The 56,298-nt window shown below is 66.3% G+C and carries 56 protein-coding genes, 1 tRNA gene and 2 pseudogenes (1 of these 59 only partly in view); 51 read left to right on the forward strand and 8 right to left on the reverse strand.

The features are described 5' to 3' along the window. The first annotated feature begins 260 nt into the window (after window positions 1–260). The 5 genes from aspS (at window position 261) to CMO28_RS03320 (ending at window position 4,967) form a co-directional block, all read left to right on the forward strand. A complete protein-coding gene (gene aspS / locus CMO28_RS03300; protein ID WP_296709571.1) occupies window positions 261–2,087 on the forward strand; it encodes an aspartate--tRNA ligase in 1,827 nt (608 codons plus the stop codon). Between the two features lie 229 nt (window positions 2,088–2,316). Next, window positions 2,317–2,589, forward strand: a complete 273-nt coding sequence (locus tag CMO28_RS03305; RefSeq protein ID WP_296709575.1) for an NHLP leader peptide family RiPP precursor — start codon at window positions 2,317–2,319, stop codon at window positions 2,587–2,589. A 42-nt stretch (window positions 2,590–2,631) separates the two neighbouring features. After that, window positions 2,632–2,931, forward strand: a complete 300-nt coding sequence (locus CMO28_RS03310; protein ID WP_296709578.1) for a hypothetical protein — start codon at window positions 2,632–2,634, stop codon at window positions 2,929–2,931. A 3-nt stretch (window positions 2,932–2,934) separates the two neighbouring features. Next, on the forward strand, window positions 2,935–3,873 hold the full coding sequence (locus CMO28_RS03315) for a hypothetical protein (RefSeq protein ID WP_296709580.1): 939 nt from the start codon (window positions 2,935–2,937) through the stop codon (window positions 3,871–3,873). Continuing rightward, window positions 3,870–4,967: a hypothetical protein gene (locus tag CMO28_RS03320; RefSeq protein WP_296709582.1), complete on the forward strand. Its 1,098-nt coding sequence runs from the start codon at window positions 3,870–3,872 to the stop codon at window positions 4,965–4,967. Before CMO28_RS03315 ends, CMO28_RS03320 begins: the two co-directional genes overlap by 4 nt. 159 nt (window positions 4,968–5,126) lie before the next feature. Here CMO28_RS03320 and CMO28_RS03325 read toward each other — a convergent pair whose 3' ends face one another. Beyond that, window positions 5,127–5,600, reverse strand: coding sequence for a MucR family transcriptional regulator (locus CMO28_RS03325; protein WP_062765152.1), 474 nt, complete (start codon window positions 5,598–5,600; stop codon window positions 5,127–5,129). Between the two features lie 495 nt (window positions 5,601–6,095). Here CMO28_RS03325 and rpiB point away from each other — a divergent pair, with 495 nt between their 5' ends. The 11 genes from rpiB (at window position 6,096) to CMO28_RS03380 (ending at window position 14,965) form a co-directional block, all read left to right on the forward strand. After that, a complete protein-coding gene (gene rpiB / locus CMO28_RS03330) occupies window positions 6,096–6,539 on the forward strand; it encodes a ribose 5-phosphate isomerase B (RefSeq protein ID WP_014745343.1) in 444 nt (147 codons plus the stop codon). Between the two features lie 154 nt (window positions 6,540–6,693). Beyond that, window positions 6,694–7,992: a serine hydroxymethyltransferase gene (gene glyA / locus CMO28_RS03335; RefSeq protein ID WP_296709592.1), complete on the forward strand. Its 1,299-nt coding sequence runs from the start codon at window positions 6,694–6,696 to the stop codon at window positions 7,990–7,992. 79 nt (window positions 7,993–8,071) lie between these two features. Beyond that, a complete protein-coding gene (gene nrdR, locus CMO28_RS03340; RefSeq protein WP_062765143.1) occupies window positions 8,072–8,548 on the forward strand; it encodes a transcriptional regulator NrdR in 477 nt (158 codons plus the stop codon). Then, entirely contained in the window at window positions 8,541–9,692 is a 1,152-nt protein-coding gene (gene ribD, locus CMO28_RS03345) for a bifunctional diaminohydroxyphosphoribosylaminopyrimidine deaminase/5-amino-6-(5-phosphoribosylamino)uracil reductase RibD (protein ID WP_296709597.1), read from the forward strand. Before nrdR ends, ribD begins: the two co-directional genes overlap by 8 nt. Window positions 9,693–9,771: 79 nt before the next feature. Then, a complete protein-coding gene (locus CMO28_RS03350; RefSeq protein ID WP_296709600.1) occupies window positions 9,772–10,404 on the forward strand; it encodes a riboflavin synthase in 633 nt (210 codons plus the stop codon). 49 nt (window positions 10,405–10,453) lie between these two features. Further along, complete coding sequence (gene ribB, locus CMO28_RS03355; RefSeq protein WP_014745338.1) at window positions 10,454–11,605, forward strand: 3,4-dihydroxy-2-butanone-4-phosphate synthase; 1,152 nt, start codon at window positions 10,454–10,456, stop codon at window positions 11,603–11,605. 7 nt (window positions 11,606–11,612) lie between these two features. Then, window positions 11,613–12,062: a 6,7-dimethyl-8-ribityllumazine synthase gene (locus CMO28_RS03360; RefSeq protein WP_296709604.1), complete on the forward strand. Its 450-nt coding sequence runs from the start codon at window positions 11,613–11,615 to the stop codon at window positions 12,060–12,062. Between the two features lie 133 nt (window positions 12,063–12,195). Then, the gene (nusB, locus tag CMO28_RS03365) at window positions 12,196–12,672 is read left to right on the forward strand and encodes a transcription antitermination factor NusB (protein WP_051045491.1); all 477 of its coding nucleotides are present in this window, start codon (window positions 12,196–12,198) and stop codon (window positions 12,670–12,672) included. Then, a complete protein-coding gene (thiL, locus tag CMO28_RS03370) occupies window positions 12,669–13,709 on the forward strand; it encodes a thiamine-phosphate kinase (RefSeq protein WP_296709609.1) in 1,041 nt (346 codons plus the stop codon). Before nusB ends, thiL begins: the two co-directional genes overlap by 4 nt. A gap of 182 nt (window positions 13,710–13,891) precedes the next feature. After that, window positions 13,892–14,461, forward strand: coding sequence for a DUF4865 family protein (locus CMO28_RS03375; protein ID WP_062765132.1), 570 nt, complete (start codon window positions 13,892–13,894; stop codon window positions 14,459–14,461). A gap of 45 nt (window positions 14,462–14,506) precedes the next feature. Next, window positions 14,507–14,965 carry a hypothetical protein gene (locus CMO28_RS03380; RefSeq protein WP_296709614.1) on the forward strand — a complete coding sequence of 153 codons (459 nt, stop codon included), beginning with the start codon at window positions 14,507–14,509 and terminating at the stop codon, window positions 14,963–14,965. 87 nt (window positions 14,966–15,052) lie between these two features. Here the strand turns inward: CMO28_RS03380 and CMO28_RS03385 are convergent, their stop codons facing one another. Continuing rightward, window positions 15,053–15,577, reverse strand: a complete 525-nt coding sequence (locus CMO28_RS03385; RefSeq protein ID WP_296709618.1) for an outer membrane protein assembly factor BamE — start codon at window positions 15,575–15,577, stop codon at window positions 15,053–15,055. Window positions 15,578–15,833: 256 nt separating this feature from the next. Between CMO28_RS03385 and CMO28_RS03390 the strand changes: the two genes are divergently transcribed. The 13 genes and pseudogenes from CMO28_RS03390 to CMO28_RS03450 all read left to right on the forward strand — a co-directional run bounded on the left by CMO28_RS03390 (window position 15,834) and on the right by CMO28_RS03450 (window position 26,273). After that, window positions 15,834–16,439, forward strand: coding sequence for a ubiquinol-cytochrome C chaperone family protein (locus tag CMO28_RS03390; RefSeq protein WP_296709620.1), 606 nt, complete (start codon window positions 15,834–15,836; stop codon window positions 16,437–16,439). Window positions 16,440–16,558: 119 nt separating this feature from the next. Further along, window positions 16,559–17,176 carry a hypothetical protein gene (locus tag CMO28_RS03395; RefSeq protein ID WP_296709622.1) on the forward strand — a complete coding sequence of 206 codons (618 nt, stop codon included), beginning with the start codon at window positions 16,559–16,561 and terminating at the stop codon, window positions 17,174–17,176. Between the two features lie 113 nt (window positions 17,177–17,289). Continuing rightward, window positions 17,290–17,475, forward strand: coding sequence for a 50S ribosomal protein L32 (gene rpmF / locus CMO28_RS03400; protein WP_014745329.1), 186 nt, complete (start codon window positions 17,290–17,292; stop codon window positions 17,473–17,475). Window positions 17,476–17,555: 80 nt separating this feature from the next. Further along, window positions 17,556–18,614 carry a phosphate acyltransferase PlsX gene (gene plsX / locus CMO28_RS03405; protein WP_062765116.1) on the forward strand — a complete coding sequence of 353 codons (1,059 nt, stop codon included), beginning with the start codon at window positions 17,556–17,558 and terminating at the stop codon, window positions 18,612–18,614. Beyond that, window positions 18,611–19,588 carry a beta-ketoacyl-ACP synthase III gene (locus tag CMO28_RS03410; protein WP_014745327.1) on the forward strand — a complete coding sequence of 326 codons (978 nt, stop codon included), beginning with the start codon at window positions 18,611–18,613 and terminating at the stop codon, window positions 19,586–19,588. The genes plsX and CMO28_RS03410 overlap by 4 nt, the downstream gene beginning before the upstream one ends. Before the next feature lie 159 nt (window positions 19,589–19,747). After that, window positions 19,748–20,092, forward strand: a complete 345-nt coding sequence (locus tag CMO28_RS03415; protein ID WP_296709631.1) for an integration host factor subunit alpha — start codon at window positions 19,748–19,750, stop codon at window positions 20,090–20,092. A gap of 40 nt (window positions 20,093–20,132) precedes the next feature. After that, a pseudogene (locus CMO28_RS29865) lies at window positions 20,133–20,427 on the forward strand (MerR family transcriptional regulator); the annotation flags it as partial. A 699-nt stretch (window positions 20,428–21,126) separates the two neighbouring features. Then, window positions 21,127–21,204 (forward strand) — tRNA-Pro (locus CMO28_RS03425). A gap of 250 nt (window positions 21,205–21,454) precedes the next feature. Beyond that, window positions 21,455–22,579, forward strand: coding sequence for an NAD(P)/FAD-dependent oxidoreductase (locus CMO28_RS03430; protein WP_296709633.1), 1,125 nt, complete (start codon window positions 21,455–21,457; stop codon window positions 22,577–22,579). 86 nt (window positions 22,580–22,665) lie between these two features. Further along, window positions 22,666–23,109: a response regulator gene (locus CMO28_RS03435; RefSeq protein ID WP_296709636.1), complete on the forward strand. Its 444-nt coding sequence runs from the start codon at window positions 22,666–22,668 to the stop codon at window positions 23,107–23,109. Next, window positions 23,106–23,834, forward strand: coding sequence for a divalent cation tolerance protein CutA (gene cutA / locus CMO28_RS03440; protein WP_296709639.1), 729 nt, complete (start codon window positions 23,106–23,108; stop codon window positions 23,832–23,834). Before CMO28_RS03435 ends, cutA begins: the two co-directional genes overlap by 4 nt. Window positions 23,835–23,964: 130 nt before the next feature. Next, window positions 23,965–25,233, forward strand: a complete 1,269-nt coding sequence (locus CMO28_RS03445) for an HD domain-containing protein (RefSeq protein WP_296709642.1) — start codon at window positions 23,965–23,967, stop codon at window positions 25,231–25,233. Next, complete coding sequence (locus CMO28_RS03450; protein WP_296709654.1) at window positions 25,230–26,273, forward strand: nucleotidyltransferase domain-containing protein; 1,044 nt, start codon at window positions 25,230–25,232, stop codon at window positions 26,271–26,273. The genes CMO28_RS03445 and CMO28_RS03450 overlap by 4 nt, the downstream gene beginning before the upstream one ends. Window positions 26,274–26,316: 43 nt before the next feature. On the opposite strand, the gene CMO28_RS03455 is transcribed toward CMO28_RS03450, so the two are convergent. After that, the gene (locus CMO28_RS03455; RefSeq protein ID WP_296709657.1) at window positions 26,317–27,276 is read right to left on the reverse strand and encodes a LysR substrate-binding domain-containing protein; all 960 of its coding nucleotides are present in this window, start codon (window positions 27,274–27,276) and stop codon (window positions 26,317–26,319) included. A 133-nt stretch (window positions 27,277–27,409) separates the two neighbouring features. On the opposite strand from CMO28_RS03455, the gene CMO28_RS03460 reads away from it, so the two are divergent. Continuing rightward, window positions 27,410–28,039, forward strand: a complete 630-nt coding sequence (locus tag CMO28_RS03460; RefSeq protein WP_296709659.1) for an FMN-dependent NADH-azoreductase — start codon at window positions 27,410–27,412, stop codon at window positions 28,037–28,039. Window positions 28,040–28,061: 22 nt separating this feature from the next. On the opposite strand, the gene CMO28_RS03465 is transcribed toward CMO28_RS03460, so the two are convergent. The 4 genes from CMO28_RS03465 to CMO28_RS03480 are packed head-to-tail and all read right to left on the reverse strand — an operon-like array spanning window position 28,062 to window position 31,341. Then, window positions 28,062–28,667 (reverse strand): histidine phosphatase family protein, encoded by a 606-nt coding sequence (locus tag CMO28_RS03465; protein WP_014745311.1) that lies wholly within the window; start codon window positions 28,665–28,667, stop codon window positions 28,062–28,064. Window positions 28,668–28,704: 37 nt separating this feature from the next. After that, a complete protein-coding gene (locus CMO28_RS03470; RefSeq protein ID WP_296709662.1) occupies window positions 28,705–30,021 on the reverse strand; it encodes an O-acetylhomoserine aminocarboxypropyltransferase in 1,317 nt (438 codons plus the stop codon). After that, window positions 30,018–30,521, reverse strand: coding sequence for a CoA-binding protein (locus tag CMO28_RS03475; protein WP_296709664.1), 504 nt, complete (start codon window positions 30,519–30,521; stop codon window positions 30,018–30,020). Before CMO28_RS03475 ends, CMO28_RS03470 begins: the two co-directional genes overlap by 4 nt. Window positions 30,522–30,525: 4 nt before the next feature. Continuing rightward, window positions 30,526–31,341, reverse strand: coding sequence for an enoyl-CoA hydratase (locus CMO28_RS03480; RefSeq protein WP_296709665.1), 816 nt, complete (start codon window positions 31,339–31,341; stop codon window positions 30,526–30,528). Between the two features lie 315 nt (window positions 31,342–31,656). Between CMO28_RS03480 and rplM the strand changes: the two genes are divergently transcribed. The 21 genes and pseudogenes from rplM to lpxB all read left to right on the forward strand — a co-directional run bounded on the left by rplM (window position 31,657) and on the right by lpxB (window position 55,250). Then, entirely contained in the window at window positions 31,657–32,115 is a 459-nt protein-coding gene (gene rplM / locus CMO28_RS03485) for a 50S ribosomal protein L13 (protein ID WP_014745307.1), read from the forward strand. 55 nt (window positions 32,116–32,170) lie between these two features. Continuing rightward, window positions 32,171–32,617, forward strand: coding sequence for a 30S ribosomal protein S9 (gene rpsI, locus CMO28_RS03490; protein ID WP_145978220.1), 447 nt, complete (start codon window positions 32,171–32,173; stop codon window positions 32,615–32,617). A 439-nt stretch (window positions 32,618–33,056) separates the two neighbouring features. Next, entirely contained in the window at window positions 33,057–33,986 is a 930-nt protein-coding gene (locus CMO28_RS03495; protein ID WP_296709669.1) for a helix-turn-helix transcriptional regulator, read from the forward strand. 78 nt (window positions 33,987–34,064) lie between these two features. After that, window positions 34,065–35,492, forward strand: coding sequence for an amidase (locus tag CMO28_RS03500; RefSeq protein WP_296709671.1), 1,428 nt, complete (start codon window positions 34,065–34,067; stop codon window positions 35,490–35,492). A 283-nt stretch (window positions 35,493–35,775) separates the two neighbouring features. Then, window positions 35,776–36,270, forward strand: coding sequence for a hypothetical protein (locus CMO28_RS03505; RefSeq protein ID WP_296709673.1), 495 nt, complete (start codon window positions 35,776–35,778; stop codon window positions 36,268–36,270). A 96-nt stretch (window positions 36,271–36,366) separates the two neighbouring features. Beyond that, window positions 36,367–39,867: a DNA polymerase III subunit alpha gene (gene dnaE, locus CMO28_RS03510; protein WP_296709676.1), complete on the forward strand. Its 3,501-nt coding sequence runs from the start codon at window positions 36,367–36,369 to the stop codon at window positions 39,865–39,867. 292 nt (window positions 39,868–40,159) lie between these two features. After that, window positions 40,160–40,966: a 30S ribosomal protein S2 gene (rpsB, locus tag CMO28_RS03515; protein ID WP_296709679.1), complete on the forward strand. Its 807-nt coding sequence runs from the start codon at window positions 40,160–40,162 to the stop codon at window positions 40,964–40,966. Window positions 40,967–41,203: 237 nt separating this feature from the next. Next, window positions 41,204–42,127 carry a translation elongation factor Ts gene (gene tsf / locus CMO28_RS03520; RefSeq protein ID WP_014745298.1) on the forward strand — a complete coding sequence of 308 codons (924 nt, stop codon included), beginning with the start codon at window positions 41,204–41,206 and terminating at the stop codon, window positions 42,125–42,127. Window positions 42,128–42,387: 260 nt separating this feature from the next. Further along, entirely contained in the window at window positions 42,388–43,116 is a 729-nt protein-coding gene (pyrH, locus tag CMO28_RS03525) for a UMP kinase (protein WP_014745297.1), read from the forward strand. Window positions 43,117–43,158: 42 nt separating this feature from the next. Then, window positions 43,159–43,680, forward strand: coding sequence for a ribosome recycling factor (gene frr, locus CMO28_RS03530; RefSeq protein WP_228382309.1), 522 nt, complete (start codon window positions 43,159–43,161; stop codon window positions 43,678–43,680). A gap of 37 nt (window positions 43,681–43,717) precedes the next feature. Beyond that, complete coding sequence (locus tag CMO28_RS03535; RefSeq protein WP_296709686.1) at window positions 43,718–44,431, forward strand: isoprenyl transferase; 714 nt, start codon at window positions 43,718–43,720, stop codon at window positions 44,429–44,431. Then, window positions 44,418–45,302, forward strand: coding sequence for a phosphatidate cytidylyltransferase (locus tag CMO28_RS03540; protein WP_269451115.1), 885 nt, complete (start codon window positions 44,418–44,420; stop codon window positions 45,300–45,302). The genes CMO28_RS03535 and CMO28_RS03540 overlap by 14 nt, the downstream gene beginning before the upstream one ends. Window positions 45,303–45,355: 53 nt before the next feature. After that, window positions 45,356–46,510 (forward strand): annotated as a pseudogene (locus tag CMO28_RS29870) (1-deoxy-D-xylulose-5-phosphate reductoisomerase). 79 nt (window positions 46,511–46,589) lie between these two features. Continuing rightward, a complete protein-coding gene (gene rseP, locus CMO28_RS03550; RefSeq protein ID WP_296709697.1) occupies window positions 46,590–47,717 on the forward strand; it encodes an RIP metalloprotease RseP in 1,128 nt (375 codons plus the stop codon). A 121-nt stretch (window positions 47,718–47,838) separates the two neighbouring features. Beyond that, window positions 47,839–50,130 (forward strand): outer membrane protein assembly factor BamA, encoded by a 2,292-nt coding sequence (gene bamA / locus CMO28_RS03555; protein WP_296709700.1) that lies wholly within the window; start codon window positions 47,839–47,841, stop codon window positions 50,128–50,130. 4 nt (window positions 50,131–50,134) lie between these two features. Further along, on the forward strand, window positions 50,135–50,722 hold the full coding sequence (locus CMO28_RS03560; RefSeq protein ID WP_296709702.1) for an OmpH family outer membrane protein: 588 nt from the start codon (window positions 50,135–50,137) through the stop codon (window positions 50,720–50,722). A gap of 111 nt (window positions 50,723–50,833) precedes the next feature. Next, complete coding sequence (gene lpxD / locus CMO28_RS03565; RefSeq protein WP_296709704.1) at window positions 50,834–51,865, forward strand: UDP-3-O-(3-hydroxymyristoyl)glucosamine N-acyltransferase; 1,032 nt, start codon at window positions 50,834–50,836, stop codon at window positions 51,863–51,865. 64 nt (window positions 51,866–51,929) lie between these two features. Further along, window positions 51,930–52,406, forward strand: coding sequence for a 3-hydroxyacyl-ACP dehydratase FabZ (gene fabZ / locus CMO28_RS03570; RefSeq protein ID WP_014745288.1), 477 nt, complete (start codon window positions 51,930–51,932; stop codon window positions 52,404–52,406). Window positions 52,407–52,417: 11 nt separating this feature from the next. Next, on the forward strand, window positions 52,418–53,242 hold the full coding sequence (gene lpxA, locus CMO28_RS03575) for an acyl-ACP--UDP-N-acetylglucosamine O-acyltransferase (RefSeq protein ID WP_296709708.1): 825 nt from the start codon (window positions 52,418–52,420) through the stop codon (window positions 53,240–53,242). Continuing rightward, on the forward strand, window positions 53,239–54,063 hold the full coding sequence (locus tag CMO28_RS03580; RefSeq protein ID WP_296709711.1) for an LpxI family protein: 825 nt from the start codon (window positions 53,239–53,241) through the stop codon (window positions 54,061–54,063). Before lpxA ends, CMO28_RS03580 begins: the two co-directional genes overlap by 4 nt. Further along, window positions 54,060–55,250, forward strand: coding sequence for a lipid-A-disaccharide synthase (lpxB, locus tag CMO28_RS03585; protein WP_296709714.1), 1,191 nt, complete (start codon window positions 54,060–54,062; stop codon window positions 55,248–55,250). Before CMO28_RS03580 ends, lpxB begins: the two co-directional genes overlap by 4 nt. 37 nt (window positions 55,251–55,287) lie before the next feature. Here lpxB and CMO28_RS03590 read toward each other — a convergent pair whose 3' ends face one another. Beyond that, window positions 55,288–56,298 carry the 3' portion of a hypothetical protein gene (locus CMO28_RS03590; RefSeq protein ID WP_296709716.1) on the reverse strand. Its footprint extends 378 nt past the window's final position, so only the last 1,011 of its 1,389 coding nucleotides appear in the window; the start codon falls outside the window, past its right edge — the gene reads right to left on this strand; the stop codon is at window positions 55,288–55,290.

Genomic DNA, 56,298 nt, shown 5'->3' on the forward strand with positions numbered 1-56,298 from the left:
CACACGGTTCCATTCATCCCTCCCAAGCCAGCAACGTCGACAACGAGAGATTCAGACTTTTTCCGTCCTGTCACGCACAGTTTCACCCGATTGCCCTGGGATGCACGGCGGCATGGCTTGACAATCCGGCGGCATCCGTGCGTTGTTCCGAACCGGTCCCGCGCGGAAAGCCTTTCGTCGCGGGGCCTTCGCGTGCGCTGCCGCACCCGGTCGCCGCACCCACAGTCTCGACCCGCCCGCTGACGAACAGGCCCGAACCGATGCATGCCTATCGCTCGCATACCTGCAATGAACTGACGCTCGCCCATGAGGGCCAGACCGTCCGGCTTTCGGGCTGGGTGCATCGCAAGCGCGATCACGGCAATCTGCTGTTCATCGACCTGCGCGACCATTACGGCCTGACCCAGATCGTGGTCGACGTCGACAGCGCCGCCTTCAAGCTGGCGGAAGAGCTGAAGAACGAGAGCGTGATCACCGCGACCGGCCGGGTCGTCGCCCGTAGCCCCGACACGGTCAATGCCGGCATGGCCACCGGCGAGATCGAGGTCCGGGTCGAGGAGCTGTCGCTGCAGTCGGCTGCGGACCCGCTGCCGCTGCAGGTCAACAGCGACCGCGACTATCCGGAAGACACCCGGCTGCGCTATCGCTATCTGGATCTGCGCCGCGAGCATGTTCACAAGAACATCGTGCTGCGCTCTCAGGTGATTTCGTCGCTGCGCCGGCGGATGACCGATCAGGGTTTCATGGAGTTCCAGACCCCGATCCTGACCGCGTCGAGCCCTGAAGGTGCCCGTGACTTCCTGGTGCCGAGCCGTATCCATCCGGGCAAGTTCTACGCCCTGCCGCAGGCGCCGCAGCAGTTCAAGCAGCTGCTGATGGTGGCGGGCTTCGATCGCTACTTCCAGATCGCCCCCTGTTTCCGCGACGAGGATGCCCGCGCCGATCGCAGCCCGGGCGAGTTCTATCAGCTCGATATCGAGATGTCCTTCGTGACCCAGGAAGACGTCTTCCAGGCGATCGAGCCGGTGCTGCGGGGTGTGTTCGAGGAATTCGGCGGCACTCGCCATGTGCCCACCGGGCCGTTCCCGCGCATTCCCTTTGCCGAAGCCATGCTGAAATACGGCTCCGACAAGCCCGATCTGCGCATCCCGATCGAGATTGCCGATGTGTCGGAGATCTTCCGCGGGTCCGGCTTCGGTGTTTTCGCCAAGGCGGTCGAGGCCGGCAAGGTGGTGCGTGCGGTGCCGGTGAAGAACGTCGCCGACCGGCCGCGCAGCTTCTTCGACAAGATGAACGACTGGGCCCGCGAGCAGGGTGCCCCGGGCATGGGCTGGATCGCCTTCGAGAATGGCGGCGGCAAGGGCCCGATCGCCAAGAATCTGGGCGATGAGCGTCTGGCGGAGATGAAGGCACAGCTGGGCCTTGGGGATGGCGACGGCGTGTTCTTCGCCACCGACGTGGCAGACAAGGCCGCGAAGCTGGCCGGTGCCGCCCGCCTCAAGCTTGGCGCCGAGCTCAACCTGATCGAGCCCGACGTCTTCCGGCTCTGCTGGATCGTCGACTTCCCGATGTACGAGTTCGACGAGAAGCTCAACCAGATCGTGTTCAGCCACAACCCGTTCTCGATGCCGCAGGGCGGGCTCGAGGCGCTGAACACCAAGGATCCGCTGGAGATCAACGCCTATCAGTACGACATCGTCTGCAACGGCGTGGAACTCTCTTCGGGCGCGATTCGTAACCACAAGCCCGAGATCATGTACCGGGCCTTCGAGATCGCCGGCTATGGTCCCGAGGTGGTCGAGGACAAGTTCGGCGGGATGCTGAACGCCTTCCGCTTCGGCGCCCCGCCGCATGGCGGTATCGCGCCGGGTGTCGACCGCATCGTCATGCTGCTGGCCGATCAGCCGAACATCCGCGAGGTCGTGGCCTTCCCGATGAACCAGCAGGCCCAGGACCCGATGATGAACGCGCCGCACGAGGCGACGCCTGAGCAGTTGAAGGAACTGCACCTGCGCGTGGTCCTGCCGCCCAAGGTGGTGAAGGCCGAAAAGCCTGCCGGAGATGCCGCGCCGGCTGCCGAGGCCTGACCATAACTGCCGCCACCCCTGCCTGTACGAGGCCGGCCCTGCCCCATATCAGACGGGCACGGCCGGCTTCGTCATTTCAGGATCGGGGACAGGACATGGTTCAATGCCGGTTGACATGTCTGCCGGTGCGGATTGCCCGAGTGCCCGCCGCAGGGAATGATCACCCGGTCAGCAGGATCGCCCTTCGGGGCCGCCGCTGCCGTGCATCATCCCTGAAAGGTGAGATCGCATGCTGTCCCGCGATGACGCTCTGAACCGCATTCTCGACTGCGCAACTGCCGACCCGGGATTTCGCGAGACAATGCTTCGCGATCCGAAGGCTGCGATTTCCACGCTGCTCGGGATCGAACTGCCGACGGCGCTGGAGGTCGTGGTGCATGAAGAAACCCCGTCGCGCCTGCACATCGTGCTGCCGCCGGCCGGCGATGCACTGGACGACGCGTCCCTGGAAGTGGTGTCGGGCGGCACTGTCGACTGGAATAACCTCAACTTCCCGATGTAACGCCAATCCGTCGTCGGTGGCGCTGGGGGAGAGGGAATTCTTATGAGCATGGACGAGATTCTGGCCCGGATTGCAGCGGCCGTTCAGGAGAAGCCGGAGCTGGCGGCCCTTCTGGAGAGCGACCCGAAGTCAGCGGTCACACAGATCTTCCGGGCGGCGCCCGCCATGGAGGACGGGGCGTTGGACGACGACGCGCTGGATCGCGTCGCAGGTGGGACCGGCGGCTTTACCGATGCCGAGATTCAGCAGGCCCTGGCGCAGTTTCTGGCGTTGCGCGGCAATCTCGACCTGACGCCGTGGCTGAACGCCCCGCAGTCTCCGCTGCTCGGCAACATGCGGTGACGGATGGCGGAGATCGATCACGCCCTCGGTCTGGCCCTGGACTGGCTGAACCACGCGGTTGCCGCCGACGGCTGCTGGCCCTCGCAGCGTGTGCCGGGCCCGCCCGATGATCCCGTCGGTTCCGCGATCGACGAGCGCACCCCCTTCGTGACGGCGGTAGGGCTTCTGGCGCTTGGGGGGCTTGCAGATCCGGACCAGACAGAGAGTGCCGCACTGATCGACCGCTCGCGCGGGTTTCTTGTGCGCACCATGCGCGCACCCGGGCTCTGGGCCTATCTTGAGGGCTTCGTGCCCGATTGCGACGACACCGCCTGTGCCTCCATGGCACTCTCCGGCGCCCATCCCTGGATCGCATCCGGCCGCAATCGCACTCTGGGGTTTGCAGCGCGGGTGCCGGATGGCCGCTTCAGAACCTGGATGGCGGGGCCGAGAGCCGATCTGGACATCGACGCCGTGGTCAATGCCAACATGATCGGCTGGTTGGGCGATGCCGTCGAATGCCGGGCCGCGGCCGATTTCGTGATCGCAGCCTGTTCGGGATCTGCGCGGGAGGCGCTGGTCTTTTACGACCATCCCATCGATCTGGCCCAGGCGGTCGCCCGTGCCGTTCGTCGGGGCACAGATAGCCTGCGGCCAGCACTGCGGGACGTCTCCAGGATGGCGGCCCAGGTGCTGGAGGATGATGGTGCACCGCCCCTTCGTCTGGCGCAGGCTCTGGATGTTGCCGACGCCCTGGACATGCTGCCGCTGCCTGTCAGGGACCGCGCGATTGCCCTGCTGGTCCGCGAGGTCGTCACGCATGGATACTGTCGCTCGGACACGATCTATCTGGGTGTCACCCCACCTGCACCGCCCGGCTGCCACTATCGCTCGGACGCATTGGCAACGGCATTGACGTTGGGGGCGTTGGCACGCGCGCGGAGGCGAGGGGGCGGCATATGACGGTCTTTGGTTCGGATGACGACCGTCTTCATCATGGTCAGGGGATGGGGCCGGCCATTCAGGCGCTGCTGGGCGTAATGGGGCGCGATCTGGTTCCCCCGGAAGATCGCCGGCGGATCATGGATGTCGCTGCGGCGATACCGGCTGCCCTGGCGCGCAATTCTTTCGGTGTCGAACTGCGTGCCGATGCGCCGGATGGCGGACCCGTCGATCTCTGTGTCGCGATGACCCGGCAGGAGGTGGCGGACCCCGCCTGTGCGGCGGCCGATGGCCCCTGGCGGCGGCTCTGGTCGGATGAAGCCTGGGGGCGGGTGGTTCAGACGATTGACGCATGGCGGGGAGGGATGTTTCCCCGGCTGCGGGATCTGCTTCTGGAATTCGACACCGGCACGCCCGGGGCACGGGATGCGGGCGTGTTCACCGCACCGGTCGATCTTGCCGACGAGACCCCTGAGAGGGCGCCGACCAACTGCTTCCACGCGGATCCGTCGGTTGGCTTTGCACCGCTTTGCAGCCTGTCAGGCGAGATCAGGCCCGGGGTCCACGCGACCTTCAGGCGTCTGCTCGACCGGTTGCCACCCTGGGCCGAAGTCTTCCAGGCCGGCCGGATGATCGGTCGGGCCGAGGGGGCCGAAACCCTGCGGGTGGTGATCCGCCGCCTGCGACCCGACGCCATTCCGCCGCTGCTGGCCGGAGAAATGGATCCGGAGGTACGGGATCAGGTGCTGGGGTCCATCCTGCCGCTTTCCGATCGCCTGCAGCGGGCGGGGGGAGCGCTGGCGCTCTCCGTCGATCTCACGCCGGCCGGGATCTCGCCACGGGTCGGCATCGAGATCAACGATGATGCCCGCTTCTATATGGGGCGCCCCGGAGCCTGGCCGCAATTCTTCGAGCTGATGGGCGAGGCGGGGGCGGCCCATCCACAACTGGCCGAGAGCGTCCTGCGGTCCGTCGGGCGCCACCGTCTCTTCGCCCGTATTCCTGCCGCGGCGATCCTGGTCGGGATCAGCCATGCCAAGCTGCTGCCGGCCACCGGTGGTCCGGCGGCAAAGATCTATCTGGGAGCCCGGCTCTGGCACGGCGCCCCGGAGTGACGATCTCAAAGAAAGTATTTTATTTAAATTTAGGAAAATTTATCTATGGGTGCGTGGCGCCTGAATACGAACGGGGCGCCGCAGATCTTGCGGCGCCCCGTTCGTTTAAATCGTCTGACGATCGTTCAACGCTGTCCCGCGTGAACGCGATGCCGGTTTTCAGGCCTGCGCAGCCCGCCGGCCGCCCCGGGCCCGCGGCGCATTGGTCGCACGACCCAGGCCGATCTTCTTGGCGAAGTCCGACCGCTGGCGCGCATAATTGGGCGCGACCATCGGATAATCCGGCGCCAGGCCCCATTTGGCACGGTATTCCTCGGGCGTCATGCCATAATTGGCACGCAGATGCCGCTTCAGCATCTTCAGCTTCTTGCCGTCTTCCAGGCAGACGATGTAGTCCGGCGTGATCGACTTCCGCACCGGAACCGCAGGCTTCTGCGCTTCTTCGCGCACGACTTCCTGTGCGGTCGCCGTGCCGTTCTGCTGGTCGTTCAGCGCCCCGTAAACCGTCTGAATAATCTCGGGCAGTTGCTGGGCCGGCAGGCTGTTGTGGCTGACATAGGCCGCGACGATCTGCGCGGCCATGCTCAGCAGCTTGTCATGGGCGATGGTGGGGTTTTCGGAACTATCCGACATGGAGCGCTCGCTTTCCGATGGCTGGCAGCCGTTGTAGTCGCCGCACAATGTGTTGCCGCAGGACAGTCCGCACGACTTCCAGATCATATCGAACCGGCGTCGCTCCGGATAGAACCACGTCCGGAACTTGGTCCGGTTGGGGTGCACGGGCGCCCTGCAAATATCCCTCGCCGCATGATGACTTGCACCCACAGATACCACAACAGAAATATGGCGGGAGGTGGTGACTTTATCAGTATTGGTCCACAATCGACGGCGGTGGATTTGGAAAATGGGGGATGCATCCGGTACGGCGGGCGACAGGGGTCCGTGACCATGCATGCGCCGACGATGGGCCATGTGTGTACCGCAGTTGGCGCGGCAGGCGGGTTGTGTTAAGGGAGAGGGGCGCCGCGACCGGGCTTCCGGAACCGGGCTCCGACGCCGGATATCCGGCACCGGAACCCCGGTCATCGGGCCGGTCGCCTGGGTCTCGATGCGATGGAAGGGGTCGGAATGTCCGAGGACAGCACCCGTATCGTGGCGATCGCCTGTGATCACGGCGGCGTCGACCTCAAAACGGTCCTGAAGGAAGATCTCGCCGCCCGAGGTCTGGAGGTCCTGGACCTCGGGACCGATGGATCCGCTTCGGTGGACTATCCCGATTTCGCCAATGCACTGGCGGCCGCCCTGGCCGAGGGGCGCGCGGCACGGGGCGTGCTGATCTGCGGATCCGGCATCGGCATCTCGATCGCTGCCAACCGTCATCCCCATATCCGGGCCGCCCTGGTCCACGACGCGCTCACCGCCAGGCTTTGCCGCGAGCACAATGATGCCAATGTCGTGGCCTTCGGGGCCCGCGTGACCGGCGTCGAGACCGCACGGGACGCGCTCCGGGTCTTCCTGGATACGCCCTTCGAAGGCGGTCGCCATCAGCGGCGGGTCGACAAGCTCGGCTGACCGCACAGATCCGTTCGTGACGGCGGCGGTGCTCCGGTGTGTGCGGGGTGCCGCCGCCGCCGTTCCAGTATCCGACCGCATGAGGTCGTTTCGACCGTCCCGGTCTCAGCGTCTTGTCCCGCACGAGCGCGACCCCGTCAGAAAGTGCCGACCGATGACCGATCAGACCCCCAGCTACAGTGCCGCGGCCTTCTTCCGCGCGGCTCTCGCCGATGACGCCGAGCTGATGCGCTCGATCAACGACGAACTTGCCCGGCAGCGTGACCAGATCGAGCTGATCGCTTCCGAGAACATTGCAAGCCCGGCGGTGATCGCAGCCCAGGGCACGGTGCTGACCAACAAATATGCCGAGGGCTATCCGGGCAAGCGCTATTATGGCGGCTGCGAATATGTCGACGTCGCCGAAAAGCTGGCGATCGAGCGTGCCTGTGCCCTGTTTGGTTGTGGCTTTGCGAATGTTCAGCCCCATTCGGGTGCCCAGGCCAACCAGGCGGTGTTCCAGGCCCTGCTGCAGCCGGGCGACACCATTCTGGGCCTGTCGCTGGCGGCCGGCGGCCATCTGACCCATGGTGCGGCGCCGAACCAGTCGGGCAAATGGTTCCATGCGGTTCAGTATGGTGTCCGCCCTGAGGACGGCCGCATCGACATGGACGAGGTCGAGCGGCTGGCGAAGGAAAGCAAGCCGAAGCTGATCATCGCCGGCGGGTCGGCCTATAGTCGCGTCTTCGACTTCGCGCGCTTCCGTGCGATCGCGGACGAGGTCGGTGCCTATCTGATGGTCGATATGGCCCATTTCGCGGGTCTGGTGGCCGCCGGCGCCCATCCGTCGCCGCTGCCGCATGCCCATGTCGTCACCACCACCACCCACAAGACCCTGCGTGGTCCGCGCGGTGGCATGGTGCTGACCAATGACGAGGCGCTGGCCAAGAAGATCAACTCGGCCGTCTTCCCCGGTCTGCAGGGTGGCCCGCTGATGCATGTCATCGCCGGCAAGGCGGTTGCCTTCGGCGAGGCGCTGCGTCCGGAATTCAAGGCCTATGCCCGCCAGGTCGTGGCGAATGCCCAGGTGCTGGCCGAGACGCTGGTGGCCGGCGGTCTCGACATCGTCACCGGCGGCACCGACAATCACCTGATGCTGGTCGATCTTCGTCCGAAGGGTCTTAAGGGCAATGCCACCGAGCATGCGCTTGAGCGCACGGGCATGACCTGCAACAAGAACGCCATCCCCTTCGACCCCGAGAAGCCGATGGTGACCTCGGGCATCCGTCTCGGCACCCCGGCTGCCACGACCCGCGGCTTCGGCGAGGCCGAATTCCGCCAGGTGGGCGAGATGATCGTCCGCGTGCTCGATGCGCTGGCGGCGAAGCCCGAAGGCGACGCCGAGGTGGAGGCGGCCGTGCGGGCCGAGGTCAAGGCGCTCTGCGACCGCTTCCCGATCTACCCGGCCCTGTGATCGGTATGCCCGCCTCCCGCGACAGGGGGGCGGGCATGCGGCTCTCCCCGGTTCATGACGCCCGGTTTGCGGAGGTGAAATGCGCTGCCCGTTCTGCGGCAACGAAGAGACCCAGGTGAAGGACAGCCGGCCGGCGGAGGAAGGCTCCGCCATCCGGCGGCGTCGGCATTGTGCTGCCTGTGGCGCCCGCTTCACCACCTTCGAGCGCGTTCAACTCCGCGAACTGGTGGTGGTGAAGAAGGACGGTACGCGCGAGCCCTTCGACCGGGAGAAGCTGGCCCGGTCGATCCGCATCGCCGTCCGCAAGCGCCCGGTTGAGGCCGAGCAGGTGGAGCGGATGGTGAGTGCCATTCACCGCAGGCTGGAAGGGCTGGGTGAGACCGAGATCGAAACCGGCCGGATCGGCGAGGCGGTGATGGAGGCGCTGATGGGCGTCGACAAGATCGCCTATGTCCGCTTCGCCTCGGTCTACAAGGATTTCCGCGAGGTCGACGACTTCCAGGCGCTGATCGGCAGCCTTGGCGGCGGCGACCCGGGGCAGGCCAAGGATGGCTGAACCGGTGATCTGGAGCGAGGCCGACCGTCGCCATATGGCCCACGCCCTGACCCTGGCCCGGCGCGGCCTGGGCCGGGTCTGGCCGACCCCCGCCGTCGGCTGTGTTCTGGTGTCGGCGGATGGTCGGATCGTCGGCCGTGGCTGGACCCAGCCCGGCGGCCGCCCCCATGGCGAGGCCATGGCCCTGGCCGCGGCGGGCGAGGCGGCGCGCGGCGCCACGGCCTATGTCAGCCTTGAACCCTGCGCCCATTGGGGCAAGACGCCGCCCTGTGCCGATGCGCTGGTGGCGGCCGGTGTGGCCCGGGCGGTGGTGGCCACAGGTGACCCCGACCCCCGGGTCAGTGGCCGGGGGCTGGATCGGATGACGGCCGCCGGTGTGACCGTCGATCTCGGCCTGATGGCGGCGGAAGCCGGCGCGCTCAATGCCGGCTTTTTTTCCCGCATCCTGAAGGGCCGACCGCTGGTCGCCTGGAAGGTCGCGACCACCCTGGATGGGCGCATCGCGACCGTAGCCGGCGAGAGCCAGTGGATCACCGGACCCGAGGCCCGGGCCATGGGCCATATGCTGCGCGCGAGCCATGATGCGATCATGGTTGGGGTCGGCACGGCCCTTGCCGACAATCCGCGCCTGAATGTGCGTGTGCCCGGGCTTGAGGAACGTTCTCCGGTAAGGGTTGTGATCGACAGCCGCCTGCGCCTGCCCTTGACGCACACACTGGTACGCGAAGCCTGCGAAGGCGGCCATCCGCCGGTCTGGGTCGTCACCCGCACCGACTGCGACCGCAACCGCCATGACGCACTGGCCGCCGCCGGCATCACCGTGATCGAGGTGCCGCACGGGGCCGACGGCCGCCCCGATCCGTTGCGGCTGACCGAGGCGCTGGGCGATCGGGGCATCACCCGGGTGCTGGTCGAGGGCGGCGGAGAACTGGCCGCTTCCCTGCTGCGTGACCGGCTGGTCGATCGCATCCACTGGTTCCGTGCGCCCGCCGTGATGGGGGGCGACGGTGTGCCTGCGGCACGATCCTATGGTGTGCAGGAGCTGGTGGACATGGCAGCCTTCGTCCGGCTCGATACCCGACAGCTCGGCCCCGACCTTTACGAGCTTTACGCGGGCACCGCCGTGGTCACGCCCGGCGGCTGAACCCTGCATCTTTCGACGTTGTCTTTTGAACATCCCGCGCGTGTTCCGGCCGCGCTCCCCCGGCAGAAGGTCGTGTTCCATGTTCACCGGCATCATCACCGACATCGGCGAAATCGTCTCCGTCCAGGCGCCCGAAGCCGGGGCGGCGGAAGACCGCCGGCTGACGATCCGGACGTCCTATGACCCCGACGGTATCGATATCGGCGCCTCCATCGCCTGCTCCGGCTGCTGCCTGACGGTGATCGAACGTGGCCGCGACGGGGCAGGGCAGGGCTGGTTCCTGGTCGAGGCGTCGGGTGAGACCCTCTCCAAGACCACGCTCGGCGGCTGGGGTGCCGGCCGGCGGATCAATCTGGAGCGGGCGGCGAAAGTCGGCGACGAGCTGGGCGGCCATGTCGTGCTGGGCCATGTCGACGGGTTGGGCCGTCTGGTCTCGATGACGCCCGAAGGCGGCTCTCACCGACTGGTGTTCGAGGCGCCGGCAGAGCTTGCCGGCTTCATCGCGCCCAAGGGCTCGGTGACGATCGACGGCATTTCGCTGACGGTGAACGAAGTCGACGGCACCCGCTTCGGCGTGAACATCATTCCCCACACCTGGACCCACACAACACTGTGCGATCGCAGGCCCGGCGATGCGATTAACCTTGAGATCGACGTGCTTGCGCGCTATGTGGCGCGGTTGAACGAGTGGCAGGCGGGCATCCGCGGCTGATCAGCGGGAGGCCGCCCGGTCCGAAGGCGGCCCTGAGGAGAGGAAGACCATGACGGTGATCAAGGACGAGGGCGGCGCCGACGATGTCCGCGGCTATATCTCGAGCATCGAAGAGGTGATCGAGGACGCCCGCAACGGCCGCATGGTGGTGCTGGTCGATGACGAGGATCGCGAGAACGAGGGCGATCTGGTCATTCCGGCCGAGATGGTGACGCCCGAAGTGATCAACTTCATGGCCAAATACGGCCGCGGGCTGATCTGCCTGACCCTGACCGGAGAGCGGGTCGAGGAACTGAACCTGCCGCTGATGACCCAGCGCAACGCCTCCCGGCACCACACCAATTTCACCCTGTCGATCGAGGCGCGCGACGGCGTGACCACCGGCATCTCGGCCGCCGACCGCGCCCATACCGTGCAGGTTGCGATCGATCCGGCCAAGGGCGCCCGCGACGTCGTCACCCCCGGCCACATCTTCCCCCTCCGCGCCCGCGATGGCGGCGTGCTTGTCCGGGCAGGGCATACCGAAGCTGCGGTCGATATCGCACGGCTGGCCGGCATGAACCCGTCCGGCGTGATCTGCGAGATCATGAACGACGACGGCACCATGGCGCGGATGCCGGATCTGGTGCCTTTCGCCCAGCTGCACGGGCTGAAGATCGGCACGATCGCCGATCTGATCGCCTATCGCCGCCGCACCGAGAAGCTGGTCGAGCGCCTGACCGACGGCCTGTTCCGCAGCCATTTCGGTGGCGAGTGGCGGATGATCGTCTATGCCAGCAAGATCGACGGCTCGGAACATATGGCGCTGGTGAAGGGCGATCTGGCGGCTGCGGGCGATCAGTCGGTGCTGGTGCGCATGCATGTCGTCAACGCCTTCGACGATCTTCTGGGTGATCGCAGCAGCGGCCGTGCCGGTGCGGTGCGTGCCGCCATGGAGCAGATCGATCGTGCCGGCCGTGGCGTGCTGGTCCTGCTGCGCGAGCCGCGGCCGACCGGCCTGTCGGATCTCGCACGGGCCCGGCTGGAAAGCCCGCAGGCGGCCTCGACGCTGCGCGACTATGGCACCGGCGCCCAGATCCTGCTGGACCTGGGCGTGCGCAACATGATCCTGCTGAGCAATTCGCGGCAGACGGTGGTGGGGCTGGACGGCTACGGCCTCCACATCACCGGGCATGCCCCGCTGATCATCGAGAAGGTCTGAGACACCCATGGCCACCGTCACCACTTCCGATCTGCGCATCCTGATCGTCGAGGCGCGCTTCTACGAAGACATCGCCGATGCGCTGGTCGACGGCGCCATGGGCGTGCTGGAAGCCGCAGGGGCCCAGGTCGAGCGCCTGGCCGTGCCGGGCGCCTTCGAGATTCCGGCGGCGATCCGTTTCGCGCTCGACAGCGGCCGCTATGACGGTTTCGTCGCGCTGGGCTGCGTGATCCGCGGCGATACCACCCATTATGATTACGTCTGCGGCGAAAGCGCCCGCGGGCTCAACCAGCTTGCGATCGATCGCAAGGCCTGCATCGGCTATGGCATCCTGACCGTCGAGAACCGCGAGCAGGCCTGGGCCCGCGCACGCGCCGACCGGGCCAACAAGGGCGCCGACGTGGCCAGTGCCTGCCTGCGCATGATCGAAATCAAGCGCCAGTTCCAGCAGGGCTGAAGGACCAGGAATTGCCATGACCGACAAGCCGCGTGACGCCGCCCCGGCGAAACCGGGAGCCAAGACGGATGCGAAACCCGCTGCACGGGCGGGCAAGCGCAGCGGCGCCCCGCGCCCCGGCCGCGAGGCCGGCATGGCCCGCCGGACGGCGGCGCGTCTGGCCGCCGTTCAGGCGCTCTATCAGATCGATTTCAATGCGGCCCGGGCCGAGGCGGTCATCGCCGAGTTCCTGAACCATCGCATCGGCAAGGTGATCGATGACGGGCTGGAGCTGGACGCCGATCGCGACCATTTCCGCGACATCGTGACCGGTGTCGCCGCGGCCCAGGCCGAGATCGATCCGATGCTCGAATCCTCGCTGGCCGAGGGCTGGCGGCTGGAGCGGGTTGAGCAGACGCTGCGCGCGATCCTGCGTGCCGGCGCCTACGAGCTGACGGCACGCACCGACGTGCCGACGGCCGTGATCATCAATGAATACGTCAATGTGGCCCATGCCTTTTTCTCGGGCTCGGAACCGGGCTTCGTGAACGGGATTCTGGATCGGCTGGCGGGGCATCTGCGTGCCGACCACCGCGGCGGCAAACCTGCCGGCGGGGCCCCCCGCAAGTGACAGGCAAGGCGCCGGACGAGACCGCCCCGGAGGCGCCGCTCGGCGAGTTCGGCGCCATTGAACGCTGGCTGCGGCCGCTTGCCCGGTCTTTGCCGGGCGCACTCGACCTGACCGATGATGCCGGCTGGCTCGCCCTGCCACCCGGGCGGATCCTGGTCGCCGCCAAGGATGCGATGGTCGAGGGACGGCACTGGTTCCCAGGGGAACCGCCGGAACTGGTGGCGCGCAAGCTGCTTCGTGTGAACCTGTCGGATCTGGCGGCGATGGGCGCAACGCCTGTCGCCTATCTGCTGGCACTGGCGGTTCCGGGCCCCGATGCCGGAGACTGGATCCGGCGCTTCACAGAGGGGCTCGGTGCCGATCAGGGCCGCTATGGCGTGGCGGTACTGGGTGGTGACACGGTGGGCACCGACGGGCCGGCCATGGCCAGTCTTACGCTGCTTGGCCATGCCCCGGCGCCATCGGCCCTGCTCACCCGCGGCGGGGCCCGGCCGGGCGACGATGTCTGGGTCTCGGGCACGATCGGCGACGCAGCGCTGTCGGTCGAGGCGGGGTATGGCCGCTTCGACCCCGCCGCCCTCGGCCTCTCTGCCGAGGAAATCGCAGGGCTGGAAGCACGGCGGCAACTGCCGGAGCCGCGACTGGCGCTGGGGCGTATGCTGGTGGGGCTGGCCACGGCCTGCGCGGATGTCTCGGACGGCCTGCCGGCGGATCTGGGGCACATTGCCGAGACGTCCGAGGTCGATGCCGAATTGCGCGTCGATCTCGTGCCCCGCTCGGCTGCGGCCGGGCGGGTGGTGGCTGCCCGCCCCGATCTTGGGCCGATCGTCTGGACGGGTGGCGACGATTATGAACTCGTCTTCACGGCGCCGCCCGCCGCCGCCCACGCCATCACGGCGCTGTCAGCACGCGAAGGCATTCATGTCAGCCGCGTCGGACGCATCGTTCCCAAGGCGGCGGACAGGGGTCGGACGGTGCTGATCAACGCAGACGGGCGTATCATTGCGGCCGATCGGGCCGGACATGTGCATTTCTGACGCAGCTTGCATGGGCGTCATGCGTGAATGACCGTTCTCGCGACGGCAACGATGGCGTAACGTCCGCGGATACACCCTCGGGCCACGCGGGGCCGCGTGCCGCCGGGGATATCCAGCCCGCCGATTGCGTGCATCAGCGCCGCGGCGGGGGCCCATCGATCGCGGGGGGACGAACGCAGACGATGCTGGCGCTGCAATACACAGTCCGTCTGAAGGCCGACGTGGACGCGGACATGATCCGCCGTCGCGTGGCCGAACGCGGATCGCTCTACGACAATCATCCGGGACTGGTGATGAAGTCCTTCCTCCTGAACGAGGAGGATCAGGTCTATGCACCGTTCTACATCTGGCGCTCGGAAGAGGACTGGAAGCAGTTCGTCTTCGGTGATCTGTTCGCCAATCTGGCTGCGGCTTTCGGTCGGCCGCGCGTGCGAACCTGGTTCGTGCTCGGCTTCGGCCATGGTGCCTGCACCGATCAGCCGCGCTTCGCCGTGCGTGAAGTGGATGTGATCGCACCCGAGACGCCGCTCGAAGCGGTGCGTGAGCGCGAGGCGGCGCTTCAGGCACAGATGCTGACGAAGCCGGGCCTCTATGCCCATTCGATCGCGCTCGACGCCGATCGGTGGGAACTGGTCCGCTACAGCCTTTGGTGTGATGAGGCTGCCTCGCGGAATGCGGCAGTGGGCGCGCAATCCGATTGCGTGAATACCTACGAAGTGCTGCACTTCTCAGAACCGGGAGGCCGTGGCTGACCGGAAGCCCGGCGCCTTCGCGCCCCATCCTGACGGTCCGCCAGAATGAGAGTCCTGCTGATCTTCATCGTCTCCGTGCTGCTCGTGGTCGCGGGCGGTGGCGGATGGCTGATCTACCGGGATGACCCTTTCGGCGTCTTCGGGCACCATTTGCGCGCCCCCGCCGCCATACCTGCACCGGTGTTCGTGGGGATGACCGGTGTGGGTGTCCCCATGATCCGCCACGGTGTGGTCTATCGTTATCTCATGCTGGACCTGGTGCTTGAACTCGTCCCCGGAGCGGATGACGACGAGGTATCGAACGGTATCGAGCGCCTGCGTCCGGTGCTGACCGGCGCTGCCCAGCATGTCTCGACCACGGCCGACCGCCTGGGGCGTGAGCCGACGCTCGACGAGATCAAGGTCGGCCTTACCGATGCGGCCAATGACTGGTTCGGACGCGAGATCATTGCGGATGTCCTGATCCAGCGGACCAGCGATGTGGCGGCACAGAAGATCAATTGACGGCTTGCCGAAAGGGCCGGCCGCACATGAAGAAGGGGTCGAGTGATCGACCCCTTTTCTGTCGTCTGCAGTACGGCCTGCCGGTCGTCAGCGCGGCCTGCCCATACCCGACGGGTTGCCCGGGTTGGTGGCCGAGGGGTCGGAGTTGAACCGGCCGATATTGCCGATGAACTGCTCCAGCACGGTCAGTTCGTTGCCGGAGGTCGGCGTGATCCGGTCGACATAGCTCACCTGGCGGGCGTCATCCAGGCCGAAGCGCAGCACATCGGCCAGCCTGCCGTCTGTGCCGAAACGCAGCCCAAGAACGTCCTGCTCCGTGACGTCGGCCGAATAGAAGGCGACCGTGCTGGTCCGTCTCTGAATGTAATACCAGGTGTCGGTTTCGAAGGTGCCCGTCGTGGCCGGCGCGCCCAGGATGGCGCGGACATCCTCGCGGGTCTGGACGCCGGGCTGCAGCTGGGCGATCTCGTCCTTCGACGGCATGAAGCCGTGGGTACGGATCACCGGCTGGCAGGCGCCGAGGGCGAGGCCGGCAAGGACCACCGCGACCATCGGCGCGGGGCGGGTGACGGACGGGAAAATGGGGCGGCGCCGGGGCGCTGACCGGATCATCTTGGCGATGTCACCGTTGACGCTGTGGGGCGTCGCCTCCATAACCACCTGGACGAACCGGCATCTGCACGGAACGACGCCGACCATCGGGCGTCAGAGAGCAGCGCGTCGGAAAGCCCAGGACGGCGGGGATGCGACGGCCCGTCTGCTGGCGGGCGGCCCAAGATTGCATTCCGTGATGCGGGGTGTCAATCGGACCGGCGGCCGTTCTGGTATCACCGGCCTGCAGATGGTCGAAAGAGGAGGTCCAGGCCCGATGTTTCTCGACAGGCTGTTCGGTCGCACGGGGCCCCGTGCTGCCGCTGAAGCGCTCTATGATACGGCGGTCGCCCAGGCGCGGTCGGTGACCTTTTATCGCGACTTCGGCGTACCGGACACGGTGGACGGCCGGTTCGACATGCTGGTGCTGCACGTCTTTATGGTCCTGCACCGTCTGAAGCGGGAAGGGGAAGCCGGGCGCCGTACCGGGCAGGCGCTGTTCGACCGGATGTTCGCCGACATGGACCGCTCGCTGCGGGAGATGGGCGTCGGCGACCTCAGCGTCGGCAAGCATGTCAAACGGATGGGAGAGGCCTTCTACGGCCGGATCAAAAGCTATGACGCCGCCATCGAGGCCTCGGCAGCCGATGGCGGTGCCGAACTCGGCGACGCCATCGCCCGCAACGTGTTCGGTGTGGAGGGCGAGGGGGCCGTACGACCCTCAGGCGTCGTGCTTGGGGCGCTTGCATCCTATGTACTCGCCAGCATCCGCGCGTTGGATGGGCAGCCGGCGGCAGACCTTCTGGACGGCCGCGCCGCCTATGCCGCACTGCCGGTGCCGTCGGCAGAGCGCGAGGATGCGTCCGACGCCGGTGGGGATTGATCCCTGCACATGACCCAACACATTGCCGGGGCTGGCGAAACCCGGGCTGATGGAGTAGGGTGCGCCGCCACGGGCCCGGCTGGGCCCGGCATTTCGCGTTCCAAGGACGACCGACGCTCATGACCGGCACCGATACCACCAGCGCTCAGACCCCCGAATTCTCGCGCGTCATCGAGATCGAGGCGATCGAGCCGGGGGAGCCGCGCACTTTCTCATACGCGGCCACGCCGGCCGAGTGTGCGGCGCTTGGCCGGCGCCTGCAGCAGGAGCAGATCCTGTCGCTCGAGGTGGGCGTCACGGTGACGCGGGTTCGCGGTGGTGCTCATCTGGTGTTTGATCTCTCGGGACGGTTGATTCAAACCTGCGTTGTTACCAATCTAAGGTTTGAGGCTTCGGTTTCGGAGATCGTCGAGGTGGATGCACTGGCCGAGCCGGAATACAGCCGGCGGCTGGCAGCCCTCGATGCGGCCGAGCCGGAAGACGACCAGGAACCGCCCGAGCAGCTGGTCGACGGCAGGGTGGATGCCGGCGAACTTGCGACCGAGTATTTTTCTCTCGCGATCGATCCTTATCCCCGGAGCCCTGAGGCCCCGGGGGAACCGGTCGAGCGTGAAGTCTTCACGCTCAGGGGCGGCAACGCCCCTGAGGGAAAGGGTCGCGAACATCCCTTCGCGAAGCTTGCGGCCCTGAAGCAGCGCATGGATACGGACACGCCCGAAGGGGGTGACGCATCCTGACCGGCATGACACCGGATACGAGATCCGGGAGAAGCCTTGCCATCGAGCCGGTTTTTCGCTAACTAAGCGCGCTATTCGGCTCGTGACCGTTACCATCCCGAAAGGCGAAGACTATGGCCGTCCCCAAGAAAAAGGTCTCCAAGTCGCGGCGCGACATGCGTCGTGCCCACCACGCTCTGACCGCGACCAACGCGCAGGAGTGCCCGAACTGCGGTGAGCTGAAGCTCTCGCATCATGTCTGCGGCTCGTGCGGCTTCTATGACGGCCGTGACGTCGCGACCGAGGCGGCGGCCGGTTGATCCGGCCTGCCGGCTCCAGGTGATCGGAGGAAGACGTCGGGCCGGCCTGGCCCGACGAAGGGCGCGGAGGTGAGGTGGCCTTGTCCGGTGAAGTTACCATCGCACTCGATGCGATGGGCGGCGATCAGGCTCCCAAGATGGTGGTCAAGGGCGCTGCCATCGCACTCAAGCGACATCCGGGCCTCCGGTTCCTGATGGTCGGCGACGAGCCGCGGCTGCGCACGCTGATGAAGCGGCGCAAAAAGCTGCTCGCCGCGACCGAATTCCTGCACACCGACGAAGTGGTTCCGGGCACCATGCGCCCCTCGGTCGCGCTCAGGCAGGGGCGCAAGTCGAGCATGGGCCTGGCCCTTCGGGCGGTGCGGGAAAACCGTGCCAGCGCCGCCGTCTCGGCCGGAAATACCGGCGCCTTGATGGCGATGGCGCGGATGATGCTCGGCATGCTGCCGGGCATTGATCGCCCGGCGATCGCGGCAACCATGCCGACGCTGCGCGGCGAGAGTGTGGTGCTCGATCTGGGCGCCAACACCGAATGCGACGTCCGGAACCTCATCCAGTTCGCCGTGATGGGGGAACTGTTCGCACGCATCGTGCTCGGCTATCAGACCCCCTCGGTCGGCCTGCTGAATGTCGGCGAGGAAGAGGTCAAGGGGCTCGAAACGGTGCGGGAAGCGGCCGCGAGACTGAAAGCCGCCGAGAGCATCCGCTTCCATGGCTTTGTGGAAGGTGACGATATCGCCAAGGGCACGGTCGACGTCGTCGTCACCGACGGATTTACCGGCAACATCGCGCTGAAGACGGCCGAGGGCACGGCGAAGCTCTACAGCCACTATCTCCGTTCTGCGTTCGGCCGCTCGCTGCTGGCCCGGATCGGGTATCTCTTTGCGCGGTCGAGCCTGAAGGCAATCCAGAAGCAGACGGATCCGCGTCACCACAACGGCGCCATGTTCCTTGGGCTCGGCGGCATTGCCGTCAAGAGCCATGGCGGTACCGACGCCCTCGGTTTTGCCAATGCCATCGGCGTCGCCTACGACCTGGTGGCGCACGGCTTCAACGAACGCATCATCGGCGAGTTCAAACGGATCGCGGCGGACCGGATCGACGGGACGTCCGACCAGCAGAAGGCGGCAACGGCATGACGGTATTGCGCGCGCGCGTGCTCGGCGTCGGCGGCTACCTGCCCGCCCGGGTGTTGACCAACGACGATCTGTCGAAAATGGTCGACACCTCCGACGAATGGATCCAGGAGCGGACGGGCATCCGCGAGCGCCGCATCGCGGCGCCAGAGGAACTGACCTCGACCCTGGGCCTGCATGCGGCGCGCGCAGCACTCGCCAATGCCGGCATCGGCGCCGACGAGGTCGACCTGATCGTGGTCGCGACCTCGACGCCCGACGAGACCTTCCCGGCGACCGCGACCAAGATCCAGGCCGGGCTCGGCATCACCCGGGGTGCCGCCTTCGATGTCCAGGCCGTCTGCGCGGGCTTCATCTTCGCGCTGTCGACCGCCGACAATTTCCTGAAGGCCGGCCAGTTTCGCACCGCGCTGGTGATCGGTGCCGAGACCTTCTCGCGCATCCTGGACTGGAACGACCGCGGGACCTGCGTGCTGTTCGGCGACGGTGCAGGTGCAGTGGTGCTCAGGGCCGCGGAAGGCGAGGGCACGAGCGACGACCGTGGCGTGCTCTCCACGCATCTCTTCTCCGACGGCCGGCATCATGACGCGCTCTATGTCGATGGCGGCGTGTCGTCGACCCAGAGCGCCGGTCATCTGCGGATGGAAGGCAAGGAAGTCTTCCGCCACGCCGTCGTCAAACTGGCCGACAGTGTCAACGAGGCGCTGGAGGCCAACGGCATGACGGCGGATGCGATCGACTGGCTGGTGCCGCATCAGGCGAACGCCCGGATCATCACCGGCACGGCCCGCAAGATGGGCCTGCCGATGGAGAAGGTGGTCATGACGGTGGACCGCCACGGCAACACCTCTGCCGCCTCCATCCCGCTGGCGCTGAGCGAGGCCGTGGCCGACGGCCGTATCCAGCCGGGGCAGGTGGTGCTGGTCGAAGCCATCGGCGGCGGCCTGGCCTGGGGGTCGGCGCTGATCCGCTGGTGATGCCCCGGCCTTACCGTCGGTGGTGAACCTTTCACGCTTTTTCCGAAACGACGCAACTGCGTGTCGCAAAGCCTTGAAGCGCATGGCGTTTGACATTCTCGTCCGCCATGGCGCATAAACAGGGTGAAGCTGCGCGCGCAAGTATTTGAGGACAAGACTATGGCACGCACCGTCACTCGCGCGGATCTGGCCGAGGCGGTCTATCAGGAAGTCGGTCTGTCGCGGCATGAATCGGCCCAGCTGGTGGAGGCGGTGCTGTCCGTCGTCTCCGACAGCCTGGTCGAAGGCGACACCGTCAAGATCTCGTCTTTCGGCACTTTTGCGGTGCGCCAGAAGGGCGAGCGCGTGGGCCGCAATCCGAAGACCGGCGAGGAAGTCCCGATCCTTCCGCGGAAGGTGCTGGTGTTCCGTGCCTCGAACGTGCTCAAGGACCGGATCGGCAAGAGCCTGGCGGACATCGCGGATCTGGACCTCGAGGCAGAGGATGACGAGGCCGAAGCCTGAGCAAGGGCGATGCGGCCGGTGAGATGGAGGCGTTGACGAGATGACCGACACCACCGCCCATGATGGCGACCGGCGGCGCGGCGGCGGCAAGTCGCCCGGCGCGTACCGCACCATCAGCGAGGTGGCGGAAGAGATCGACGTCCCCGCCCACGTCCTCCGTTTCTGGGAAGGCAAGTTCCCGCAGGTGAAGCCGCTGAAGCGGGCGGGCGGGCGCCGGTACTACCGCCCCGACGACGTGGTCCTGCTTCGCCGGATCCGCGATCTGCTCTATGCAGAAGGCTACACCATCAAGGGCGTGCAGAAGCTGCTCCGCGAAGGCGGTGCCAAGGCGGTGGCCGAACGGGTGGAAGCCGGCGCCGCCGGTGCGGCGGCACAGGATCCCGATCTGCTCGACGCGCTGGCACGCCAGAGCGAAGACGAGGTCTTCGACGAGGATCAGGATGCCGATGACATCGTCGCCGATGACGACGAGACCGATATCGACGGCGGGGACGAAGACGATCTGACTGACGAGATCGTCACCTCTTCGATGACCGCCGAGGCTGTTGCAGCGGCAGAACGCGCGGAAAGCCGTGTCAGGGATCTTCTTGCCGCCGATGAACGGCGTCGTCTGGTCTTGCGTGAGGCGTTCGACCTGTTGAAGCAGGCGCGGGCAATCCTCGACGGGACTGATGAAGACGCAGGCGCGGACGACACCGCCGGCGGTGGCGAGCTGACGCCCGACGAGAGCTTTGCCCAGGATGTCTTCGTCGTCGAGCTTGCCGACGGCGAAACCGGTACCGATCAGCCGGCGGCGGATGGGGATGCGACGGACGAGGTTGAGGCGGCAGGTGAAGAACGGGCCGAAACCGCCGAAACCGAGGAGATTTCCGCCGACGAGGTGGAGAAGGTGAGACAGCAGGGGCAGGGCTGACAAGTCCGGATACAAATCCTGCTTCAGAAGGGTTGCGCGGGCCGATCCGGTTGGCTATAGTCCGCGCACTTCGCAAGGGGGAGGATGACGGAAACGGCATCGCAACCCCATGAAGAACGGTCGGAGCGTGGCGCAGCCTGGTTAGCGCACTAGTCTGGGGGACTAGGGGTCGGAGGTTCGAATCCTCTCGCTCCGACCAATTCTTCTCTTCGCGGCATCATCCCCGGATGTCGCAGCAGCAGCGAAGTCTGCAGCTTTCACGGCCGCACCATCCGAAGGATGGCGCGGCCGTTGTCGTTTCGGCAGCCGATGGATCCGCCCCGACCAGACTGCATCGCCGCGTATTTTGATCCGGGTTGAAACCCGGCATTGTCGACGGGCCGCCGGCTCTGCTTGAATGCCGTGTCGCGGACCGGTCCGCGAGGACGGCGGAGAAAAAGGAGCGAGGCGTGGCACAACCGGATCTGGATGCCGTGGTCGTGGGCGCAGGTGTCGTGGGGCTGGCCGTTGCCGAACGGTTGGCACGGGCCGGGCGTAGCGTGACGGTCCTGGAAGGCGGGCCACGTTTCGGCGAAGGCGCCAGCAGCCGCAATTCCGAAGTCGTTCATGCCGGCCTGTATTATCCCGCAGGCAGTCTGAAGGCCGAATGCTGCCTTGAAGGCCGTGAACGGCTGGCGTCATTCGCTGCCGAAACCGGGATCGGCTATCGTCGATTGGGGAAGCTGGTGGTCGCCGCCACTGCCGAAGAGGCACCGCGGCTTGATGCCATTCTGGCCCGCGCCCATGCCAATGGCGCAACCGAGGGGGAGCCGCTGCCGGCGCCCCGGGCGCGGGAGATGGAGCCGGCGCTGGCTGTCCATGCAGCGCTGTGGTCGCCTGCCTCTGCCATCATCGACAGCCATGAACTGATGGCGGTGCTGCTTGCCCGGCTGGAAGCGCAGGGCGGCATGCTGGTCACACATACGCCGGTGCTGGCCGGCCGGGCGGGCGCGCAGGGCATCACCCTGGCGACCGGCGGCGCCGAGCCGGCGGAGTTCACCTGTGACATCCTGGTCAATGCGGCCGGCCTCGGTGCGCCGGCATTGGCCCATGCGATCGACGGGCCCGGTGTTCCGGCAGACCTGGCGGTGCCGGTGCGCTTCGCGAAGGGGAATTACTTCCGGCTGGACGGAGCCCGTGCCCCCTTCAGCCACCTGATCTACCCGGTGCCCGAGGCGGGAGGGCTTGGCGTGCACCTGACCCTCGATCTGGCCGGGCAGGCACGCTTCGGCCCCGATGTGGAGTGGGTCGACGATCCTTCGGCGCTGGCGGTGGATCCGACGCGCGCGGACGGTTTTGCAGGCGCGATCCGCCATTGGTGGCCCGGCATGCCCGATGTCGCCCTGGTGCCCGATTACGCCGGCATTCGTCCAAAGATTGTCGGCCCGGGTGAAGCCGATGCCGATTTTCGCATAGACGGGCCTGACCGCCATGGGATTGGCGGGCTGGTCCATCTGCTGGGCATCGAAAGCCCGGGGTTGACCGCAGCTTTGGCGCTGGCCGAACGGGTCGTGGCCCGGCTGGGCGTCGGATAAGGCGGCAATGTCGAGTTTTTCCCAGGCCGCCATGCCTTTATCTTAATCTTTCGGGCAATGATGGTCGCAGACGGTGGAGACGGTGAATGGGGGAGCTTCGGCACGTACTGCTCGTCGAGGACGAGCCCGACCTGCGCGAACTCGTTCGGCTGGCCCTCTCCGCGGTCGGCCGGATCGAGGTCACGGTCTGCGCCGACGGCCAGACGGCGCTGGAGACCTTCGACGCCGCCCGCCATGACCTGGTTCTTCTGGATGTCATGATGCCGGGCATGGATGGCCCGGAAACCCTTCGGCGGCTTCGCGGGTTACCGGGGGGAGCTGCGGTGCCTGCCGTCTTTCTGACGGCGCGCACCCGCACGGACCTGGACGGTGTCGACGGGGTCGCCGCTGCCGCCGTCATCGCAAAACCGTTCGATCCCTTGACTCTGGCGGCAGACCTGCACGCAATTTATCAGGCTCTGCCGCCGCGTGACCGCGCGGACGACGCCCTGTCCGAACCGATCCTCACCGAACGGAGAAGCTGGTCGTGACCGATCGTCCTGAAACCGATGGTCCCGAGACCGACCGGGACGGCAGGGTCGGTGGCGCCACCGACGTCATCGCGGCCCTGACCGAGGAGTTCCGGCAGGGCATGCCCGCACGTGTTGCCCGGATCCGGGAAGGCGTCGTCGCCTGGCGCGACCGGGGCGAGGCCGGGGGGCTGGATGACGCGGAGCGGGCAGCGCATTCCCTTGCCGGCGCCGCTGGCAGCTTCGGTTTTCCGAAGGTCGGTGAAGCTGCACGACAGCTGGAGCGGCTTCTGGAAAACGCACAGGCCGGCGCGCCGGCCGGGGGTGAAGACGTTGCACATGCCCTGTCGGCACTTGCCCTGTCGGTTGACGGCGTGGCACCGCTCGACGCGGCCGAGCGGTGCCTTGTCGAAGCAGTCGGCATGGTCGCGCGCGCCATGGTGGCCTATGTCACCTGCAGCAGCCGCGACGAAGCGCTGATGATCGGCCGCACGCTTGTCGAGGAACGCCTGGCCGCCTGCTGCAATCTGATCGGCGGCATGACGGCGATCTACCACTGGGAAGGCAGGGTGGAGACGGGCGAGGAAGTGGTGTTGATCGCCAAGACGACCGCCGATCGTCTGGAGCTGCTGACAGAGCGGGTGATCGCCCTGCACAGCTATGACCTGCCGGGCATATCCGCCTGGCCGATCGAGGGTGGATCTGCCGGTTTCCTGGCCTGGATCGCGCAGGAATGCCATAGTTGAGCAGGAATGCGGGGGCTGACCGGCAGGTCCGATGCAGGGCACTGGACCCGCCGGCGCTGCGGATGCTAGATCAGGTGGCCGGCTGCGTGGGGCTCCCCGACCTGCGGCGCGGCACGCGAGCGGAGACGGCATGACCGGACGGCAGATCACCATCTGGGACTTCGGAGTCGAGACGGCGGAGCCGCCCCATGCGCCCGCCCTGGCCGAAGCTTTCGAGGATCTGGCCGACTGGGCGCCGGTGTCGTGGCCTGAAGAGGCGAGGGCGGCGGGCGATCTGTTTCCCGAGGCGCCGCGTTTCCGTTTCCGTCTGGACGACGGTGCCATCGCCCAGGCTTTTCCGCAGACCCTGCACCGCGAGCTGATCGCCAGCCCCGGATTTCAGCGGCTGCGCGACATCTCGTTCCTGGGGGTCATCGACCGGCTGTTCCACCCGAACGGCAAGCCGTCTTTCGTCCGGCATAACCGTTATCATCATTCGCTGGGCGTGGCGCTGCTGGCCGTCAGCTACTGCCGGCTGGCGGGCGTTCAGCCGCGTGACCGCGATCTGCTGATTGCCGCCGCTCTGCTCCACGATGTGGGTCACGGGCCGCTGTCGCATACGCTGGAGCCGGTCTTCGCCGACCGGTTCGGTATCGATCATCACGCGGCGACGGCGGCGGTGATCCGGGGCGACGTGCCGATCGGTCGCGATGTTCGCGCCGCGCTCGACCGGCATGGCGTCGACCCCGACGAGGTGGTGGCCCTGATTGCCCGCCGGTCTAACCGCCCGCATGCGCATCTGTTCTCCGGCCCGATCAACATCGATACGATCGACGGCATCTGCCGTGCGAACACCTATCTCCACCGGGCGCCGGTCGATGCCCACCCGCTGATCTCGGTTCTGGCGCTGGCCCGGGTCGACCGCGCCGGGGTGCGCCGCCTGGATGGTTTCTGGCGGCTGAAGGAGCGGATCTACGACAGTTTCATCTATGGTGACGTCTGCCGCTCGGCCGATGCGCTGGTGCAGCGTCATGTCGACCAGACGATCGACCGGTACCGGGCCGAGGATTTCTTCCTGACCGAGCGCGCTCTGCTCGGCCGCGTGCGTGATCTCCAGGCGCTGATCGCCATCCTTGTGGGCCATATCCATGCCGATTTCCGTGCGGCCCGTGCTGCCGCTGTCGGCCGCAAGCGGGCAGCCGCCGAGCCGGCGGTGCCCGTCGAGATGGTCATGGGGCGCGAGCGCCGCTTCACCATCGAGCCCGACGTGGTGCTGGACTCTCCCGAAGCTTATGCCCGGCGCTACCGTGAGGTGAAGACCCGCCGCAAGCGGCCGCTTTATGGCCTGTCCGCGCTGGCGGCCATCGCGGCTGAGGGGGCAGGCGGGCGCCAGCCCGACCTGTTCGGCGTCGCGGCATGACCGCCGATCATGCCCCCGTCGCCGCGGGCTTCACGGCCCTCGAGGCCGACGCCCCGCATCTGGTGCAGCTGCGCCGACGCACGGAGGCGCAACTCGGGCGGCTTTCCGATGCCCTGCCGACGGTACCGGTGCTGGACGATGACGCCCTCTTCCGGGGCGCTGAGCCCGCGGGTGTGATTGAACCCGGCCTGTCGGTGGTGGTCTGCGGATCCTATGGCCGCGGCGAGGCCGGTCCGCAGGCGGATCTGGACAGCTATGTGCTTTACGAGCCGGAGCGGGCCGCCGAGGCCAGGGCCCGGGTGCTGGCCCGGCGGGTTCACGGGGCGGCGAAGGCGGCGGGTATCCGCCAGCCGGCGGATGGCGGCGCCTTCGAGAGTGCCCAGTCCACCGATGCCCTGATCAACACCATCGGTGGCGTTGCGGATGTCAACCAGATCACCACCCGCCGCCTCCTGATGCTGCTGGAAGGGCGGGCGCTCGCCGGCGAGGCCGTCTTCCGCCGGACCCTCGACGGGCTGATCGCCACCTATGTGCAGGATCATCATGGTCGCGACGATCCGGCGACCTTTCTGCTCAACGACGTGATCCGTTATTACCGCAGCATCTGCGTCGACTTCGAGATGAAGACCCGGGGGGCCGAGGCCAAGGGCTGGGGCCTGCGCAATGTGAAGCTCGTCTTCTCACGCAAGCTGCTCTACGTCTCGGGCGTGGTGGCTGCGGCCGAAACGGCGGCGCTCGCCGTGGAGGAGAAGCGCCGCCTGCTCGGCGGCCTTCTGGGCCGCCCGCCGATCGACCGCATGCTCGATGTCTGCGGCCCGATGGCACTGGCGCCGGCGCTCAGCCACTACGATCGGTTTCTGGCGGCACTCGATGATCCGGCGAATCGCGCCGCCCTCGATGTGCCGCCGGCCGAAGCCAGGGCATTGCCGCTCTATCGCGAGCTTAAGGACGAGGCGGCCGGCTTCAGCCGTGAACTCATGATCCTGATCGAGACCCGCTACCCCGCGGATCATCCGCTTCGCCTTCGGCTGGTGCTCTGAGACCTCAGGGTGCAGCGGCGACCCGCCTCGACGAGACGGCCGGCTACGGACATCTGCGGTCTCCTCGTGAATAGCCCGCCTCGCCATCGAATTCGTCCGCGAGCCGGTCGATCAGGCGGCGCACGGCCGGAACCAGGCCGCGGCGGGATGGGAAGGCGGCATGCACTGCGCCTGATGGCGGGTGCCAGTCGGGCAGCAGGGCAACCAGCCGTCCGGCCTCCAGATGCGGGGCCACCAGATAATCCGGCAGGATGGTGACGCCGATGCCGGCCAGGGCCATGTGATGCAGGGTGGGCAGATCATCGACGGCCAGCCGCGGATGATGGGCCACCCGCACGATCTCGCCGCCGGGCCCGGTGAGCACCCAATGATGGGGCGGGCTGGCGTCATTGCCCGCATGGCTGCGCATCCCCGGAAGGGTCTGGGCGATGGTCGGCAGTGTCGCGATCTCTTCAGGCCGGGTGACGGGCGGGCGGCCATGCAGCAGCTGCGGTGACGCCACGACCACGCTCGCGCTCTGTCCCAGGATCCGCACCACCAGATCGGTATCCTCAAGCGGCAGAGGCCTGACCCTCAGCGCCAGATCGAAGCCTTCCTCGATCACATCCACCCGCCGCTGGGTCGCCTCCACCTCCACCCGGACTTCAGGATAGTCGGCCATGAAGCGGGAAAGGATAGGTGCTATTGCCGTGAACAGCAGCGGCAGGGGGCAGCTCATCCGGATCAGGCCGCGCGGCTCTGCCCGGCTGTGATCGATCACCTCCTGTGCGGCTTCTGCGGCGGCGATCACGGCCTGGCAATGGCGATGATAGGCGCGGCCGACCTCGGTGACCGTCCAGGCGCGGGTATTGCGCTGGATCAGCCGCACGCCGAGACGGTCTTCGAGTGCGGCGAGCCGTCGGCTGACCGTGGATTTGGGCAGGCTCAACGCGCGGGCGGCAGCGGCGATCCCGCCATGCTCGACGATGCGGGCAAAGATCATCAGATCGTTCAGGTCCTGCATCGGCCACCTCGCCCTGGCGTTCCACCAATGGAACGTATTATCCAGGATTTGCCATCTGGTGTCAGGCCCGTTCCATTGGCAGGTATAGGGCGAAAGCTTTCCAACGTCTCAACATCACTCAGGGATGTCCGCCATGAAGCTGCTCCAGATCCACTCCAGCGCCGCGGAAGGCGAATCAGTCAGCCGCCAGCTGGTCGAGACCATCACCACCGCCATTGCCGAGGCCGTGCCGGGCCTCGAAATCGTCACCCGCGATCTGGCGGCCCACGAGCTGCCGCATCTGTCGGCGGAGCGCATGCCGGTGGTCCGTGCCGGCAAGACCGAGGATCTGACGCCGGTCCAGCAGGATGAGCTGGCGCTGGCCGAGGCCGTGCTCGACGAGTTCCTGTCGGCGGACGTCGTGGTGGTCGGCGCGCCGATGTACAATTTCTCGGTGCCGAGCCAGCTCAAGGCCTGGATCGATCGTCTGGCCCGCGCCGGCCGCACCTTCCGCTACGGCCCGAATGGTGCCGAAGGCCTGGCCGGTGGTCGCAAGGTGATCGTGGTGTCGAGCCGTGGCGGCGTCTATTCGTCGAATCCGGCGATGGCAGCCTTCGAGCATCAGGAGAGCTGGCTGAAGGCGGTCTTCAGCTTCATCGGCATCACCGATGTCGAGATCGTTCGTGCCGAGGGCATCGGCATGGGCCCCGAGGCGCGCGCCAAGGCGATTGCCGCGGCCGAGGCCGAGATCGCCCGCCTGGTGCCGCAGGCGGTTGCCGCCTGACGGCCGCTGCGCACCCGCGCCGTCAGCTCCCCGGGATCCAGCAGCGCCACGACCCGTCGCGGGCGCGCTGGAACACCAGCGGCACGGCGTTCTGCGCCTTCTCGACCGGCATCGGTGCGCCGAGCAGCTTCGAGAGGGCGAGCGACGTGCCCGAGTGAGCGACGATCAGCGGGCGGCGCGGGCTGCCCATCATGCGCAGCGCCCCTGCAAGAGCATGCGCCGTCCGATCCAGGAACGCCGCCCAGGGCTCGCCCCCGGGCGGCGTTTCTTCGTAGGGTGGCCGGTCGCCGAGTGGCGCACCTTCATACATGCCCCAGTTCCGTTCGCGCAGGCCCGGGACCAGCTGCACCACATCGGTCATGCCCAACCCTTCGGCGATGATCGCCGCGGTGCTCCGTGCCCGCTGCATCGGGCTTGCGGCGATGGCATCGGGGCCGAGGGCGCGGACCGGTTCGATGGCCGCCCAGGCCTCCGCGCGGCCGGTTTCGTCGAGCGGGATGTCGCTCTGGCCGGCGACGCGGCCCTCGGCATTGAAGGCCGTGCGGCCATGGCGCAGAAAGATCAGCCGGTCGACGGATGCAAGGGCGGGCAGGGCAGGACCTGCCCCGGGGAAATGCGACGGAGCCATGAACGGAATGGAAGCCTCGGGTCGGGGAGGTGTGTGGTCAGAGCTGCGCGAAAGCCTGGTCGAGATCCGCGATCAGGTCGTCGACCGTCTCGATGCCGATCGAAATCCGGATGACATCGTCACCGGCGCCGCTCTTCGTCCGGTCTTCGGGTGACAGCTGGCGATGGGTGGTCGAGGCGGGGTGCAGGATCAGGGACCGGGTGTCGCCGACATTGGCGAGATGGCTGAACAGTTCCACGCTTTCCACCAGCCGGATACCGGCTTCATAGCCGCCCTTCAGACCGAAGGTGAAGACCGGGGCGACGCCGCGCGGCATCTGCCGGCATCCCAGATCGTATTGCGGGCTGGATGGCAGACCGGCATACGAGACCCAGGCGACCTTGGGATGGGCTTCCAGCCACGCCGCGACCGCCTTGGCATTCGCCACATGGCGGTCCATGCGCAGTGGTAGGGTCTCGATCCCGGTCATGATCATGAAGGCGTTGAAGGGCGAGAGCGTCGGGCCGAAATCCCGCAGCGCCACGGCATGCGCATGGACGGTAAAGGCAAAGTCGCCGAAGGTCTCTTCGAACCGCAGGCCGTGATAGCCGGGATTGGGTTCGGACAGCGACGGGAACTTGCCGGATGCCTTCCAGTCGAAACGGCCGCTTTCCACGATCGCCCCGCCCAGCGAATTGCCGTGGCCGCCCAGAAACTTGGTCAGCGAATGGGTGACGAGATCGGCGCCCAGATCGAAGGGCTGGCAGAGATAGGGGCTGGGAATGGTGTTGTCGACGATCAGCGGCAGGCCATGGGCATGGGCGACATCGGCGAGGGCGGCAATGTCGGTGAGCACACCCGAAGGGTTGGACTGGCTTTCGACGAACACTGCCTTGGTGCGCGGCCCGATCGCCCTGGCGACCTCGTCGGGGTTGCGGGCGTCGACGAAGCTGCAGCCCCAGCCGAAGCGCTTGAAGCTCTGGCTGAATTGCGTGTACGAGCCGCCATAGAGGAAGCGGGAGGCGACCAGATCGTCGCCCGCCTCCATCAGGCTGGCCAGTGCCAGGAACTGCGCGGCATGGCCGCTGGCGCAGGCGGTGGCGCCGCGGCCGCCTTCGAGTGCTGCCACCCGTTCCTCCAGCGCCGAAACGCTGGGATTGCCCAGGCGCGAATAGATGTTGCCGAAGGTTTGCAGGTTGAACAGAGACGCGGCGTGATCGACGCTGTCGAACACGAAGGACGAGGTCTGATAGATCGGCGTCACCCGCGCGCCGGTATGGGGCTCCGGCCGGTTGCCGGCATGGACGGCGAGGGTTGAAAAGCCGAAGCCGCCGGCGCCGCTGGCGGCATCCGGCTTCGTCGTCTGATCGGTCATCGGGGCGGCCCCATACGCTTGGCGCTGATCACGCCGGTGTTCACGCCGCTCCAGCCCAGCTCCCCGGACAGGCGGCCGTATTCGATCTTCGGGCAGCGGTTCATCACCACGTTCAGCCCGGCCGCTTCGGCGCGGGCGGCTGCCGCGTCGTTGCGCACGCCCAGCTGCATCCACACCGTCTTCGCGCCGATGCGGATGGCATCGTCGGTGATCGGCCCTGCGGCTTCGGAATTGCGGAAGATGTCCACCATATCGGGGACCACCGGCAGCTCGTCCAGCGTCGCGTAGACGGGTTCACCCAGAATGGTCTGGCCGGCGGCGACGGGGTTGACCGGGATCACCCGATAGCCCTTTTCCTGCAGATACTTCATGGCGAAATAGCTTGGCCGGTTCCAGTTCGGGCTGGCGCCGACCATGGCGATGACGCGGGTGTTGCGCAGGATGTCGCGGATATAGGCATCCGGATAGCGGTCATGGACGACCGCACGGGTCCCGGTCATCGGATCAGCACCCCTGCCAGACGGGCTGGCGCTTGTTGATGAAGGCGTCGATGCCCTCTTCGGCATCGCGGGCCATCATGTTTTCGGTCATCACCCGCGAGGCATAGGCATAGGCATAGGCGTCGTCGAGCGGCATCTCGACCTGCGCGTAGAAGGCCTCCTTGCCGATCTTGAGCGTCAGCGGCGACTTGGACGCGATGATCCGCGCCATGCCCATCACCGTGTCCGACAGCTCTTCGGGGGCGACGACGCGATTGACCAGGCCGAAGCGGTATGCCGTCTCGGCATCGGCCATCTGGCCCAGCAGCAGCATCTCCATCGCGTGCTTGCGGCCGACCGCGCGCGAGAGCGCCACCATCGGCGTCGAGCAGAACAGGCCGAGATTGACGCCGGGTGTCGCGAAGCGGGCGGTGGTGGCGGCAACCGCCAGGTCGCAGCTCGCCACCAGCTGGCAGCCTGCCGCCGTGGCGATGCCCGACACTTCGGCGATCACCGGCTTGGGCAGGCGCACGATCCGGGTCATCATCCGGCTGCACTGGGCGAAGAGCGCTTCATAAGAGGCGCGATCCGGTGACGCCCGCATTTCTTTCAGATCGTGGCCGGCGCAGAAGGCCGGGCCTTCCGCACGCAGCACCACCACCCGTGCCGCAGGGTCGGCGGCGATCTGCTCCAGAGCGGTTTCGATCGCGGTCATCATGCCGAGAGACAGCGCGTTCCGCTGGGCCGAGCGGGTAAGGGTCAACACGGCAACGCCATCGGCCTCCACCTCAAGCCGGATGGGGGCTGCCTCGGCGGTCCTGGTCGGCGACTGATCGGTCATGGCGCGTTCTCCCTCCCTCTTCGGGATATCGATCCGGAATGTCTGCGGGTCTCGTCAACTGCGTGCCCTGCGGCAACGGCCCTGCAGTTTTGCGCGCATCATAACGCTCTCCGACGCCCCCGTCCAAGTCTCTGCCGGTGCCCGAACGGGTGCGAAAAGGCTGCAAAGCGGCGGTTCTCCTGGGACAGAATGTGTGGTATTATAATACCAAATTTATAAACCATTGAAAATAAACGAACATTACCCATTGACGGCCGCGGGTTCCGTGGCATACTCCGCCTCCAGTTTCAAGAACCCATCTCGGTGCCAAGGCTCATGAAGACCTATACCGCCAAGCTGGCAGACCTTGAGCACAAGTGGACGGTGATCGACGCTGACGGGCTCGTGCTCGGCCGTCTCGCCGCCCTTGTTGCCAACCGTCTGCGCGGCAAGCACAAGCCGATGTTCACCCCCCACATGGATTGCGGCGATCACATCGTGATCGTCAATGCCGAAAAGGTGGTGCTCACCGGCCGCAAGCGCGTCCAGAAGACCTACTACTGGCACACCGGCCATCCGGGCGGCATCAAGGAGCGGACCGCGGACAAGATCCTCGACGGTCGCTACCCTGAGCGTGTGATCGAGGCCGCCGTGCGCCGCATGGTCCCCCGTGGCCCCCTCGGCCGCGATGTGATGCGCAAGCTGCACGTCTATGCCGGCCCCGAGCATCCGCATGCGGCCCAGACCCCGGAGCCGCTGGACGTCGCCGCCCTGAACCGCAAGAACGTGGGGTAATCGAGCTATGACCGAAACCAACGTTCAGGCCCAGGGCCTCGGCGCGCTGAAGGACATGGCCCAGGCCGCCGGTCTGATCGCCGACGAGCAGCTTCCCGAGCCGGTCCGCGATGCGCAGGGCCGCTCCTATGCCACCGGCAAGCGCAAGAACGCGATCGCTCGCGTCTGGGTGAAGCCGGGTTCGGGCAAGATCACCGTCAACGGCCAGGACGCCGACGCCTATTTCAAGCGTCCGGTTCTGATGATGGTCATCCGCCAGCCCTTCACCGTGGCCAACGTCGTCGACAATTTCGACATCGTTGCGACCGTGGTCGGCGGCGGCCTGTCGGGTCAGGCGGGTGCCGTGCGTCACGGCATCAGCAAGGCGCTCACCCTCTACGAGCCGACCCTGCGCAAGCCGCTGAAGAAGGAAGGCTTCCTGACCCGCGACAGCCGCGTCGTCGAGCGCAAGAAGTACGGTAAGGCCAAGGCCCGCCGCAGCTTCCAGTTCTCGAAGCGCTGATCCGCGCCGGGGCTGCGATCCTTCCGGGATCTGCGGCCCCGTGCACCGGGTATGCCTTTGCGAAAAGCCGGCAGTCCCCTTTGGGGCTGCCGGCTTTAATATTTTAGAGAAATAACTTTAGGACCATAGCAACGTTGTCATCGTTTGTCCGTACGAAGCCGTCGCTGAGGCTGTCGATCTCGATGAGCGCCTTGTGACCTCTTCTAAGCTCTTTCACGAAATCGCGCACTTGCTTGTTAGACGCTCCATTTCCCCAATTTTCCAGAGAAAAACTGTGCTTAAATATCATTTTTCTCACCTATTAACTAAGAATGCCTGTATAATACTACCGTGCGGCCTACTGCGTCCATATGAATCGAATCTAGGCCCACTCTAAGGCTGTTGCCTCTCGACGCGTCCTTGTACGATTTTCGGGAGTACATCTTGTTGACGGTGAAGCATGGGCATCCGCAGCTTCTCGGCCTGGCTCGAAGACGTCGACGGCTTTCTCGCTGAAGCCTCGCCGGCGGATGCGCTCGATCTGGCGATCGGACGGCTGGCGGGCGTGCTGGGTTTCGATTCCGCCTGGTACGGCTTTTCCGCCTGGGATGACGGGCGGGTGGAGATCGCCGCCTCGCGCACCTTCAACATCACCGGTCCATTCTTCGACGACTGGCGGGCGATGCGTCATGACGATCTGATGCTGGGCCAGATCCGCCGCGCCCCTGACCGGGTTGCCACCTATCGCAGGCGGCAGGTCGAACAGACGCCCGGGCTGATACGGATGTCGGGGCGCTACGACCTCGACGCCGCGGCGGGCGCGATGTCGTTCCGGCCTGGACAGCCCGCCTCGCTCTTCCTCGCCTGTTATCGCGGTGGTGGGGATGGGAGATCCTGGCATGAGGACGAGCAGGATTTCCTCTACGGTGCGGTCACAACCCTGGACCGCATGGTTCGTGGCCGTGCAGAAGCGCCGACCGTTGCCGATAGCGTGCAACTGCATGTCACCCCGGCGGGTCTGTGCATTTTCGGCTGGCGGCATCTGGCACGGCTGGGTCTCGCAGCCGAGCCGTGGCTGCCGACACCGCTCCGCGAGATCCTCGGACACCCGGGGCGACAGGAGGTTCCGGCACTCGGACTGATGGCCGAGGTCGATGGGGCAGGGGCCGGACTGGTGCGGCTGGTGCTGCGGCGGGTGGCGCCTGTGGACCGGCTCTCCCCGCGCGAGGCCGAGATTGCCGCCCTGCTGGCCCGCGGCCAGGGCCACAAGGAAGTTGCCCGGCAACTTGGGCTGTCGCCCGTCACCATCCGCAATCAGACCCGCCGGATCTATGACAAGCTGGGGATCAATTCCCGTGCCGCTCTGGTGACGGCGCTCGGGTCGATGTGATCCATCTGCATCCTGGAGACCGGCCACGGATGGGCCGAAAATCCTCGGGTCCCGCCATACAAAACAGGGAGACGAGGGATGGAGCTGAAGGATTACGTTGCCGAGGATGCGACCGGCCTTGCCGGTCTGGTCGCGGCAGGCGAAGTGAGCGCCGCCGAGCTGACCGAATGCGCCAATCAGGCGATCGAGGCAGTGAACGGCCGGATCAATGCGGTGGTTCGCCGCTTCGACGAGCCGGTGCCGGGCGACCCGTCCGGTCCTTTTGCCGGTGTGCCCTTCCTGGTGAAGGATCTGGTCCTGGCGGTCGGCGGCCATCCGGAAATGATGGGTTCGCGGATGCTGGGCCAGGGGCAGTTCGTGCCCCCGGTCGATTCGGAACTCTTTGCCCGTTTCAGGCGGGCGGGTTTGAACACGCTGGGGATCACCGCGACGCCCGAATTCGGCTTCAACGCCACGACCGAGGGGCTGCTCTACGGACCGACCCGCAATCCGTGGAATCTGGAGCGATCGCCGGGCGGTTCCTCCGGCGGCTCGGCGGCGGCAGTGGCCGCGGGCATCGTCCCGCTCGCCCATGCCAATGACGGCGGCGGATCGATCCGGATCCCGGCCGCGGCCTGCGGACTGGTGGGTCTCAAGCCCTCGCGCGGGCGCATACCGTTCGGGCCCTATTACGGCCTGCCGCTGCTGGGCATGGCCAACGAGTTTGCCGTGACGCGAAGCATGCGCGACGCGGCCACCCTGCTCGACGCGGTCGCAGGGGCCGATCCCGGGGCAATGACCGATATCCCGCCGCCGGCCGTGCCCTATGCCGAGGCCATCCGAAAGCCGACGCCAAAGCTGCGCATCGCCCTGGCCCGGCAGTGGCCCGGGTCGCCGGCAGCCGCGCCTCATATCGATGCGGCACTGGTCCGGACTGCAAAACTGCTGGAAGCGGAAGGGCATGTCGTCGAAGAGGCGGCGCCGGATTACGACGTGGCCGCCTTCCACCGGGCGAATTTTACCGCCTGGATGTCGTTCCTGGCCGCGGGGGTCTACGGTATGGCCGAGATGCTGAACCTGCAGCCCGGGCCGGACACCGTCGAGGCGGTGACCATGGCCTGTGCGCAGGCAGGGGCGAAGCTCACGGCGCTGGATGTCGAACAGGCCTTCATGGTCATGAACACGGTATCGCGGAGTTTCGGCGCCTTCTTCGGCACTTATGATGCCATTCTGATGCCGGTTCTGAAGGATGTTCCGGTCCCGCTCGGCTATCTTGATCAGAATGATCCCGATCTCGATGCGCAGGGCTGGTATGACCGGTTGTTCGACACGGTCCCCTTCACCGCGCCGTTCAACATGACCGGGCTGCCGGCGATGGCACTTCCTGCGGGCACGCATGACGGCATGCCGTTGCCGATCCAGCTCGCGGCCGGCATGGGTCGCGAGGATATTCTGCTGCAGCTGGGGCGGGATCTGGAAGGGCTCCAGCCCTGGCGTCAGGCCCGGCCGGGGGTGTTTGCCGTCTGAGGTCGACGCTGAGAATGACCGGAGAGCGGCTTGGGGCCGCTCTCCGCATCTGCCGATGCGTGCGGCGTGCTTGCGCAGGTCGTTACATGAGAATTATTGATCACAAAATATATTTTAGATAGAATTTTCCTGCTGCGGTAAACGGTAGGGCGTCGGGCGCCCCCAATGTACCGCAGGCTTTCCACGACATGTTCCGACATCGCCTTCTTCCTGTCCGGATGGCCTGCCAGTGCCGGCTATGAGGCTCTCGGCGGGCCTGCGACGTTTTCGCGGGAGACTTCCAATGACCCTTCCTTTGAACCTGCATCGTGATCCGTTGAATGATCGGCTGATTGCCGTTCTGGACCGGCTCGAGGCTTACGACTTCTCGCGCGTCAACGACATGTGCGCGGCGAAGTTCGGCTGGTCGGCCGAGAAGTGCCGCTGGGCCGAGATGAAGCTCAAGCAGTTCCTTGCGCTCATGTTCCTTGACCCCGACAGCTATCACGCACCGGGGGTGGAGGCGGACGAGTACTGGCACCGTGCCATTCTCGATACCCGCTGGTATATCGGGATGTGCGAGGACCTGTTTGGTACCTATATCCATCACGCCCCGCTCGCGACCCTGGGCGCCGAGCAGGAGGACTACCGTGCGCGCACGTTGCGGGCACTGACCCACTGGTTCGCCGACGATGACTATCGCGCTGACTACCGTCTGATCGAGACCTGCCAGCAGTGCAAGGGGCCGACGCCTGCGACCGACGACATCGTGGCGCATCTCTCGACCCGACTGAACTGACCGTCGGCGAGGGATATGCCCAAGGTTGCTCCGGGCGGGGATTTGGTCCAGATTTCCGGGATCGTCCCCGCCCCGAGCGATGGAGCGCCCTGACCTGTGTCGCACGCCGATTTCGTCCATCTTCGCGTCCATACCGCCTATTCGCTGTCCGAGGGGGCGGTGAAGACCAAGGATCTGGTCAAGCTGGTCAAGGCGCAGAAGATGCCGGCGGTGGCGGTGACCGACACCGGCAATCTGTTCGGCGCGATGGAGATTTCCTCCACCCTGCCCAAGGAAGGCATCCAGCCGATCCTGGGCATGATCATCCGGCTGACCCGTGCTGCCGGCGAGGACCGCTTCGGCCGCCGGCCGGAACCCGAGCCGCTGGTGCTGCTGGCCCAGACCGGGGCCGGCTACGACAATCTCGGCCGGATCGTCAGCCGGGCGTTCATGGAGACGCCGACCGGCGAAACTCCCCAGGTTTCCGAACAGGTTCTGGCAGAGTTTTCGTCCGACATCATCTGTCTGTCGGGTGGCCCCAATGGCCCGGTGGGCGCCCGCATCCTGGAGGGGCGGGACGACGAGGCGCGGGCGCAGGCCGAGCGTCTGGCAGCGATCTTTCCCGGCCGGTTCTATATTGAGCTGATGCGCCATTGCGCCCCGGGGGAGACGCCGCCCGATGCCGAGGCGGACAGCGAGCCGGGGCTGGTCGAGATCGCCTATGATCTCGATCTGCCGCTGGTGGCGACGAATGACGTCTTCTTTACCACCGAGGCGATGTACGAGGCCCATGACGCGCTGCTGTGCATCGCGGAAGGCCGGCATATCGAGGACACCAACCGTCGCCGCCTGACTCCCCACCACTATTTCAAATCGGCGGCGGAGATGCGGGCGCTGTTCGCCGATCTGCCGGAAGCGATCGACAACACGCTGGTGATCGCGCGGCGCTGCGCGGCCAAGGCGCCGTTCCGCAAGCCGATCCTGCCCAAATCCACCCGCGATCCCAATGCGCGGGAGGAGGACGAACTCCGCCGCCTTTCGAAAGAGGGGCTGGAGCGCCGCCTCGAGACGGCGGTTTACACGCCCACCATGGACGAGGCCGCGCGTGAGGCCGTTGCGATACCCTATCGGGAGCGGCTGGACTACGAACTCGACGTGATCGTGAAGATGGGTTTTCCCGGCTACTTCCTGATCGTGGCCGAGTTCATCCAGTGGGCGAAGGCGCACGGCATTCCGGTCGGGCCCGGCCGCGGTTCCGGCGCGGGCTCGGTCGTGGCCTGGTCGCTGACCATCACCGATCTCGACCCGTTGCGGTTCGGCCTGCTGTTCGAGCGCTTCCTGAACCCGGAACGCGTGTCGATGCCGGATTTCGACGTCGACTTCTGTCAGGACCGCCGCGACGAGGTGATCCAGCACGTCCGCGAACTCTATGGCTTCGACCGCGTCGCCCAGATCATCACCTTCGGTAAGCTCCAGGCCCGCGCGGTGCTGCGCGATGTCGGCCGCGTGCTGGGCATGCCTTTCGGTCAGACCGACAAGATCTGCAAGCTGGTCCCGAACAACCCGGCGAACCCGGTCACCCTGCAGGAGGCGATCGACGGCGAACCGGCGCTGCAGCGGGCGCGTGACGAGGATGAACAGGTCGCGCGGCTGATCAGCATCGCGCTCAAGCTCGAAGGCCTCTATCGACACGCCTCGACCCATGCGGCCGGCGTCGTGATCGGCGACCGGCCGCTCGACGAGCTGGTGCCGCTCTATCGCGATCCGCGCTCCGACATGCCGGTCACCCAGTTTTCGATGAAGTATGTCGAGCAGACCGGGCTGATCAAGTTCGACTTCCTGGGGCTGAAAACCCTGACCGTCATCACCACCGCCGAGCGGCTGATCCGGCAGGTCGAGCCCGATTTCGACATCAACCGGGTGCCGCTGGACGACCGGAAGAGCTTCGAGATGCTGGCCCGCGGCGAAGGCGTCGGCGTGTTCCAGCTGGAAAGCTCAGGCATGCGTGACGTGTTGCGCAAGATGCGCCCCGACAAGTTCGAAGACATCATCGCGGTGGTGGCGCTCTACCGCCCGGGCCCCATGGACAACATTCCGCGCTACATTGCGGTCAAGCACGGCTCGGAAGAGGCCGAATACCTCCATCCCATGCTCAAGCCGATCCTGGAGGAAACCTACGGGATCATGATCTATCAGGAGCAGGTGATGCAGGCGGCCCAGGTGCTGGCGGGCTACAGCCTGGGCCAGGCCGATCTGCTGCGCCGGGCGATGGGCAAGAAGATCAAGGAGGAGATGGACGCCCAGCGTGAGAGCTTCACCAAGGGTGCCGTCGCCAACGGGGTCGACAAGGAGACCGCCGGGCTGATCTTCGACCAGATCGCCAAGTTTGCAGGTTACGGCTTCAACAAGTCGCATGCCGCGGCCTACGCGCTGGTCGCCTATCAGACCGCCTACCTCAAGGCCAACTGGCCGGTCGAGTTCATGGCCGCCTCCATGACGCTCGATATGCACAACACCGACAAGCTGGCCGGTTTTCGCCAGGAGCTGAACCGGCTCAAAATCGGCGTGGTGCCGCCGGACGTGAACCAGTCGGACGCGGTGTTCTCGGTGCGCCGGACGAAGAGCGCACCCAAGGGCGAGATCCTCTATGCGCTGGGCGCCCTGAAACAGGTCGGCCCGCAGGCCATGGAGGAACTCGTGGCCGAGCGTCGTAAGGGCGGGCCCTATGCCGATCTCTTCGACCTCTCGGCCCGGCTCGGCACCAAGGTCATCAACAAGCGCATGATGGAAAGCCTGACCAAGGCCGGTGCTTTCGATCGTCTGAACGCCAATCGGGCGCAGGTGATGAACGCCATCGACATGGTGCTGCGCTACGGTCAGGCCGCCCAGGAGGAACGGGAGAGCAACCAGGTCAGCCTGTTTGGCGGGCCGGGCGGCGAGGCCGTGCCCAGGCCGCCCATGCCCTCGGTCGACCCGTGGATGCCGATGGAGCAGCTGAAGCGGGAGCTGGAGGCGGTGGGCTTCTATCTCTCGGCCCATCCGCTCGACGCCTATGACAAGGTCATGGACCGGCTGGGGGTGGTCAGGGCCGGCGATCTGGCGGCCAAGCTGGAGCGGGAAGGGGCGGCCGGCCTCAAGCTCGCGGGCACGCTGATCGCCAAGCAGGAACGCCGTTCGGCCAAGGGCAGCCGGTTCGCCTTTGCGCAGCTCTCGGATCCGACCGGGGTGTTCGAGGTGACCCTGTTCTCGGAAACCCTGTCCCAGGCCCGCGATCTGCTGGAGCCCGGTGTGCCGCTGCTGATCGAGGCGAGTGGCGAATGGCGTGAGGACACCGTCCGGCTGACGGCCCAGAACGTTCGCTCGCTCGATGATGTCGCAGCCTCGTCCTCCGCCCGTCTGACCATTCAGGTGGCGGAAGAGCGGGCGCTCACCCTGATCCGTCGGCTGATCGAACGGGAACCCGAGGGCCGGGGCCGCATTACCCTGGAGCTGGATATCGACCTCGAGGGGGAGCGTCAGGTCGTGCGCCTGGATCTGCCCAAGCCGGTCTCGATCACCCCGGCGCTCAAGGCCGCGCTCAAGATCACGCCGGGGGTGATCGACGCGATCGAGGCCTGAACCGTTGCAAAAACGGCGGAAAGCGGCGGCGATCGCCTGCTAAACCCTTGCCAAACCCCGCCGCGCGGGCTATAGAGCGGCCGTCCCCGACGAGGGTTCGTCGGGGCGTTCACACGCACGCGAGGTCCGCGGCCAACCGCCAGCATGCCCCTTGAAAACACGGGGGAAGGGCGGTCGGCGTCGCTCCGGTGTCGGTACCGGTGGCCGTCGCATCCCGGGGGAAAGCCCCAGGATACGATGCCGGTGCCGATCTCAACCTCGCGGAGGCCGAACCGGAAAAGGACGATTTTCCATGGCGCTTCCCACCTTCACCATGCGTCAGCTTCTCGAAGCCGGCGTTCACTTCGGGCATCAGTCCCGCCGCTGGAACCCGCGCATGGCGCCGTATCTCTACGGCACCCGCAACGGCATCCACATCATCGACCTGCGCGAGACCCAGCCGCAGCTCTATCGTGCGATGGAAGCGGTGCGCGACATCGTCGCCAACCGTGGCCGCGTGCTGTTCGTCGGCACCAAGCGTCAGGCGCAGGAGCTGGTCGCCGAGGGCGCGAAGCGTTGCGGTCAGTACTACGTCAACCGTCGCTGGCTCGGCGGCATGCTGACCAACTGGCAGACCATCTCCAACTCGATCCGCCGTCTGCGTGAGATCGAGCAGCTCCTCGATCAGCAGGCCGATCTGGGCCTGACCAAGAAGGAGCTGCTGAAGCTGACCCGTCAGCGCGACAACCTCGAGGCGTCGCTGGGCGGCATCAAGGACATGGGCGGCCTGCCGGACGCGCTGTTCGTGATCGACACCAACAAGGAAGAGCTGGCGGTCCGCGAGGCGGCGAAGCTGGGCATTCCGGTGATCGCGATCCTGGACAGCAACTCGAACCCCGACGGCGTGACCTTCCCGGTTGCCGGCAATGACGACTCGACCAAGGCGATCCAGCTTTATCTGGAGCTCGTCTCGGGCGCGGTCCTCGACGGCATCCAGCAGGAGATGATCCGTTCGGGTGCTGACCTCGGTGCGCTGGCCGATCCGGTCTCGGTCGATCTCGACGACGAGGGCGTCGAGGAAGAGGCGACCGAAGAGACCGCGGGCGAGGCCCAGGCCTGACGCATCCGGACCACGGACGAACGGCCGCCCTCACCCCGGGGGCGGCTGGCGATGCGGCGGCGCCCCGGGGTGCCGCCGTTCGCGTTTCCGGGCCGGATCGACGACAGAACCCAAGACGGGCAGGGCGCATGCGGCCCCTTAGCCGCAGGATATGCGAACCCGGACCCGCAGGATTTCCGTGACGCGATGCGCCGTCAGGCGACTGCGTTCGCAACAGAACTCACACGAGGTGGAATCATGGCTCAGATCACTGCTGCCCTGGTCAAGGAGCTCCGCGAGAAGACCGGCGCGGGCATGATGGACTGCAAGAAGGCGCTGACCGAGAACGACGGCGACCTGGATGCGGCCATCGACTGGCTGCGCACCAAGGGCCTGTCGCAGGCGGCCAAGAAGGCGAGCCGCGTGGCCTCCGAGGGCCTGGTCGGTGTGAAGGTCGACGGCCTGCGCGCCGCGGTGGTCGAGGTGAACTCCGAGACCGACTTCGTGGCCCGCAACGAGAAGTTCCAGGACTATGTCGCCAAGGTCGCGGGTGTCACCCTTGAGGCCGGCGCCGACATCGAGGCGCTGAAGGCGGCGGCCTATCCCGACGGCGGCACCGTCGAGGCGAAGCTGACCGATCTGATCGCCACCATCGGCGAGAACATGGCCCTGCGTCGCGCGGCCGTGCTCGAGGTGACCGATGGCGTGATCGCCGCTTATGTTCACAACCAGGTCGCCGAAGGCCTTGGCAAGATCGGCGTGCTGGTCGCGCTCGAGTCGACCGGTGACAAGGCGAAGCTGGCCGAACTCGGCCGTCAGATCGCCATGCATGCCGCGGCGGCCCGTCCCGAGGCGCTCGATGTCGCCGACGTGTCGGCCGAGTCGCTCGACCGCGAGCGCGCGGTGCTCATCGAGCAGGCGCGCGAGAGCGGCAAGCCCGAGAGCATCATCGAAAAGATGGTCGAAGGCCGGATCCGCAAGTACTACGAGCAGGTCTGCCTGCTTGAGCAGATCTTCGTGATCGACGGCGAGACCAAGATCCGCAAGGTCGTGGAGAATGCCAAGGGGACGGTCGGTGCGCCGGTGACCCTGAAGGCCTTCGCCCGCTTCGAGCTCGGCGAGGGCGTCGAGAAGAAGCAGGAAGACTTCGCGGCCGAGGTGGAGAAGGCGCTGGGCGCCTGATCCCCTGCTGATCTGCGGATACGAAAGAGGGGCGCTCCGCGGGGCGCCCCTTTTTTGTTTCCATCGCCGTCACCGCACGGCCCGTTGCGGCGGTTGCCTTGGCCCGCGTGCGCGGCTATACGTTACACGGCCCGTGCCCGGCGTCGCTGCCGCGGCTGTCATACCGTGTCCGCATCCGTCCGGCCTGCGCCGACGTAACCACGCCGGATCCGGTCACCTCCCTTCCGGGCCGAACAGCGTCGTCGAACAGGAGACAATCCATGTCGTTCTCCACCCCGCGGTTCCGCCGGGTCCTGCTGAAGGTCTCGGGCGAAGCGTTGATGGGCAATCGCCAGTACGGTCTGGACGTCGATATGGTGGAGCGCGTCGCCGGCGAGATCCGGTCCGTGCAGTCCATGGGCGTGCAGGTCTGCCTGGTGATCGGCGGCGGTAACATCTTCCGTGGCATTTCCGGTGCCGCGACCGGCATGGAGCGGGCCACCGCAGATTACATGGGCATGCTGGCGACGGTCATGAACGCGCTGGCGATGCAGAGCGCGCTGGAGCGGATCGGCGTTGCGACCCGGGTGCAGTCGGCCATCCCGATGTCGAGCATCTGCGAGCCCTATATCCGGCGCCGCGCCGTGCGGCATATGGAGAAGGGCCGGGTGGTGATCTTCGCTGCCGGTACCGGCAACCCCTTCTTCACCACCGACACCGCAGCTGCGCTGCGCGCCGTGGAGATGGGGTGCGATGCGCTGCTGAAGGGCACCCAGGTCGACGGTGTCTATACTGCCGACCCTAAGAAGGACCCGCGCGCCGAACGCTATGACAGCCTCGGCTATCTGGAGGTTCTTTCGCGTGACCTGAAGGTGATGGATGCTTCCGCCATCACGCTGGCCCGCGACAACAACATCCCGATCGTGGTTTTCAACCTGCATCACGCCGGCGGCTTTGCCGAAGTGATGCTCGGTCGGGGACTTTTCACCATCATTACCAACGAGGCCTGAACCGTGTCCAAGGATGACATCATCAAGGACGTCCGCCGCCGCATGGACGGCGCGGTCGACGCCCTGAAGCATGAGCTGGCGGGTCTGCGCACCGGCCGCGCCTCGGCCAATCTGCTCGAGCCGGTGCGTGTCGACGCCTATGGCTCCGAGATGACGGTCTCCCAGGTCGCGACCATCAGCGTTCCCGAGCCGCGCATGCTGTCGGTCCAGGTCTGGGATCAGAGCCTTGCCAAGGCGGTCGAGCGGGCGATTCGCGACAGCGGCCTGGGTCTCAACCCGATCGGCGAGGGCGCCGTGATCCGGGTGCCGATTCCGGAGCTGACCGAAGAGCGTCGCCGCGAGATGGGCAAGGTCGCCTCGCGTTACGGCGAGCAGGCCCGTATCTCGGTGCGCAATGTTCGCCGTGATGGCCTCGACAAGCTCAAGAAGCTTGAGAAGGACAGCGAGATCAGCCAGGACGAGTTGCGTGGCGCCTCGGATCGCGTTCAGACCGTGACCGATGAACGCATCAAGCAGATCGACGATCTGGTGGCGGCGAAGGAAAAGGAGATCATGCAGGTCTGAGTCCGGAGCGCGTCCCCTCAGGATGGAGCCGAGCCCCATGGCGCTGGTCTCAGATCCCCCCTTGCGCCACGTCGCGATCATCATGGACGGCAATGGCCGCTGGGCAAAAGCCCGCGGCCTGCCGCGCACCGTCGGTCATTATCGCGGGGCCGAATCGGTCCGTAAGGTGATCGATCGCGCCGTGGAGCACGGGATCGGTTATCTCACCCTGTTCGCCTTCTCGTCCGAAAACTGGAAGCGCCCGCTCGACGAGGTTCGTGACCTCATGGGGTTGCTGCGGTTTTATCTGGACCGGGAAGTCAAACTGCTGATCGATCGGAATGTCCGCCTCAACTTCATTGGCGACCGTTCGCGACTGTCTTCGGACATGCGCGATCTTCTCCATCGGTCTGTGGAACGGACCCGGCATTGTACCGGAATGGTCCTGACCATCGCGATCAGCTATGGCGGGCGGGCTGAGATCCTGGCGGCGGCGCGGGAGCTTGCGGCCGACGCTCTTGCCGGCCGGGTGGATCTGGACGGGTTGGACGAAGAGTCTTTCGGAGCCCGTCTTCAGACCCACGATCTGCCGGACCCGGATCTGATCATCCGGACCAGCGGCGAGCAGAGGATCAGCAATTTTCTGCTCTGGCAGCTGGCCTATGCGGAGATGATCTTCGTTCCGACATTGTGGCCGGATTTCGATGCGGCAGCGCTTGATGCGGCGCTCGCCGAATACAAACGCCGCGAACGTCGCTATGGCGCCGTCTAGCGGGCCCCGACCCTCGTCAGGAGGTGGGGAGGCGGCGTCCCCGGACGCCCGTGCCGAGCGGCGCCGGACGCTGGAGCTGCGTCTGCTGACGACGCTGGTGCTTGGCCCGCCGGTGCTGGCCCTGATCTATCTGGGCGGCGATGTCTTTCATCTCTTTGCCGGCCTGCTGTCGGTGCTTCTGCTGAATGAATGGCGCCGGCTGGTCGATCTGACCGGCATCACCTGGATGGCGGTCGGGCTGGGTCTCGGCGCCGTCCTCGGTGGCGCTGCCTGGATTGCCGGGACCGGGCGCTACGAGGCCGCTTTGCTGATGGTTGCGGTTGCGGCGCTCGCCGCAGCCTTCCTGAAGATCGAAGGTGCGCGGCGGCGCTGGCTGGCGGCGGGTGTGGTCTATGTCGGCCTGCCGGTTCTGGCGCTGATCTGGCTGAGATCCCAGCCGCTCGGACTGGAATGGACCTTCTGGCTGATGCTCGTGGTCTGGGCCACGGATATCGGCGCGTTCGTCTTTGGCCGGGCCATCGGCGGGTTCAGACTTGCCCCGCGCATCAGCCCGAACAAGACCTGGGCCGGTCTGTTCGGCGGCATGTTTTCCGCGTTTGTCATTTCCGTTCTGGTTGCCGTCATCGCCGGTGTGCGCCTGCCCCAGGACCTCGTGGCCATTGGTGCTGCCGGGGCGGCGCTTGCGGTCGTCGAACAGATCGGCGACCTTGTCGAAAGCGGCGTGAAGCGCCATTTCGGCGTGAAGGACAGCGGCCGGCTGCTGCCGGGCCATGGTGGCCTGCTCGACCGGCTCGACGGCCTGTTGTTCGCCGCCCCGGCGCTGGCACTCATGCTGATGGTGACCGGCGGCCTGTTTGCCGAGGGATTATGACCCAACCCTTACAGTCACCTGCGCAGTCTTCCTCCGTATCTGCTGCATCCGGAATGCAGCGGCGGGTTTCGATCCTCGGGGCGACCGGGTCCGTCGGTCGTCAGACCATCGATCTGATCGCCCGTGATCCCGAGCGCTATCCGGTCGAGGCGTTGACCGCCAACGGCAATGTGGAGCAGCTGGCGCGCGATGCCGTTCAGCTGAGGGCGCGGCTGGCAGTGACAGCCGATCCGGCGCGCTATGCCGATCTGAAGGCGCGCCTTGCCGGCACCGGAATTGAGGCAGCGGCCGGTCCCGATGCTTTGATCGAGGCGGCACAGCGCCCGGCGGACTGGGTGATGGCGGCGATCGTGGGCTCCGCCGGGCTGGCGCCGACGCTGGCGGCCGTGCGTCGCGGTGCGCTCGTCGCACTTGCCAACAAGGAATGCCTGGTCTGCGCCGGCGATCTGTTCACCGCTGAAGTGGAACGCCATGGCGCCCGCCTGCTGCCGGCCGACAGCGAGCACAACGCCATCGCCCAGATCCTGGAGCCCGAGCGCCTGCATGTGGTCGAGAAGGTCATTCTGACCGCCTCGGGTGGTCCGTTCCGGAGCTTTACCCTCGATCAGATGCGCCAGGTGACGCCGGAGCAGGCGGTCGCCCATCCCAACTAGTCGATGGGGGCGAAGATCTCGGTCGACAGCGCCTCAATGATGAACAAGGGGCTGGAACTGATCGAGGCGCATCATCTGTTTCCGGTGGGCCTCGACCGTCTCGACGTGCTGGTCCATCCGCAATCGATCATTCACGGACTGGTCCAGTATGCCGACGGATCGGTCCTGGCCCATCTGGGGGCGCCGGACATGCGCACCCCCATCGCCTGGACGCTGGCCTGGCCCGACCGGCGGCCGGCGCCGAGCGACAGGCTTGATCTGGCGCGGATCGCAACGCTCTCGTTCGAAGCGCCGGATGTGACGCGTTTCCCCTGTCTGGCGCTCGCCCGCGACGCCTTGAAATGCGGGGACGGCGCCGCCACAATCCTCAATGCCGCGAACGAGGTGGCTGTGGCGGCCTTCCTTGCCCGACGGATCGGCTTCCTCGACATCGCCGGTGTGGTGGCCGATACGCTGGACACGGAGCCTCGTGGGGCCCCCGGGTCGATCGACGAGGTGATCGCACTCGACGCCGCGGCCCGGCGTCGGGCCACGGCACTTGTGGACGACCGTTGAACGGCCACGCCCACCTATCGGACGACCCTTTGCGTCGGCGGATGCGCCGTTGCACTTCAAGCGGGATCTCACGCTGCAGATGGACCAACTTATCCAATCGCTGAGCTACCCGATCGGCTTCGCCGTCGTGCTCGGCATCGTCGTCTTCGTGCACGAATACGGCCACTACTGGGTGGCGCGGCGCTGTGGGGTAACCGTCGAGACCTTCTCAATCGGGTTTGGCCCCGAGATCTTCGGTTGGACGGCGAAATCCGGAACCCGCTGGAAGGTCTCGCTTCTGCCGCTCGGCGGTTATGTGAAGATGTATGGCGACGCCGATGCCACCAGCGCGGGTGGCAGTGCCGCAGATGATCCTGCGACCGGCAAGGTGTCCTTCCACGGACGCCCGGTGAAGGCGCGTGCCGCCATCGTCGCGGCCGGACCGGTGTTCAACTTCATTTATGCGATCGTGGCTCTGGCTGCGCTCTACATGATCTGGGGGCAACAGACGACACCGGCGGTCATCGGGAATGTTCTGGAGAATAGCCCGGCGGCTGCGGCCGGGCTGGAGCCCGGCGACCGGGTGACCGGCGTCGATGGCCGGCCGGTCGCCCGGTTCGAGGATCTGCAGACCGCAGTGGTCGCCGGCAATGGCAAGCCGGTGACGCTGGAGGTCGATCGCGACGGCCGTGTCATTTCCATGTCACTGACGCCTGAGATGGTGTCGGTCGACGACCGTTTCGGCAACACGCACCAGATGCCGCGGATCGGCATTTCGGCATCGGGCACCGAATGGGTCCGGCAGGGCCCGGTGGAGGCAGTCACCGGTGCCGTGCGCGAGACGGTATCGATCGTCGCGATGACCTTCGGGGCTGTCGGGGAAATGATCGCGGGAACCAGAGGCACGGAAGAACTGGCTGGCGTTATTGGCATCGCTCAGATGTCGGGTGAGGTGGTGCGCATGAGTGTGGCCACCGTCATCTGGTTTACGGCGATGCTGTCGATCAATCTCGGCCTGATCAATCTTTTGCCGGTCCCCTTGCTCGACGGCGGACATCTGGCATTCTATGCAGCCGAGGCGGCGCGAGGTCGTCCGCTGAGCCAGCGGGCGCAAGAATATGGTTTCCGCTTCGGGCTGGTCTTGGTATTGACGTTGATGATCGTAGCGACCTGGAATGATCTCGTCAGGCTCCGGGTTGTCGACTATCTTGCAGGCCTCTTCACCTGACGCATCGCGATGCAGCAGGGGAGGGGACCCGGTGGGAAAGGTCCGACGGGTCGCATGAATTTTTGAGGTCGGCCGGGCGTGATCGCCCGGCCGACGTCTGGCTTGAGGTGGGAGGCCCCGCGTGCCGCGTTCTTGGCTGGCCATGACCATGACGGCGACGATGCTCGCCAGCACGGCAATCGCGCATGCTCAGGCGCCCGTGGCGCCACCGGCCGCCCAGGCGGCCCGGATCGACCGTATCCAGGTGAACGGCAATCAGCGCATCGAGGCGGAGACCATCCGGTCCTACCTGTCCTTGCGGCAGGGGGATCCGGCCGATCCGTCCCTGATTGACGAGAGTCTCAAGACCCTCTACGGCACAGGTCTGTTTGCCGACGTCGCGCTGCGTGTCGAAGGCAATACGCTGGTGGTGGACGTGGTCGAGAACCCGGTCATCAACCGGATCGACTTCGAGGGCAACCGGCGCCTGGAAGACAGCGACCTCGAGAAGGAGGTGCTGCTGCGTCCGCGTACCGTCTACACCCGCACCCGGGTCGCCCAGGATGTCGAGCGTCTGCAGGAGGTCTATCGGCGCAACGGCCGCTATGCCGCCCGGATCGATCCCAAGATCATTCAGCTCGATCAGAACCGTGTCGACCTGATCTTCGAGATCGAAGAAGGTCCGCGGACCGAGGTGCGCAAGATCAGCTTCACCGGCAATGACCGGTTCAGCGACAGCGCGCTTCGCGATGTGGTGCTGACCACCGAGGCACGCTGGTATAACTTCTTCACCTCGAACGACACCTACGACCCGGACCGTCTGAATTACGATCGCGAGCTGCTGCGCCGGTTCTATCTGAAGAACGGTTACGCCGATTTCGTCGTGCAGTCGGCCGTGGCGGAACTGGCGCCCGAGGGCGAAGAGTTCTATGTCACCTTCGTGGTGGAAGAGGGCGAGCGTTACAAGCTGGGCAAGGTCGACGTGCAGACCACCCTGCCGGGGCTGGATACCGCCACGCTCGAGGATGTGGTCGAGACCGAAAGCGACGATTGGTACGACGCGACGAAGGTCGATCGTACCGTTGAGGCGCTGACGACCGAGGTTACCAATCGCGGCTACCCGTTCGTGCGGGTCCAGCCCTCGGTGACCAAGGATCGGGAAACGCACGTCATCAACATCACCTATAATATCGATGAGGGACCGCGCAACTTCATCGAGCGCATCGAGGTGAACGGCAACGCGCGCACGCTCGACGAGGTTATTCGCCGTGAATTCCGCGTGGCGGAAGGCGACCCCTTCAATGCCGAGCGTATCCGCACCTCGCGGGACCGCGTCCGCAATCTCGATTATTTCGACAAGGTCGAGGTGACCACCGAGCCTGGCAGTGACCCCGATAAGACCGTGGTCAAGGTCGATGTCGAAGAGAAGTCCACCGGTGAAATCTCGTTCGGCGTGGGTTACTCGACGGGCTCTGGCCCCTTGGGCGACGTGGGCATCCGCGAACGCAACCTGCTGGGCCGGGGCCAGGATCTGCGGCTGGGCTTCACGATTTCGGGCAACAAGCAGCTGATCGATCTCAGCTTCACCGAACCCTATTTCCTGAATCGCGACGTTGCCGCCGGCTTCGACGTCTTCCGCCGCGAGATCGACCGTGAAGACGAGTCCGGCTATGTGCAGAAGACCACCGGTGGTGCCCTGCGGGCGGACTATTGGCTGACGCCGAGCTTGCGGCACGGCCTGAAGTATACACTGCGCAATGACGAAGTGACGGACGTCAACGAGGACGCGTCCCGCTATATTCGCGAGCAGGAAGGTCAGCGTCTCAGTTCCATCGTCAGTCAGACGTTCACCTACGACAAGCGAGATAGTAAGGTGGATCCGCGGGACGGCTATCTGCTGCGCTTGACACAGGACCTGGCAGGCCTGGGTGGCGACGCAAAGTATGCACGTCATCGTGTGGATGCGGCCTGGTACTACCCGATCACCGATGATGTGGTAGGACTGGTAAGCGGTCAGGTCGGCTATATTCTCGGCCTGGGTGAAGACATTCCCATCAATGATCGCTTTTTCCTGGGGGGTGACAGTCTGCGCGGTTTTGCCACCGCGGGCGTCGGCCCGCGCGACGTGGACGCGGGTGACGCGCTTGGTGGCAATTTCCTCTATTCGGGCACGGTTGAAGTCGGCTTCCCCCTCGGATTGCCCGATGATTATGACGTTCGCGGCCGCGTGTTCAGCGATTTTGGTAGCGTTACCCAGCTCGATGACAGCGGCCCTGAGATCAGAGATGTCAGCTCCATCCGTGCTTCTGTCGGCGTAGGTTTGACCTGGATCTCGCCCTTCGGTCCCATCCGCCTGGACGCTGCCCAGGCGGTTCTCAAGGAAAGCTTCGATGATACCGAGGTTTTCCGCTTCAGCTTCGGAACGAGGTTCTGAACCCATGACTTCCAAGATCGGCCAGCGCCTGCGTGGTGTCGCGCTCGCCGCCGGGCTCGCCCTCACCTCCGCCTCCCTTTTGGCTGCCGGCCCGGCCGCCGCTCAGCAGAAGCCGTTGAGCGTTGCCGTCGTGGACGTGCAGAAGGTGATGGAGGAGACCAGCGCCGCCAAGAGCCTGCAGGAGCAGCTCGGCAAGGTGCGCGCCGGCTTCCGCGATGGTATCGCCAAGGACGAGGAGGCCCTGCGCAAGGAGCAGGAGGACCTCCAGAAGCAGCGCAGCCTGCTGTCGCCCGAGGCCTTCCAGAAGCGTCGCGAGGAGTTCGAACGCAAATACGGTGAGATGCAGAAGGCGGTTGCCGAGCGCCGCCGGTCATTCGACGAGACCAGCGCGCGTGCGCAGATGGCCATCGATCAGGCCTTCCTGCAGGTGCTTGCCAATCTGGCCGAGGAGCGGGGCTATACACTGGTCCTGCCGCGCCAGACCACCATTCTGGTGGACAACAGCCTGGATGTGACCGACGAGATCATCCAGCGCATGAACAAGAGCGTGCCGAAACTGGATCTGCCCAAGGCCCAGGCACCCAAGAAGTGATCGGTCTTTGCGGGTTCCGTTCGGGACCTGCGGACATGATCAGACGATCGGAAGCGGCACCGTGGCGGGAACGTCACGGTGCCGTCTCCAACAGGAGGGATGGGAAAAGCCATGGCTGATCCACGGTTCTTCGAGGTTGCCGGGCCGTTTACGGCGCAGGAGCTGGCCGAGGCGGCGAACGCAGCTCTGGCCGGTCCGGCGCCTGCGGGCCTGCTCAGCGCCGTCGCGCCGATCGATGCTGCCGGCCCCGCCGACGTCACCTTCCTGAACAACCGGTCCTATCTGCCCAGGCTGGCCGAATGTCGGGCGGGGCTGTGCATCCTGTCGCCGGCCGATGCCGAGCGTGCGCCCGCCCATCTGCCCCTGCTGGTGTCACCGGCGCCTTATATGGCCTTCGCACGGGTTTCCCGGCGGTTTCATCCACCGCGCCCCGCCAGCCCGGGAGTTCATCCTCGCGCGGTGGTTGAAGATGGCGTAGAACTGGGAAGCGGCGTCGAGCTCGGCCCCGGTGCGGTGGTGATGACCGGTGCCCGGATCGGCGACGGCAGCATCATCCAGGCCAATGCCGTCATCGATCGGAACACGGTGATCGGTCGCAATTGTGTGATCGGCGCCGGCGCCTATGTCGGCTTCGCCATTCTGGGGGATCGGGTCTACGTCTATACCGGTGTGCGGATCGGCCAGGACGGTTTCGGCTTTGCCAGCGATCCGGCCGTCGGTCATGTCCGTATTCCCCAGGTCGGCCGGGTGGTGATCGGTAATGACGTGGAGATCGGTGCGAATTCGACCATCGACCGTGGCGCCGGACCCGACACGATCATCGGCGACGGCTGCATGATCGACAATCTGGTGACGCTGGGCCACAACGTCCGCCTTGGTCGTGGTTGCGTGATCGTGGCGCAGGTGGGCATTTCCGGCTCTACCGTGCTGGGCGATTTCGTGGTGGCCGGTGGCCAGGTCGGCATCGCCGGCCATCTCAACATCGGCGCCGGCGCCCAGCTGGCGGCGAAGTCAGGGGTCATCACCGACGTGCCGGCCGGGGCGGTGTGGGGCGGCTATCCGGCGGTCCCGGTGCGCGACTGGCATCGTCAGAGTGTGACGCTGGCGAAGCTGATCCGGCGGCGCGACCGGGAGCAGAAATGACATCGGGCAGCCCGACAGCGGGAAACAATCCGCGAGGGCGACTTTTCAGGGGATATCCATCGAGATGAGCGAAACCACCGTGCCTTCTGCAGAACAGTCCGAGGTGATTGAGATCGAGCGGGTCATGGAGATGATTCCGCACCGCTATCCGTTCCTGCTGATCGACAAGGTGGTCGACGTAAAGCCGAACGTGGGCGCGGTCGGCATCAAATGTGTCTCGATGAACGAATACCAGTTTCAGGGTCACTTCCCCGGCGCGCCGATCATGCCGGGCGTGATGATCATCGAAAGCATGGCGCAGACGGCGGCCGTGCTCGTGGTCCGTACCCTCGGCCCTGACAGCGAAGGCAAGCTGGTTTACTTCATGTCGATCGACGAAGCGCGCTTCCGCCGGCCGGTCAAGCCTGGCGACGTCATGCGTGTGAATGTCGAGAAGAAGCAGAGCCGCGGTGCGGTGTGGAAATTTGAGTCGAAGGTGACCGTCGACGACAAGGTGGTGGCCCAGGCCACCTTCGCCGCCATGATCGTCGACCGCGCGTGACGGATGAAACCATGACCGAGGCCATCCAGATCCATCCGAGTGCGGTTGTCGAGGAAGGCGCCCGCATCGGCGCCGGCAGCCGCATCGGTCCGTTCTGCGTCATCGGCCCGCGGGTGGAGATCGGTCCCCAATCCGTGCTCCACAGCCATGTCGTCGTCACGGGCAACACACGCATCGGGGCCCGCTTTCAGGCCTTTCCTTTCGCGGTCATCGGCCACCAGCCCCAGGACCTGAAATATCGGGGGGAAGAGAGCCGGATCGAAATCGGCGACGACGTCGTCGCCCGCGAGCATGTGACCGTCAATCCCGGTACCGAGGGCGGCGGCATGCTGACCTCCATCGGCAACAACGTGCTGCTGATGGTGGGGGCCCATGTCGCCCATGACTGCCATGTCGGCAATCACTGCCTGCTGGTCAACAATGCGACGCTCGGCGGTCATGTCCGGGTCGAGGATCACGCGATCATCGGCGGTCTGTCGGCGGTGCATCAGTGGGTGCGGATCGGCGCCCATGCGATGATCGGCGGTATGTCGGGTGTGGAAGCCGATGTCATCCCCTATGGGACGGTGACCGGTGAGCGTGCCCATCTGGCCGGCCTCAACATCGTCGGCATGAAGCGGCGCGGTTTCAGCCGCGAGGACATGCATGCGGTGCGCGCAGCCTATCGCCGGTTGTTCCTGGCCGATGGCGGCACCCAGGCTGAACGTCTGGCTGCTGTCGAGGCGGAATTCGGTGAAGTGGAGGCCGTGCGCCCGCTGATCGACTTTGTGAAGGCCGAGGCTGACCGGGCCCTGACCCGCCCGCGGGTAAAGGGCGGAGCGGGCGACGCATCGTGACCAGCGAGGCCACGCTCGGCGTTATCGCCGGCGCCGGACGCCTGCCCGAACTGGTGGTGCAGGCTGCCCGCGATGCCGGCCGCGACGTCTTTGTGGTCGTGCTGGAAGGCGCCGGAGATCCGGCACGCTTTGCAGACGTGCCGCACGCCCAGATCCGGATCGGTGCCGCCGGACGGATCATTGCGGCGCTCAAGGCTGCGGGCGTGCGCGACCTCGTGATGGCCGGCGGCGTGAAGCGGCCGTCCTTCGCGACCGTGATGCCCGATGCCAGAGGCGCCAGGCTGTTGGCACGGGTGGCGACGCGGATCGGGCAGGGGGATGACGCCCTGCTGAAGGCCGTGGTGGCCGACCTGGAATCCGAAGGCTTCCGGGTGGTCGGCGCCGACCAGATTGCAGGCGGCCTCGATGCGCCGCCCGGCCTCTGGGGGCGGCATGCGCCGGATGATCAGGCGCGGCTGGACATCCGCCGGGGCCTTGAGGTGGTACAGGCACTTGGGCGTCTCGACATCGGTCAAGCGGTCGTGGTTCAGCAGGGGGTCGTGCTGGGCGTCGAAGCCATCGAAGGAACAGAGGCCCTCATCGCCCGGTGCGGCGCACTGGCGCGTCCGGGGGCGCGGCCGGTTCTGGTGAAAACGGCCAAACCCGACCAGGAACGCCGGGTCGACTGGCCGACCATCGGAACCGACACCATCGATCAGCTTCGGACGGCCGGATTTGCCGGTCTGGCGCTTGGGGCGGGGCGGGTTCTGGTGCTCGACCGTCCGGCGATCATTGCGGCCGCGGACGGCGCGGGCCTGTTCGTCACGGGGGAAATGTCGTGACTGCGACCGAAGGGCCGCTCATCGCTCTTGTTGCCGGCGAAGCCTCGGGCGATCTGATCGGCGCCCGGCTGATCCGGGCGCTGCGCGAGATGACCGGTGGCCGGGTCCGGCTGATGGGTGTCGGTGGCGAAGCCATGGCGGCGGAAGGTTTTCAAAGTCTCTTCCCGATGGAAGAACTCAGCCTGTTTGGCCTGCTGGAGGTTCTGCCACATGTCCGATCGTTGCGGTGGCGTCTGAACCAGACGGCAGAAGCCATTGTAACAGCACGACCCGATGTTGTGGTGACCATCGACAGCCCCGGTTTTAACCGCCGGCTGGCGACGCGTCTGAAGCCACTGGGGCTGACGCTGGTCCATTATGTGGCGCCCACCGTCTGGGCCTGGCGGCCGAAGCGGGCGGAAAAGTTTGCGGCCATCTTCGATCATCTGCTGGCCCTGCTGCCTTTCGAGCCGCCCTGGTTCACCCGGGTCGGTCTGCCCTGCACTTTCGTCGGCCATCCTGCGGTCGAGGATGCCGTCGATGTCGGCGACGGAGCCGGGTTCCGGGCCGCACACGGCATGACGCCCGACGATCTGGTGGTGCTGGCCCTCCCAGGCAGCCGCAAGGGCGAAATCGCCCGGCTGGCGCCGCTGATGGGGGAAGCTCTGGCCAGGCTGGCGCAGCGGCATCCGAAGCTGCGTGTGGTGGTGCCGGCAATCCGGGCGGAGGCGGATCGGGTTCGCGCCATTGCCGCGGGCTGGGCCCTGCCGCAGCCGGCCGTGGTGGTGGCGACCGCGGTCGAGCGCCGCGACGCCTTTGCGGCCGGTGATCTGGCCCTTGCCGCATCGGGCACGGTTACCCTGGAGCTGGCGCGACAGTCGGTGCCCATGGTGGTGGTCTACCGGATCAACCCGCTGACCTACAGCATTGCCCGGCGGCTGGTGACGGTGCGCCATGTCAGCCTGGTCAATCTGGTCATGGATCGCGAGATCGTCCCCGAACTTATCCAGGACAAGGCGACACCCGACGACATGGTCCGGACCCTGACCCCGCTGATCGAGCGTGCAGACCTGCGCGATGCCCAGCGTGCGGATCTTGCGGAAGCGCTCAGCCGGTTGCGGGGGCCCGCCGACGATCCGGCGCGGCCCAGCGCTCGGGCAGCGCGGGTCGTGCTCGACCTTGCCTCACGACGGCTCGAAAGCGCATGAATATATTCAACTAAGTCTCTCGTTTAAAAGAGGCGTTTTATAACCCCCAGGACGGGGACTGGACCGGCGCCGGGTCATCGAGCTGATCGAGGCGATCGAGAACCTCCCGGAAAGTGCTGAGCTGCTCCAGCATCAGCCCCGCGTCCAGTTGCGGCAGAACATCGCCGGTGCGGCAGAGATAGTCGGGGGCGGGGATCAGGGCGAGGGCCGGGATGCCGACCTGAAACAGGGGCTGTCCCTCGCCGAAATGCTGCCGGTTGTGCGGCCGCAGAATGATGGATCTGGTTCTCGTGCGGCCGGACAGGCAATCCTGGTAGAGCCGGGCCATCTGAGTATTGCCGGCATAGACCAGTTCGGGTGCTATCTCGCCGCTCGGCGCAAAGCCCTCCGGACCGTCCTGCCAGTCCATACAGCCCAGATGTTCCAGTGTGATGCCGGCAACGGCCTTCCGATGACCCTCGGCACCATCCCACCAGTCACGGTGGTCTTCGAGCCAGCGTGAGGTGGCCTGCCGATGGCCGATGCCGAATTGGGGGATCTGGAAGTGGCCGGTCGTGAAGACGAAGACCATGCTCCGCCGCGGGGGATGCGGGCGGCTGCGGAAATACCGCGCAAGGGCGATCAGGCCGATCGGGCCGTTCTCTTCGCAGGCATTCGGGCCATCGGTATGGGTGTTGATCACGACCGTCTGCCCCGCCTCGCGGCCCTCAATCACGGTCCAGAGCGTTCGTGAGGTCGCCGGGCGGCGCTCGGCCCTGAGGGTGAGCGTGACCATGCCGCCGGCGTCGGCATGGGCGATCAGGCGGTCGCGGGCCTCGACATCGGCCCAGACGGCAGGGCAGCCCTGATACGGGGTGGTGAAGGGCAGGTACTGGTCGCGGGCATTCTCTGCCGACATGCCCTTCCAGACGCAGACCACACCCAGCACGCCCTGTGCTGCAGCCCGGCGCAGGTCCGGCGCCTTCAGCACGGAGGCGATGACCGCATTGCGGATCCGGCCGGGGAGGCGGAGATCAGCCGGAACAGACATGCGCCGGCGGAACAGCAG

It is taken from the genome of Tistrella sp. (assembly GCF_002684955.1).
Classification (GTDB): Bacteria; Pseudomonadota; Alphaproteobacteria; order Tistrellales; family Tistrellaceae; genus Tistrella; species Tistrella mobilis.

Bases quoted from the DNA above. Each gene is read 5' to 3' on its own strand.
- aspS (WP_296709571.1), top strand. From the start codon at position 261: ATGCATGCCTATCGCTCGCATACCTGCAATGAACTGACGCTCGCCCAT.
- CMO28_RS03305 (WP_296709575.1), top strand. From the start codon at position 2,317: ATGCTGTCCCGCGATGACGCTCTGAACCGCATTCTCGACTGCGCAACT.
- CMO28_RS03310 (WP_296709578.1), top strand. From the start codon at position 2,632: ATGAGCATGGACGAGATTCTGGCCCGGATTGCAGCGGCCGTTCAGGAG.
- CMO28_RS03315 (WP_296709580.1), top strand. From the start codon at position 2,935: ATGGCGGAGATCGATCACGCCCTCGGTCTGGCCCTGGACTGGCTGAAC.
- CMO28_RS03320 (WP_296709582.1), top strand. From the start codon at position 3,870: ATGACGGTCTTTGGTTCGGATGACGACCGTCTTCATCATGGTCAGGGG.
- CMO28_RS03325 (WP_062765152.1), bottom strand. From the start codon at position 5,600: ATGTCGGATAGTTCCGAAAACCCCACCATCGCCCATGACAAGCTGCTG.
- rpiB (WP_014745343.1), top strand. From the start codon at position 6,096: ATGTCCGAGGACAGCACCCGTATCGTGGCGATCGCCTGTGATCACGGC.
- glyA (WP_296709592.1), top strand. From the start codon at position 6,694: ATGACCGATCAGACCCCCAGCTACAGTGCCGCGGCCTTCTTCCGCGCG.
- nrdR (WP_062765143.1), top strand. From the start codon at position 8,072: ATGCGCTGCCCGTTCTGCGGCAACGAAGAGACCCAGGTGAAGGACAGC.
- ribD (WP_296709597.1), top strand. From the start codon at position 8,541: ATGGCTGAACCGGTGATCTGGAGCGAGGCCGACCGTCGCCATATGGCC.
- CMO28_RS03350 (WP_296709600.1), top strand. From the start codon at position 9,772: ATGTTCACCGGCATCATCACCGACATCGGCGAAATCGTCTCCGTCCAG.
- ribB (WP_014745338.1), top strand. From the start codon at position 10,454: ATGACGGTGATCAAGGACGAGGGCGGCGCCGACGATGTCCGCGGCTAT.
- CMO28_RS03360 (WP_296709604.1), top strand. From the start codon at position 11,613: ATGGCCACCGTCACCACTTCCGATCTGCGCATCCTGATCGTCGAGGCG.
- nusB (WP_051045491.1), top strand. From the start codon at position 12,196: ATGGCCCGCCGGACGGCGGCGCGTCTGGCCGCCGTTCAGGCGCTCTAT.
- CMO28_RS03375 (WP_062765132.1), top strand. From the start codon at position 13,892: ATGCTGGCGCTGCAATACACAGTCCGTCTGAAGGCCGACGTGGACGCG.
- CMO28_RS03380 (WP_296709614.1), top strand. From the start codon at position 14,507: ATGAGAGTCCTGCTGATCTTCATCGTCTCCGTGCTGCTCGTGGTCGCG.
- CMO28_RS03385 (WP_296709618.1), bottom strand. From the start codon at position 15,577: ATGATCCGGTCAGCGCCCCGGCGCCGCCCCATTTTCCCGTCCGTCACC.
- CMO28_RS03390 (WP_296709620.1), top strand. From the start codon at position 15,834: ATGTTTCTCGACAGGCTGTTCGGTCGCACGGGGCCCCGTGCTGCCGCT.
- CMO28_RS03395 (WP_296709622.1), top strand. From the start codon at position 16,559: ATGACCGGCACCGATACCACCAGCGCTCAGACCCCCGAATTCTCGCGC.
- rpmF (WP_014745329.1), top strand. From the start codon at position 17,290: ATGGCCGTCCCCAAGAAAAAGGTCTCCAAGTCGCGGCGCGACATGCGT.
- CMO28_RS03410 (WP_014745327.1), top strand. From the start codon at position 18,611: ATGACGGTATTGCGCGCGCGCGTGCTCGGCGTCGGCGGCTACCTGCCC.
- CMO28_RS03415 (WP_296709631.1), top strand. From the start codon at position 19,748: ATGGCACGCACCGTCACTCGCGCGGATCTGGCCGAGGCGGTCTATCAG.
- CMO28_RS03435 (WP_296709636.1), top strand. From the start codon at position 22,666: ATGGGGGAGCTTCGGCACGTACTGCTCGTCGAGGACGAGCCCGACCTG.
- CMO28_RS03445 (WP_296709642.1), top strand. From the start codon at position 23,965: ATGACCGGACGGCAGATCACCATCTGGGACTTCGGAGTCGAGACGGCG.
- CMO28_RS03450 (WP_296709654.1), top strand. From the start codon at position 25,230: ATGACCGCCGATCATGCCCCCGTCGCCGCGGGCTTCACGGCCCTCGAG.
- CMO28_RS03455 (WP_296709657.1), bottom strand. From the start codon at position 27,276: ATGCAGGACCTGAACGATCTGATGATCTTTGCCCGCATCGTCGAGCAT.
- CMO28_RS03460 (WP_296709659.1), top strand. From the start codon at position 27,410: ATGAAGCTGCTCCAGATCCACTCCAGCGCCGCGGAAGGCGAATCAGTC.
- CMO28_RS03465 (WP_014745311.1), bottom strand. From the start codon at position 28,667: ATGGCTCCGTCGCATTTCCCCGGGGCAGGTCCTGCCCTGCCCGCCCTT.
- CMO28_RS03470 (WP_296709662.1), bottom strand. From the start codon at position 30,021: ATGACCGATCAGACGACGAAGCCGGATGCCGCCAGCGGCGCCGGCGGC.
- CMO28_RS03475 (WP_296709664.1), bottom strand. From the start codon at position 30,521: ATGACCGGGACCCGTGCGGTCGTCCATGACCGCTATCCGGATGCCTAT.
- CMO28_RS03480 (WP_296709665.1), bottom strand. From the start codon at position 31,341: ATGACCGATCAGTCGCCGACCAGGACCGCCGAGGCAGCCCCCATCCGG.
- rplM (WP_014745307.1), top strand. From the start codon at position 31,657: ATGAAGACCTATACCGCCAAGCTGGCAGACCTTGAGCACAAGTGGACG.
- rpsI (WP_145978220.1), top strand. From the start codon at position 32,171: ATGGCCCAGGCCGCCGGTCTGATCGCCGACGAGCAGCTTCCCGAGCCG.
- CMO28_RS03495 (WP_296709669.1), top strand. From the start codon at position 33,057: ATGGGCATCCGCAGCTTCTCGGCCTGGCTCGAAGACGTCGACGGCTTT.
- CMO28_RS03500 (WP_296709671.1), top strand. From the start codon at position 34,065: ATGGAGCTGAAGGATTACGTTGCCGAGGATGCGACCGGCCTTGCCGGT.
- CMO28_RS03505 (WP_296709673.1), top strand. From the start codon at position 35,776: ATGACCCTTCCTTTGAACCTGCATCGTGATCCGTTGAATGATCGGCTG.
- rpsB (WP_296709679.1), top strand. From the start codon at position 40,160: ATGGCGCTTCCCACCTTCACCATGCGTCAGCTTCTCGAAGCCGGCGTT.
- tsf (WP_014745298.1), top strand. From the start codon at position 41,204: ATGGCTCAGATCACTGCTGCCCTGGTCAAGGAGCTCCGCGAGAAGACC.
- pyrH (WP_014745297.1), top strand. From the start codon at position 42,388: ATGTCGTTCTCCACCCCGCGGTTCCGCCGGGTCCTGCTGAAGGTCTCG.
- frr (WP_228382309.1), top strand. From the start codon at position 43,159: ATGGACGGCGCGGTCGACGCCCTGAAGCATGAGCTGGCGGGTCTGCGC.
- CMO28_RS03535 (WP_296709686.1), top strand. From the start codon at position 43,718: ATGGCGCTGGTCTCAGATCCCCCCTTGCGCCACGTCGCGATCATCATG.
- CMO28_RS03540 (WP_269451115.1), top strand. From the start codon at position 44,418: ATGGCGCCGTCTAGCGGGCCCCGACCCTCGTCAGGAGGTGGGGAGGCG.
- rseP (WP_296709697.1), top strand. From the start codon at position 46,590: ATGGACCAACTTATCCAATCGCTGAGCTACCCGATCGGCTTCGCCGTC.
- CMO28_RS03560 (WP_296709702.1), top strand. From the start codon at position 50,135: ATGACTTCCAAGATCGGCCAGCGCCTGCGTGGTGTCGCGCTCGCCGCC.
- lpxD (WP_296709704.1), top strand. From the start codon at position 50,834: ATGGCTGATCCACGGTTCTTCGAGGTTGCCGGGCCGTTTACGGCGCAG.
- fabZ (WP_014745288.1), top strand. From the start codon at position 51,930: ATGAGCGAAACCACCGTGCCTTCTGCAGAACAGTCCGAGGTGATTGAG.
- lpxA (WP_296709708.1), top strand. From the start codon at position 52,418: ATGACCGAGGCCATCCAGATCCATCCGAGTGCGGTTGTCGAGGAAGGC.